This is a genomic window from Sphingomonas pruni NBRC 15498 (genome assembly GCF_001598455.1).
Classification (GTDB): Bacteria; Pseudomonadota; Alphaproteobacteria; order Sphingomonadales; family Sphingomonadaceae; genus Sphingomonas; species Sphingomonas pruni.
On record NZ_BCYZ01000029.1, the window covers coordinates 1 to 51033 of the forward strand.

Annotated in this window: 50 protein-coding genes, 1 pseudogene and 2 riboswitches; of the genes and pseudogenes, 24 read left to right on the forward strand and 27 right to left on the reverse strand. The window is 65.1% G+C overall.

Going from position 1 to position 51033, the window contains the following annotated elements:
• Window positions 1-90 precede the first annotated feature (90 nt).
• Window positions 91-642: a type 1 glutamine amidotransferase domain-containing protein gene (locus SPR01S_RS10430; RefSeq protein WP_066589089.1), complete on the reverse strand. Its 552-nt coding sequence runs from the start codon at window positions 640-642 to the stop codon at window positions 91-93.
• 107 nt (window positions 643-749) lie between these two features.
• On the opposite strand from SPR01S_RS10430, the gene SPR01S_RS10435 reads away from it, so the two are divergent.
• Window positions 750-1751, forward strand: coding sequence for a DNA topoisomerase IB (locus tag SPR01S_RS10435; protein WP_066589092.1), 1002 nt, complete (start codon window positions 750-752; stop codon window positions 1749-1751).
• 8 nt (window positions 1752-1759) lie between these two features.
• On the forward strand, window positions 1760-2977 hold the full coding sequence (locus tag SPR01S_RS10440; protein WP_084251094.1) for a mechanosensitive ion channel family protein: 1218 nt from the start codon (window positions 1760-1762) through the stop codon (window positions 2975-2977).
• Here SPR01S_RS10440 and SPR01S_RS10445 read toward each other — a convergent pair.
• Entirely contained in the window at window positions 2974-3462 is a 489-nt protein-coding gene (locus tag SPR01S_RS10445; RefSeq protein WP_066589094.1) for a hypothetical protein, read from the reverse strand. The two genes, SPR01S_RS10440 and SPR01S_RS10445, sit on opposite strands and share 4 nt — an antisense overlap.
• A gap of 99 nt (window positions 3463-3561) precedes the next feature.
• On the opposite strand from SPR01S_RS10445, the gene SPR01S_RS10450 reads away from it, so the two are divergent.
• On the forward strand, window positions 3562-4176 hold the full coding sequence (locus SPR01S_RS10450) for a TetR/AcrR family transcriptional regulator (RefSeq protein WP_066589097.1): 615 nt from the start codon (window positions 3562-3564) through the stop codon (window positions 4174-4176).
• Window positions 4177-4233: 57 nt separating this feature from the next.
• Here the strand turns inward: SPR01S_RS10450 and SPR01S_RS10455 are convergent, their stop codons facing one another.
• Window positions 4234-7194 (reverse strand): L-glutamate gamma-semialdehyde dehydrogenase, encoded by a 2961-nt coding sequence (locus SPR01S_RS10455; RefSeq protein ID WP_169803417.1) that lies wholly within the window; start codon window positions 7192-7194, stop codon window positions 4234-4236.
• Window positions 7195-7299: 105 nt separating this feature from the next.
• On the opposite strand from SPR01S_RS10455, the gene SPR01S_RS10460 reads away from it, so the two are divergent.
• The 4 genes from SPR01S_RS10460 to SPR01S_RS10475 all read left to right on the forward strand — a co-directional run bounded on the left by SPR01S_RS10460 (window position 7300) and on the right by SPR01S_RS10475 (window position 10304).
• Window positions 7300-7764, forward strand: coding sequence for a MaoC family dehydratase (locus tag SPR01S_RS10460; protein WP_066589106.1), 465 nt, complete (start codon window positions 7300-7302; stop codon window positions 7762-7764).
• Window positions 7765-7915: 151 nt separating this feature from the next.
• Window positions 7916-9094: an acetyl-CoA C-acyltransferase gene (locus SPR01S_RS10465; protein ID WP_066589109.1), complete on the forward strand. Its 1179-nt coding sequence runs from the start codon at window positions 7916-7918 to the stop codon at window positions 9092-9094.
• Window positions 9095-9223: 129 nt separating this feature from the next.
• On the forward strand, window positions 9224-9769 hold the full coding sequence (locus tag SPR01S_RS10470; RefSeq protein ID WP_066589111.1) for a DUF805 domain-containing protein: 546 nt from the start codon (window positions 9224-9226) through the stop codon (window positions 9767-9769).
• A 43-nt stretch (window positions 9770-9812) separates the two neighbouring features.
• Complete coding sequence (locus SPR01S_RS10475; RefSeq protein WP_066589112.1) at window positions 9813-10304, forward strand: pyridoxamine 5'-phosphate oxidase family protein; 492 nt, start codon at window positions 9813-9815, stop codon at window positions 10302-10304.
• 114 nt (window positions 10305-10418) lie between these two features.
• Here the strand turns inward: SPR01S_RS10475 and SPR01S_RS10480 are convergent, their stop codons facing one another.
• Entirely contained in the window at window positions 10419-11636 is a 1218-nt protein-coding gene (locus SPR01S_RS10480) for a polyhydroxyalkanoate depolymerase (RefSeq protein WP_066589208.1), read from the reverse strand.
• A gap of 212 nt (window positions 11637-11848) precedes the next feature.
• On the opposite strand from SPR01S_RS10480, the gene SPR01S_RS10485 reads away from it, so the two are divergent.
• Together SPR01S_RS10485 and SPR01S_RS10490 are read left to right on the forward strand one after the other, a co-directional pair.
• On the forward strand, window positions 11849-13630 hold the full coding sequence (locus SPR01S_RS10485; RefSeq protein ID WP_066589114.1) for an ABC transporter transmembrane domain-containing protein: 1782 nt from the start codon (window positions 11849-11851) through the stop codon (window positions 13628-13630).
• Between the two features lie 183 nt (window positions 13631-13813).
• On the forward strand, window positions 13814-14974 hold the full coding sequence (locus tag SPR01S_RS10490) for a saccharopine dehydrogenase family protein (protein ID WP_066589122.1): 1161 nt from the start codon (window positions 13814-13816) through the stop codon (window positions 14972-14974).
• 156 nt (window positions 14975-15130) lie between these two features.
• On the opposite strand, the gene SPR01S_RS10495 is transcribed toward SPR01S_RS10490, so the two are convergent.
• From SPR01S_RS10495 to SPR01S_RS10510, 4 genes and pseudogenes are all read right to left on the reverse strand, one after another.
• Window positions 15131-15484 (reverse strand): hypothetical protein, encoded by a 354-nt coding sequence (locus SPR01S_RS10495; RefSeq protein WP_066589129.1) that lies wholly within the window; start codon window positions 15482-15484, stop codon window positions 15131-15133.
• The gene (locus SPR01S_RS10500; protein WP_066589131.1) at window positions 15481-15726 is read right to left on the reverse strand and encodes a hypothetical protein; all 246 of its coding nucleotides are present in this window, start codon (window positions 15724-15726) and stop codon (window positions 15481-15483) included. The genes SPR01S_RS10495 and SPR01S_RS10500 overlap by 4 nt, the downstream gene beginning before the upstream one ends.
• Before the next feature lie 209 nt (window positions 15727-15935).
• Window positions 15936-18160 (reverse strand): annotated as a pseudogene (locus tag SPR01S_RS10505) (ribonuclease R family protein).
• A gap of 47 nt (window positions 18161-18207) precedes the next feature.
• Window positions 18208-18558: a hypothetical protein gene (locus tag SPR01S_RS10510; RefSeq protein WP_066589134.1), complete on the reverse strand. Its 351-nt coding sequence runs from the start codon at window positions 18556-18558 to the stop codon at window positions 18208-18210.
• 88 nt (window positions 18559-18646) lie between these two features.
• Here SPR01S_RS10510 and glpD point away from each other — a divergent pair, with 88 nt between their 5' ends.
• The 3 genes from glpD to SPR01S_RS10525 are packed head-to-tail and all read left to right on the forward strand — an operon-like array spanning window position 18647 to window position 21402.
• Window positions 18647-20098, forward strand: coding sequence for a glycerol-3-phosphate dehydrogenase (gene glpD / locus SPR01S_RS10515; RefSeq protein WP_066589137.1), 1452 nt, complete (start codon window positions 18647-18649; stop codon window positions 20096-20098).
• Entirely contained in the window at window positions 20095-21033 is a 939-nt protein-coding gene (gene trhO / locus SPR01S_RS10520; protein WP_066589209.1) for an oxygen-dependent tRNA uridine(34) hydroxylase TrhO, read from the forward strand. The genes glpD and trhO overlap by 4 nt, the downstream gene beginning before the upstream one ends.
• Before the next feature lie 57 nt (window positions 21034-21090).
• Window positions 21091-21402 (forward strand): PilZ domain-containing protein, encoded by a 312-nt coding sequence (locus SPR01S_RS10525; protein WP_066589138.1) that lies wholly within the window; start codon window positions 21091-21093, stop codon window positions 21400-21402.
• 13 nt (window positions 21403-21415) lie between these two features.
• On the opposite strand, the gene SPR01S_RS10530 is transcribed toward SPR01S_RS10525, so the two are convergent.
• The 3 genes from SPR01S_RS10530 to SPR01S_RS10540 are packed head-to-tail and all read right to left on the reverse strand — an operon-like array spanning window position 21416 to window position 24389.
• Window positions 21416-22315, reverse strand: a complete 900-nt coding sequence (locus tag SPR01S_RS10530; protein WP_066589141.1) for an extracellular catalytic domain type 1 short-chain-length polyhydroxyalkanoate depolymerase — start codon at window positions 22313-22315, stop codon at window positions 21416-21418.
• 54 nt (window positions 22316-22369) lie between these two features.
• On the reverse strand, window positions 22370-22798 hold the full coding sequence (locus tag SPR01S_RS10535) for a hotdog fold thioesterase (RefSeq protein WP_066589144.1): 429 nt from the start codon (window positions 22796-22798) through the stop codon (window positions 22370-22372).
• Between the two features lie 55 nt (window positions 22799-22853).
• Complete coding sequence (locus tag SPR01S_RS10540; protein ID WP_066589147.1) at window positions 22854-24389, reverse strand: aminoacyl--tRNA ligase-related protein; 1536 nt, start codon at window positions 24387-24389, stop codon at window positions 22854-22856.
• A 97-nt stretch (window positions 24390-24486) separates the two neighbouring features.
• Here SPR01S_RS10540 and SPR01S_RS10545 point away from each other — a divergent pair, with 97 nt between their 5' ends.
• Window positions 24487-25389, forward strand: a complete 903-nt coding sequence (locus SPR01S_RS10545; RefSeq protein ID WP_369405267.1) for a DMT family transporter — start codon at window positions 24487-24489, stop codon at window positions 25387-25389.
• On the opposite strand, the gene SPR01S_RS10550 is transcribed toward SPR01S_RS10545, so the two are convergent.
• The 8 genes from SPR01S_RS10550 to SPR01S_RS10585 all read right to left on the reverse strand — a co-directional run bounded on the left by SPR01S_RS10550 (window position 25386) and on the right by SPR01S_RS10585 (window position 32412).
• On the reverse strand, window positions 25386-25910 hold the full coding sequence (locus SPR01S_RS10550) for a CcdC protein domain-containing protein (protein ID WP_066589151.1): 525 nt from the start codon (window positions 25908-25910) through the stop codon (window positions 25386-25388). The genes SPR01S_RS10545 and SPR01S_RS10550 overlap by 4 nt on opposite strands.
• A 61-nt stretch (window positions 25911-25971) precedes the next feature.
• Window positions 25972-27546: an aminomethyl-transferring glycine dehydrogenase subunit GcvPB gene (gene gcvPB, locus SPR01S_RS10555; RefSeq protein WP_066589153.1), complete on the reverse strand. Its 1575-nt coding sequence runs from the start codon at window positions 27544-27546 to the stop codon at window positions 25972-25974.
• Entirely contained in the window at window positions 27543-28901 is a 1359-nt protein-coding gene (gene gcvPA / locus SPR01S_RS10560) for an aminomethyl-transferring glycine dehydrogenase subunit GcvPA (protein ID WP_066589155.1), read from the reverse strand. The genes gcvPB and gcvPA overlap by 4 nt, the downstream gene beginning before the upstream one ends.
• Window positions 28902-29001: 100 nt before the next feature.
• A complete protein-coding gene (gene gcvH / locus SPR01S_RS10565) occupies window positions 29002-29370 on the reverse strand; it encodes a glycine cleavage system protein GcvH (protein ID WP_066589158.1) in 369 nt (122 codons plus the stop codon).
• The gene (gene gcvT / locus SPR01S_RS10570; RefSeq protein WP_066589161.1) at window positions 29370-30497 is read right to left on the reverse strand and encodes a glycine cleavage system aminomethyltransferase GcvT; all 1128 of its coding nucleotides are present in this window, start codon (window positions 30495-30497) and stop codon (window positions 29370-29372) included. The genes gcvH and gcvT overlap by 1 nt, the downstream gene beginning before the upstream one ends.
• A 58-nt stretch (window positions 30498-30555) precedes the next feature.
• Window positions 30556-30678, reverse strand: a riboswitch (glycine riboswitch).
• Window positions 30679-30766, reverse strand: a riboswitch (glycine riboswitch).
• Window positions 30767-30926: 160 nt separating this feature from the next.
• On the reverse strand, window positions 30927-31583 hold the full coding sequence (locus tag SPR01S_RS10575; RefSeq protein ID WP_245661944.1) for a hypothetical protein: 657 nt from the start codon (window positions 31581-31583) through the stop codon (window positions 30927-30929).
• 157 nt (window positions 31584-31740) lie between these two features.
• Complete coding sequence (locus SPR01S_RS10580; RefSeq protein ID WP_066589163.1) at window positions 31741-31950, reverse strand: hypothetical protein; 210 nt, start codon at window positions 31948-31950, stop codon at window positions 31741-31743.
• Window positions 31951-32205: 255 nt separating this feature from the next.
• The gene (locus SPR01S_RS10585) at window positions 32206-32412 is read right to left on the reverse strand and encodes a cold-shock protein (RefSeq protein WP_066589167.1); all 207 of its coding nucleotides are present in this window, start codon (window positions 32410-32412) and stop codon (window positions 32206-32208) included.
• Between the two features lie 238 nt (window positions 32413-32650).
• On the opposite strand from SPR01S_RS10585, the gene ispH reads away from it, so the two are divergent.
• From ispH to rnhA, 3 genes are all read left to right on the forward strand, one after another.
• Window positions 32651-33607 carry a 4-hydroxy-3-methylbut-2-enyl diphosphate reductase gene (ispH, locus tag SPR01S_RS10590; protein WP_066589170.1) on the forward strand — a complete coding sequence of 319 codons (957 nt, stop codon included), beginning with the start codon at window positions 32651-32653 and terminating at the stop codon, window positions 33605-33607.
• An 89-nt stretch (window positions 33608-33696) separates the two neighbouring features.
• Window positions 33697-34665 (forward strand): homoserine kinase, encoded by a 969-nt coding sequence (gene thrB, locus SPR01S_RS10595; RefSeq protein ID WP_066589174.1) that lies wholly within the window; start codon window positions 33697-33699, stop codon window positions 34663-34665.
• Window positions 34662-35129, forward strand: coding sequence for a ribonuclease HI (gene rnhA / locus SPR01S_RS10600; RefSeq protein WP_066589179.1), 468 nt, complete (start codon window positions 34662-34664; stop codon window positions 35127-35129). The genes thrB and rnhA overlap by 4 nt, the downstream gene beginning before the upstream one ends.
• 3 nt (window positions 35130-35132) lie before the next feature.
• Here the strand turns inward: rnhA and SPR01S_RS21230 are convergent, their stop codons facing one another.
• From SPR01S_RS21230 to SPR01S_RS10610, 3 genes are read right to left on the reverse strand one after another with little or no spacing between them, the layout of a single operon-like run.
• On the reverse strand, window positions 35133-35303 hold the full coding sequence (locus SPR01S_RS21230) for a YegP family protein (RefSeq protein ID WP_084251095.1): 171 nt from the start codon (window positions 35301-35303) through the stop codon (window positions 35133-35135).
• A 53-nt stretch (window positions 35304-35356) separates the two neighbouring features.
• Complete coding sequence (locus tag SPR01S_RS10605; RefSeq protein WP_066589181.1) at window positions 35357-36451, reverse strand: NAD(P)/FAD-dependent oxidoreductase; 1095 nt, start codon at window positions 36449-36451, stop codon at window positions 35357-35359.
• Window positions 36448-37392 carry an alpha/beta fold hydrolase gene (locus tag SPR01S_RS10610; protein WP_066589183.1) on the reverse strand — a complete coding sequence of 315 codons (945 nt, stop codon included), beginning with the start codon at window positions 37390-37392 and terminating at the stop codon, window positions 36448-36450. Before SPR01S_RS10610 ends, SPR01S_RS10605 begins: the two co-directional genes overlap by 4 nt.
• 49 nt (window positions 37393-37441) lie before the next feature.
• Here SPR01S_RS10610 and SPR01S_RS10615 point away from each other — a divergent pair, with 49 nt between their 5' ends.
• The 8 genes from SPR01S_RS10615 (at window position 37442) to SPR01S_RS10650 (ending at window position 45099) form a co-directional block, all read left to right on the forward strand.
• Window positions 37442-37912, forward strand: coding sequence for an A24 family peptidase (locus SPR01S_RS10615; protein ID WP_084251096.1), 471 nt, complete (start codon window positions 37442-37444; stop codon window positions 37910-37912).
• 50 nt (window positions 37913-37962) lie between these two features.
• Window positions 37963-38997 (forward strand): Flp pilus assembly protein CpaB, encoded by a 1035-nt coding sequence (cpaB, locus tag SPR01S_RS10620; RefSeq protein WP_066589185.1) that lies wholly within the window; start codon window positions 37963-37965, stop codon window positions 38995-38997.
• Window positions 38997-40712, forward strand: a complete 1716-nt coding sequence (locus SPR01S_RS10625) for a type II and III secretion system protein family protein (RefSeq protein ID WP_066589188.1) — start codon at window positions 38997-38999, stop codon at window positions 40710-40712. Before cpaB ends, SPR01S_RS10625 begins: the two co-directional genes overlap by 1 nt.
• 21 nt (window positions 40713-40733) lie before the next feature.
• The gene (locus SPR01S_RS10630) at window positions 40734-41366 is read left to right on the forward strand and encodes a CpaD family pilus assembly lipoprotein (RefSeq protein WP_066589189.1); all 633 of its coding nucleotides are present in this window, start codon (window positions 40734-40736) and stop codon (window positions 41364-41366) included.
• 1 nt (window position 41367) lies between these two features.
• Window positions 41368-42672 (forward strand): CpaE/TadZ family protein, encoded by a 1305-nt coding sequence (locus SPR01S_RS10635; protein ID WP_066589191.1) that lies wholly within the window; start codon window positions 41368-41370, stop codon window positions 42670-42672.
• 49 nt (window positions 42673-42721) lie between these two features.
• On the forward strand, window positions 42722-43699 hold the full coding sequence (locus SPR01S_RS10640) for a type II secretion system F family protein (RefSeq protein ID WP_066589192.1): 978 nt from the start codon (window positions 42722-42724) through the stop codon (window positions 43697-43699).
• Between the two features lie 4 nt (window positions 43700-43703).
• Window positions 43704-44702 (forward strand): type II secretion system F family protein, encoded by a 999-nt coding sequence (locus tag SPR01S_RS10645; protein ID WP_066589195.1) that lies wholly within the window; start codon window positions 43704-43706, stop codon window positions 44700-44702.
• A 100-nt stretch (window positions 44703-44802) separates the two neighbouring features.
• Window positions 44803-45099 carry a hypothetical protein gene (locus SPR01S_RS10650; RefSeq protein WP_066589197.1) on the forward strand — a complete coding sequence of 99 codons (297 nt, stop codon included), beginning with the start codon at window positions 44803-44805 and terminating at the stop codon, window positions 45097-45099.
• Window positions 45100-45235: 136 nt separating this feature from the next.
• Here SPR01S_RS10650 and SPR01S_RS10655 read toward each other — a convergent pair whose 3' ends face one another.
• The 5 genes from SPR01S_RS10655 to glyS all read right to left on the reverse strand — a co-directional run.
• Window positions 45236-45757, reverse strand: coding sequence for a DUF1254 domain-containing protein (locus tag SPR01S_RS10655; RefSeq protein WP_066589199.1), 522 nt, complete (start codon window positions 45755-45757; stop codon window positions 45236-45238).
• On the reverse strand, window positions 45757-46323 hold the full coding sequence (locus tag SPR01S_RS10660) for a DUF1214 domain-containing protein (protein WP_066589200.1): 567 nt from the start codon (window positions 46321-46323) through the stop codon (window positions 45757-45759). Before SPR01S_RS10660 ends, SPR01S_RS10655 begins: the two co-directional genes overlap by 1 nt.
• A gap of 13 nt (window positions 46324-46336) precedes the next feature.
• On the reverse strand, window positions 46337-47158 hold the full coding sequence (locus SPR01S_RS21905) for a hypothetical protein (protein ID WP_157082150.1): 822 nt from the start codon (window positions 47156-47158) through the stop codon (window positions 46337-46339).
• A 188-nt stretch (window positions 47159-47346) separates the two neighbouring features.
• Window positions 47347-50016 carry a pyruvate, phosphate dikinase gene (ppdK, locus tag SPR01S_RS10670; protein ID WP_066589203.1) on the reverse strand — a complete coding sequence of 890 codons (2670 nt, stop codon included), beginning with the start codon at window positions 50014-50016 and terminating at the stop codon, window positions 47347-47349.
• A 72-nt stretch (window positions 50017-50088) separates the two neighbouring features.
• Window positions 50089-51033, reverse strand: a 945-nt coding sequence (glyS, locus tag SPR01S_RS10675; protein ID WP_157082152.1) for a glycine--tRNA ligase subunit beta, incomplete at its 5' end; no start/stop codon positions are given.

Sequence of the window (51033 nt, forward strand, 5' to 3'; positions counted from 1 at the left end):
CCGGCCCTAAGCGACGCAGGTGCGGAGGGCCCCCTCCACCACTTGGCTGCGCCGCGCGGTCCCCCTCCCCGTGCCGGGGAGGAATTTTGCTCACGCCTCCGCGAGCTCCTCCTCCAACGCATCGACAATCGCCCGGTTGAACGCCGGGATGTCGTCCGGCTTGCGGCTGGTGATCAGCTTGCCGTCGACCACCACTTCCTCGTCGACCACCTCCGCCCCGGCATTTTCCAGGTCGGTGCGGACCGATGGCCAGCTCGTCACCTTGCGTCCGTCGACCACATCGGCCTCGACCAGCAGCCACGGACCGTGACAGATCGCCGCGACGATCTTGTCGTCGTCCATGAACTCCTCGACGATCTGCACCGCCCTTCCCTGCATACGCATCTTGTCGGGATTGGCGACTCCGCCGGGGATGACGAGCGCGTCGAATTCCTCGGTATCCACATCGCCCAGGATGATGTCGGGCACGATCGTGTCCGCCTTTTCGCCGGCCTTCTCGCCCTGGATCGGGTCGGTCGCGATCGAGGCGAGCGTCACCGTGGCGCCGGCGTCGATCAATGCCTGGCGCGGCTTGAACAATTCGTCATTCTCGAAACCGTCGGTGGCGATCATCAGCACCCGGGCGTTGGTCAGGTCGGCCATGGTAAATCTCCTTGCAAAAATCGCTCGTCCAACACCCCGTCCCGCAGCAACGTTCCGGAACGAAGCGACGACCCGCGCATTTCGAAAGGCGTCCGGAAGGAGGGAAAATGCCCCGTATTGTCTATTGCGACGACAGCATGCCGGGAATCACACGGCGCAAGGTCCGGCATGGCTGGGGTTATTGGGACGCCGAAGGCAACCGCATCACCGACCGCGAGGAGATCGACCGGCTGAACGCCGTCGGCCTGCCGCCGGCCTATCGCGACGCCTGGTTCTGCCCCAAGCCCAACGGGCACATCCAGGCGGTCGGCTGGGACGAACGCGGCCGCAAGCAATATCGCTATCATCCAGACTTTCGCGCCGCCCGCGAAACCGAGAAGTACGATCGCTGCGCGGCGTTCGGCCAGGCGCTGCCCAAATTGCGTGCACGCGTCGAAGCCGATCTTAAGAGCCGGCGACACAGCAAGGAACGCACCGTCGCGGCGATCGTGAAGCTGCTCGATATCGGCTATCTGCGCATCGGCAACGAGGGATATGCCAAGGCGAACAAGAGCTTCGGGGCGACGACGCTGCGCGATCGCCATGCCGAGATCCGGGGACAGACGCTGAAGCTGTGCTATCGCGCCAAATCGGGCAAGGTCCGGACCTTGGTTATCACCGATCGCAGCCTCGCGCGCTTCGTCAAGAAGTGCCAGGACCTGCCGGGGCAGCAGCTGTTCCAATATATCAACGGCGACGGCCAGCCGCACGGCGTCACCTCGACCGACGTCAACGACTATATCCGCGAGGCTACCGGCGACGACTTCACCGCCAAGCATTTCCGTACCTGGGGCGCGAGTGTGATCGCGTTCGAGGCGTTGGCTTCCGCCGACGGCAATATCGGGTTGAAGGCGATGATCGAGCCCGTGACCGAAGCGCTGGGCAATACGCCGGCGATCGCACGGAAATCCTATGTCCATCCGGCGCTGATCGAACTGGCAAAGGGCGATCAGCGGAGCTTTCGCGAGCATCTCGATCTACCGCGCGCGACCCGCTATCTCGATCGTTACGAGCGCGGTTTGATCGCCTTTCTGACGGGTGAGACGGAAGCGCGGCGCAAGGCAGCTTGAGAGTATCGATGAACACTACCGCCGTGCCCAGGGCCAGGACCCTGACCGCTCACGATCTACAGCATCAGACGCTGACGATCTGGGATACCAGCGTCGCCTGGCTGTCGTCGCATTGGCTCCAGGTGATGATTGCGATCGCGGTCGGAGTCGTGATCTTCTTCGGCCTGCACTTCATCCGATCGCTCGGTAATCGCCTGTGTAACCGCGACAAGAGCGGCACGGGTTGGTACACGGTATTCGGCCGTGCGATCGCCCGAACGGGCAATTTCTTCATCGTCATGACCTCGGCCGAGCTGGTGGCGGGCATTGGCGATGCACCCTACCCGATCGTAACGATCATCCGCTTCCTGTTCACCGTCGCGGCGGTGTTCCAGGGCGCGGTCTGGGCACGCGAGATCATTCTCGGCGCGATCGAACATCGCACCGCGGCGAGCGACTATCACGGCGAGACCTTGACCAACGCGATGGGCCTCATCCGGCTGTTCGTCACCTTCGCGCTGTTCGCGATCGCCCTGGTCATGGTGCTGGGCAATCTCGGCGTGAACGTCACCGGGCTGGTTGCCGGCCTGGGCGTCGGCGGCATCGCCATCGGCCTCGCCGCGCAAAGCATCTTCGCCGATCTGTTCGCGGCGATCGCGATCATTTTCGACCGGCCGTTCCGGCGCGGCGACGCGATCACCTACGACAAGTCGGCGGGCACGGTCGAATATATCGGCATGCGGTCGACGCGCATCCGCGGCGCCAATGGCGAAGAGCGCGTCATCGGCAACAAGAAGCTGCTCGATTTCGAGATCATCAACAATTCGCGCCGCGAATATCGCCGCGTCGTCTTCACCCTGGGAGTCGTCCAGACCACGCCGATCGACGTGCTGGAAGGACTACCTCATCTGTTGAAGCAGATCGTCGAGGATCACGGCCAGAAGTTCGTCCGCGCCGGTTTCACCGCCTTCGCCGCGCAGAGCTATGAATTCGACGTCGAATTCGATTCTCCGACCGCCGTTTTCCAGGACATGTACGACGCGCGTCATTCGATCGGGTTGGCGATCATCAAGCGGTTCCAGGAAGAAGGAATCGCACTCGTCTATCCGGCGCAGGTCGGAATCCCGGCCGATCAAACCAGCGTAACCTGGCCGCGGCGCAAGAAGGCGAAGAGCAACGACGACACTATCGCACGTCCCCCTTCCTCCGGAGACCGATCGGTCGCCGACCAGGGCGGCGGCGATTAGTCCCGCGTGACGGCTGCGGCCGGCCCCTTGGCGAGCATAGCCTGCCAAGCCGGGATAGTGAGGCCATCGAGATATTCGCGCTGCATTTCAGGCGTCAGTACCTCGATCATCGACCTACCCTCGACCCACATTTCGAGCACGCCGAATATCCCGCCACGCTTGCGATACTTGATCGGCCATCCCTCGCGCGCCGCGATCGCCATCACCGCGTCAACATCAAGTGCAGTCGCCATCGCGAAATGCGTCGCGGTGCGGCGGTCCTTGTCGCCGATGCGTCCGACCGCGTCGGCATCCCCCGGCGCTTCGTGCAATTCGGCCCCGCGCGGATAGACCTCCACCGTGGTGCCGCGATCGTCGCCGGCCATCGCAACCCAACTGCCGGTGAGGACGGGCGGGAACGGAAAGGCCTGGCCGCCCCATAATTCGGCAATGACATTGGCAACGTTGCGCGGGTCGTCGGCATCGATCGACAGATGGAACAGCATATGAGTCTCCCCGATTCGTGTATTGCCCGCTCACTACGCATGACACAAAATGTGTCAACTGGAATTTGACACTTTTTGTGTCGCGCTTATGAGGAAAACATGCCCGGCCCAGCAAAGTCCCGCGAGCCCGTTTCCAGCAACAATCATACGCGCACATTGATCGAAGACGCGATGATCGGATTGATGGCCGATGGCGACCGCCTCAACCACGACGCCGTCGCCGAACGCGCCGGCGTGTCGCGGCGCACGGTCTATCGTTACTTCCCCGATCAGGACGCGCTGCGCCACGCGGCCTGGGCGCGGATGAGTCCGGGCGGACGCATCCCCGATACGCTGGACGACCTGCTGGGCGGACTGGAGGGGCGGTTCGCCAAGTTCGACCGCAACGCGGCGGCGATGACGGTAGCGCTGGCCAGCGCGGACGGCCGCGCGATGCGCAACCAAATGAAGCCGGAGCGCGAGGCTGCCTATCGCAGCATGTTCGGCCCGGCTGTGCAGGCGCTGGCCGAACCCGACCGCACCTGGGCGATCGCCGCAATCCAGTTGATGTCGAGCGGGTTCATCTGGCGCGAGATGCGCGACCAATGGGACATGGACGCGCACGGCATGGCGACCGCCGCCAATTGGGCGATCGACGTGCTGCTTGCGGATCTCCGCCGGCGTGGCGGCAAGCCGCTTGCCGAGGGCGCCGCCGACCGGGAGGAATCCTCCTGACGCGCCTGTCAGCCGACCTTCGCGCCGACATACGCTTAGGTCAGCCGGCGGAGTTCCTCAGATGCCGCCCTCGTCGAGGCTGAGCAGCGTGGCATTGCCGCCCGCCGAGGTCGTGTCGGTCGAGACCGAACGTTCGGCCACGAATCGATAGAGGTAATGAGGCCCGCCCGCCTTGGGTCCGGTGCCCGACAGACCTTCGCCGCCGAACGGCTGGCTCCCGACCACCGCGCCGATCATGCTGCGATTGACGTAGAGATTGCCGACCCGCGCTTCGGCCTCCATCACGTCGCCGGCGCGCGCGATGCGGCTGTGCAGGCCCATGGTGAGGCCATAGCCCTTGGCGTTCACCCGGCGGATCGTTTCGGCGAGCTTGCCCGCCTGCCAGGTGGCGACATGGAGGATCGGCCCGAACCATTCGGCCTGCAGATCCTCGATAGCGTCCAGTCGGATAAGCGTCGGCGGCACGAACAGGCCTGTAGCCGGGGCACCGACCGTCTTGACGATGCGCGCCTTCATGCTCTCGCGATAGGCCATCAATTTGTCATAAGCGGCCTGGTCGATGACCGGACCGATATCGGTCCTGGGATCGGCCGGATCGCCGAGCACGAGCAGGTCCATCGCGCCGTCGAGCATCTTGATGATGCCATCCGCCACATCCTCCTGCACCAGCAGCAGTCGCAGCGCCGAACAGCGTTGGCCGGCCGAGCGGAACGACGAGGTGACCACATCCATCACCACCTGTTCGGGCAAAGCGGTCGAATCGACGATCATCGCGTTGATCCCGCCAGTCTCGGCGATCAGCGGTACGATCGGGCGGGCGTCGTCCTCTAGCAGGGTGCGGGCGATCTTCTTGGCGGTCGCGGTCGAACCGGTGAACGCCACGCCCATGATGCGCAGATCGGCGGTGAGCGCCGCGCCGACCTCGGGGCCGCCTGGCGCCAGGATCAGCACATCCTCGGGCACGCCCGCCTGATGCGCGAGCCGGACCGCGGCGGCGGCGATCTTCGGCGTTTGCGGCGCGGGCTTGGCAACCACGCTGTTGCCCGCGACCAGAGCCGCCGCTGTCTGGCCGAGGAAGATCGCCAGCGGGAAGTTCCACGGCGCGACCGTCGCCCACACACCGCGCCCGTCGAGGTGCAGCGTGTTGCGCTCGCCGGTCGGCCCGGGGAGTTCGATCGACTTGAGGCCCGATCGCGCCTGCTGGGCATAATAGCGGCAGAAGTCGGCCGCCTCGCGCACTTCGCCGATCGCGTCGGGAATCGTCTTGAACGCTTCCTGCACGCAGATCGCCATCAGCTCGTCGCGATTAGCTTCGAGGCTGTCGGCGAGACGTTCGAGAATCGCCGCGCGGTCGTCGACCGGCGTCGCCGACCAGCCGGGGAAGGCTGCCTGGGCGCGGGCGATTGCCGCGGCGACATCGACCTTTTCGGCCGTGACTGGCGGCATCGTGGCGACGCCTGCCGCTGTTTTCGCCAGCACGCCGCGATCGCTGAGGTCGATGCCGCTCGAATTCTTGCGATCACCGAACAGGTCGATCGGCAGCGGGATGCTCGGATGCCTGGCGCCACCCACGGCCGCGATCTTCTCGACCGGATCTGCCAGGATTTCCGCTTCGGTCAGCCGCTCGTCGGCGAGCTGGTGGACGAAGCTCGAATTGGCGCCGTTCTCGAGCAAACGACGCACCAGATAGGCGAGCAGGTCGCGATGCCCACCGACCGGCGCGTAGATGCGGCAATGATAGCCTTGCTCGCGGACCAACCGCTCGTACAGCCCCTCTCCCATGCCGTGCAGCCGCTGGAACTCGAAATCGCGATTGTCGCCCGCCCATTCGAGCAAGGTCGCCACCGTCAGCGCATTATGGCTGGCGAAAGCCGGGCGGATATTCTTCGCCGCCAGCATGTCGCGCGCCACCGCGAGGTACGAAACGTCGGTCGCCGCCTTGCGCGTGAACAAGGGATAGTCCGACAGCCCCTCGACCTGGGTGCGCTTGATCTCGCTGTCCCAATAGGCGCCCTTGACCAGCCGCACGTTCATCAGGCGATCGAGGTTGTTGGCCCAGTCGACCACCACGCGCGCGCGCTTGCCATAGGACTGCACCGCCATCCCGAAGCCGTCCCAGCCCTTCAGGCTGGGCAACGCGGCGACCGCACCGATGATATCGAGGCTCATCTCGAGCCGCTCGCTCTCCTCGGCATCGACGGTCAGCGCGATCCCCTTGCCCGCCGCCTGCACCGCGAGCGCTTCGAGCATCGCTGTCAGTTCGGGGACGCAGCGATCGTACTGCGTGACTTCGTAGCGCGGGTGGAGCGCCGACAGCTTGACCGAGATCGAATGACCGGCGGCGGGATCGCGTCCAACCGCGTCGATCGCGTCGGTATAGGCGTTGAAATAGCGCGCGGCGTCCTCGACAGTACGCGCGGCTTCGCCCAGCATGTCGAAGCTCGCGGTGAAGCCGCGGTTCTCGGGCTTCTTCATGCGGTCCATCGCTTCACTGATGGTGCGGCCCATCACGAAGATTTCGCCCATCATCCGCATCGCCGCGCCGACCGCCTGGCGAACGAACGGCTCGCCGGCGCGACTGATCAGGCGGCGCAATGGGCCGGCTTCGCCTTCGCCGACCAGCGCGCGGCCGACCACCAAGCCCCAGGTCGCGATGTTGACCAGAGACGAGTTCGACTCGCCCGTATGCGCGCGCCAATCGGCATCGCCCAATTTGTCGGCGATCAGCAGATCCGCAGTCTCCGGATCGGGCACGCGCAGGAACGCCTCGGCCAGCGACAACAACGCCACGCCTTCGGACGAGTTCAGCCGATATTCCTGCAGGAACTGGTTGACCCATCCCTTCGTCTGCGCCGCGCGCAGATCCGCCAGCAGCCCGCTGGCATGGCCCAGCACCCGTCCACGCGATTCGGGAGTCAGTGCGGCGCGGTCCAAAAGCGGTTTTAGAACTTCGGGTTCGGGCGCACGATAAAGCTTTGCCATGGACGTGCGGGCGGAGGACGTAGCGTCAGCGGTCATTTTCCAATTTCCGGTCGGGTCGGACTTGCCTCACGGGCCGAGGCGAGCCTAGAGGATGCGCGATGGCCTTAGCGCCAAAGCACGCTCGAGGGGAATGTTCTGGCGATGAGCAACGACACGATATCCATCAACGAACTGGCGACGCAGATCGGTACGGAGCGCATCTCCGACTGGGTCGAGGTCAGCCAGGAAATGATCGACAAGTTCGCCGATGCGACCGGCGACCACCAGTTCATCCACGTCAACCCGCAGATGGCGGCGATGACTCCGTTCGGCGGCACGATCGCCCACGGCTTTCTGACGCTGTCGTTGATGCCGCTGCTCTCGTCCAAGGTCCCCGACCAGCCCAAGATCGCGGGCGTGAAGATGGGCGTGAATTACGGCGGCAACAAAGTCCGTTTCATCACCCCGGTCCGCTCGGGCAAGCGCGTCCGTGGCCGTTTCAAGCTGCTCGAGCTGATCGAGAAGCGCCCCGGCCAATGGCAGCAGACCAACGAATTCACCGTCGAGATCGAAGGCGAGGACAAGCCCGCCTTGATCGCCGAATGGATCAGCCAGATTTTCGTTTGAGTTACTCCCCTCCCTTCCAGGGAGGGGTTGGGGGTGGGTCGCGAGCGCAGCGAGCGTCCCGAACAAGCCCCAAGCATAGTCGCCGGCGCTGAAGCGCCGGCACCCACCCCCAGCCCCTCCCTGAAAGGGAGGGGAGATTAAGAGGCCAGCCATGCGTTCCGCCGTCATCGTCTCCACCGCCCGCACCCCGATCGGCCGCGCCTATCGCGGCGGGTTCAACAACCTGCCCTCGCCGACGCTCGCCAGCCACTCGATCAAGGCCGCGGTCGAGCGCGCCAAGATCGATCCCGCCGAAGTGCAGGACGTGGTATTCGGCTCCGCGCTGCAGCAGGGCGTCCAGGCCGGCAACATCGCCCGCCTCGCCCTTCTCCGCGCGGGGCTGCCCGTCACTGTCGCCGGCATGTCGGTCGACCGCCAGTGCGCCTCGGGCCTGATGGCGATCTCCATCGCGGCCAAGGAGATTATCGTCGACAATATGGACATCGCGGTCGGCGGCGGCGTCGAGTCGATTTCGATGGTGCAGACGCCGCAGATGCGCGTCGGCCGCGATGACGAGCTGATCGCGATGCACAAGGACGTCTACATGCCGATGCTGCAGACCGCCGAGGTCGTGGCGAAGCGCTACAACATCTCGCGCGAGGCGATGGACGAATATTCGCTCCAGTCGCAGCAGCGCACCGCCGCCGCGCAGCAGGCCGGCTATTTCGACGCCGAGATCGTCCCGGTCACCGCGACGATGGCGACGACCAACAAGGAGACCAAGGAAGTCACCCATCACGAAGTGACGGTCACCAAGGACGAGGGCAACCGTCCCGAGACGTCGATCGAGGGCTTGCGCGGGCTGCAGCCGGTGCTCGGTCCCGATTTCACCATCACCGCGGGCAATGCCTCGCAGCTGTCGGACGGTTCGTCGGCCAGCGTGCTGATGGAAGAGAAATTGGCCGAAAAGCGCGGCCTGACCCCGCTCGGCCGCTATGTCGGCATGGCGGTAGCCGGCACCGAGCCGGACGAAATGGGCATCGGCCCGGTCTTCGCGATCCCCAAATTGCTAGAGCGCAACGGGCTCAAGATGGACGATATCGGCCTGTGGGAGCTCAACGAGGCGTTCGCGGTGCAGGTCCTGTACTGCCGCGACAAGCTCGGCATCCCCAACGAGTTGCTGAACGTCAATGGCGGTTCGATCTCGATCGGCCACCCCTATGGCATGACCGGCGCCCGCTGCACCGGACACGCTCTGATCGAAGGCAAGCGCCGCGGCGCGAAATATGTCGTCGTCACGATGTGCATCGGCGGTGGCCAGGGCGCGGCGGGGTTGTTCGAGGTTCTCTGATCGCCTCCCGCTAACGATATAGGGGCCGGCGGAGCGATCCGCCGGCCCTTTTGAATCTTGGCGTATCCAATCAGATAGACTTCCGCGGGTTCGCTTGACCGCGGCAGGAACCCGGCGCAGCCTTTGGTAATGCGCAGCACCTATGGCGCCAATCGAGTATCGATCAGGCTGGCGTTCCGGCCGTTCATCGACGCATTCGTGTTCCAGGGCCGATCGACGCGCTCGGAAGTCGCATCCTTATGGCTGCTGGGCATGATTGTGACCGCATTCCGCTTGAGCGTCGATAATCCGTCGCTCGGGGTGAGAATAGCAGGCTTGATCTGGACGCTGGTCTGGAGCTGGCCTTGGATCCCGCTGTTCGTCCGTCGGCTGCATGATCAAGACCGGACCGGTCGATGGGCATGGTTGAGCGGCGTGCTGGTGCTGGTCGCAGTTGCCGGATTGTGGATCGCGCCTGCGGGCAACGGGCCCAGTATATCGGTCGATCTGACATTTTTCCGCGCAAGCCGACAGATTGCCTGGACGCCCGTCACAATCGCCATGACGATCGCAACAGCGGCGGTCATATTCGCCATCTGGGTGTTGTTCATCCTCCGCGGCACGTCGGGCGCAAACCGCTACGGTCCCGATCCGCGGCTGGATCAGGATCGACCCTTGGTACCGGCGGAAACCTGAGCCGGAACAAGCGTTCTCTCTTCACAACGTAGAGGAGAGACCCATGGCCGATACTGCCGAAATCAAGCAGCATTTCTGGAAGAAACTGTCCGATAGCCCGTTCGTGATGATCGGTCTCGACGGCGATGGGCAGCATAGCGAGCCACTGACCGCGCAACTCGACAAGGATCAGGTCGACACGATCTACTTCTTCATCGGCAAGGACAACCGCCTGGCCAAGGGCGGCACGGCGATGGCGCAATTCGTGTCCAAGGGGCACGACTTCTTCGCCTGCCTGGCGGGGAGCGTCCGGATCGACAACGATTTCGGCATGATCGACAAACTCTGGAACAACCAGGTCGAGGCCTGGTTTCCGGGCGGCAAGGACGATCCCAATCTCGCGCTGCTGCGCTTTGATGTCGACGATGCCGAGATGTGGGAAACCGACATGTCGATTGCCGGTAAGATTAAGATGCTGTTCGGCGGCAAGATCGACGCCGGCGATGAGGGCAGTCACGCCAAGGTGGGTACCACGGCGGAGTCGACTGGGGCCTGAGCAGTTTCTCCCCTCCCGCTTGCGGGAGGGGTCGCGGGAGGGCCTGTCGCGGCTCCCCCAAAATCTGGGAGGACACCCCCTCCCCTAGCCCCGCTTGCGGGAGGGGAACTCGTATCACCCGCCGTGCGCAGTGATCCATTCCTCCAGCACCGGCGCGATCTGGGTGCGCCATTTGCTGCCGTTGAAGATGCCGTAATGTCCGGCGTCGGCGACAAGGTGCTTCTTCTCCGACGCCGGCAGGTTGGTCGCGATGGTCAGCGCCGCCTTGGTCTGGCCAAGCCCTGAAATATCGTCGCGCTTGCCCTCGATCGCCAGCAAGGCGATGTCGGTGATCGCGCCCGGATCGACCTTGCGACCCCGATGCGTCATTTCGCCCTTGGGCAGGGCATGGCTCTGGAACACCACCTCGATCGTCTGGAGGTAGAATTCGGCGGTCATGTCGCAGACCGAGCGGTATTCCTCATAGAAATCCTTGGTCACGTCGGCGCCTTCGTCGTCCCCCTGGACGAGATGCTTGAACATCTCCCAATGCGAAATCATGTGGTTGCCGAGATTCATCGTCATGAACCCGGCAAGCTGCAGGAAGCCCGGATAGACGCGGCGGCCTGCGCCCGGATAATTGAGCGGCACGGTCGTGATGACATTCTGTTCGAACCAGGCGAACGGGCGCTCGGTCGCCAGCGTATTGACCGCGGTCGGCGCCTCGCGCGTGTCGATCGGTCCGCCCATCATCGTCAGCGTCTTCGGCCGGCACGGATTCTTGTCAGCGCTCATCACGCAGGCGGCAGCGTAGCAGGGTACCGAGGGCTGGCAGACCGCTAGCATGTGTGCGCCCGGACCGATCGTCTCGAGAAATTCGACGATGTAATCGACATAATCGTCGAGATCGAAACGCCCTTCGGCCACCGGGACCTGCCGCGCATCGCGCCAGTCGGTGATATAGACATCGGCGAATGGCAGCATGCGCTCGACCGTGCCGCGCAGCAAAGTCGCGTAATGGCCCGACATCGGCGCAACGATCAGCAGCCTGGGGCCACCCGTCACGCCTTTGCGCACGAAGCGCTTCAGCTGTCCGAAAGGCTTGCGGAGGACGATTTCCTCGACAACGTCGACTTCCTTGCCGGCGATCGTCGTTCGGTCCAGCCCGAAATCCGGCTTGCCGCGCGGCGCGGAGGCATGCGCGAACACTTCGAGCGCGGAAGCGACCACCGGGCCGCCGCCGAAATAGGCGAAGGGATTGGAAGGATTGCTGAGCAGTTCCGCGCTGAAATTGGCCCAGGCACTGGCGCCTGCCAACATCGACCGCTGCATCTCATAGGCGTTGTAGAGCATCTGCCCCCGATACATAAGAAACCGTTTCCCCGGTATGAACCCTTAGGCCCGTGTTGCACCGCACACAACGCAATAAGCGATGGATCGTTGCGGGTTCGGGTATGTCGACGATCGCGGGGCGTGCAATCCTGTCGCAATGCGGCACGTAGCGGCGTTCGATATTGGGCACAAACCATTGCCCGTAACGATCGCACGGCCTAGGGCGTCGAACGATGACGGACTCCCCTGCCGACGCGTCTAAACCGGGCCGCAAGCTGGGCAGCCTGGCAATGGTGTGGTTCTACGCCCGCCGCTACCCCGTCCAGCTCTCGATTGCGCTGGCCGCGCTGCTCGTGACCTCAGCTTCCACGATTTTTATCCCTTGGGTCCTCAAGCCTTTAGTCGATCGCGGGTTCGCGCACGGCGCGAACATGGCGCACGTCAACAGCGTCTTCTATCTGCTTCTCTCCGTCGTCGGTATCCTGGGCGTCGCGACGGCGGTCCGCTTCTATTTTGTCTCGTGGCTTGGTGAGCGGACCGTTGCCGACGTCAGAATTGCCGTTCAGCAGAACCTGCTGCGACTCGCCCCGCGCTGGTTCGAGGAAAACCGGCCCTCGGAAATCGCATCGCGCCTGACATCGGACACTGCTCAGATCGAAATGGCAGTCGGCACTACGGTGTCGGTTGCCCTGCGCAACGTGATTACTGGCGTCGGTGGCACGATTTCGATGTTCGTCCTGTCGCCGAAGTTCGCCGGCGCGATCCTGATCGGCATCCCTATCGTGCTGATCCCGATTATCCTGCTCGGGCGCCGTTTACGGGCAACTTCGCGGACGAGCCAGGATCGCATCGCCGACATCGGCGCAATGGCGGTCGAGGTCTTCTCGGCGATGAAGATCGTCCAGGCTTTCGGTCAGGAGAGGCGCGAGAGCCAGCGCTTCGCCGATACCGTCGCGCGCGGCTTCGCCATCGCCAAGCGGCGCATTTTCCTGCGCGCGCTGCTGACCGCCTTGTTCATCATGCTGATCTTCGGCGCCGTGGTGTTGCTGCTATGGGCAGGCGCGACCGACGTCGCCAGCGGGCACATGTCGCCCGGCTCGTTCAGCGCATTCATCGCCACAGCGCTGCTGACGACGGGGGCCTTCGGTGCTTTGAGCGATGTCTATGGCGACTTGTTGCGCGCGGCGGGTGCCGCCGAGCGGCTCAGTGAATTGCTCGCCGAACAACCTGAGATCGCCGCGCCCGCCAACCCGGTTGCATTGCCGGAACCGGCACGCGGCGCGATCACGTTCGACCATGTCGTGTTCCGCTATCCGACCCGGCAAGACGTTTCTGCGCTTGCCGATTTCTCGCTCGACGTCGCCGCCGGCGAGACCGTCGCGGTGGTTGGCCCTTCCGGGGCGGGCAAGACAACTTTGTTCCAGCTCATCCAGCGCTTCTACGATCCGCAATCGGGCGAGGTCCGGATCGATGGCGTTCCCCTGCCCCTCGCCGATCCCGCCGATATCCGCCGCCGCATCGCAATGGTGCCGCAGGAAACGGTGATCTTCGGCGCCTCCGCACGCGACAATATGCGTTATGGCGAATGGGACGCGACCGACGAGGCCATCTGGGCGGCGGCAGAGGCCGCCAACGCCGCAGATTTCCTGCGTAAGCTGCCCGACGGGCTCGACACCTTCCTGGGCGAAGGCGGAGCGCGGCTCTCGGGCGGACAGCGCCAGCGCGTCGCGATCGCCCGCGCGCTGCTGCGTGATGCGCCGATCCTGCTGCTCGACGAAGCGACCAGCGCGCTCGATGCCGAAAGCGAGCAACTGGTGCAGCAGGCGCTCGAACGACTGATGGACGGGCGCACCACGCTGGTGATCGCGCATCGTCTCGCTACCGTACGCGCCGCCGGTCGGATCATCGTGATGGATGAGGGCCGCATCGTCGAAGAAGGGACGCACGCCACGCTCAACGCCAAGGGCGGACTCTACGCCCGGTTGGCGGCGCTGCAATTCAGCGAGGCAGCGTGAAATAAAAGCCCCTCCCGCTTGCGGGAGGGAGCCTAGGAGGTCGGTCGTCCCCCCGGGACGACCTGAAGCAAGCCGGGGGCTTGCTTCACCCCCGGCTGGGAGGGCATGTTCCTCTTACACAGCATATCCCGCGAAGCGACAGGCCCTCTCCCGGCCCTCCCGCAAGCGGGAGGGGAGATTGGGATGGCTCGCGAGTTCGATATCATCATCTACGGCGCCACCGGCTTCACCGGCCGCCTCGTCGCCGAATATCTCTCCGAGACCTATCCCAGCGGCATCAAATGGGCGATGGCCGGGCGCTCGCTCAGCAAGCTCCAGGAAGTCCGCGATCTGATCGGCGCCCCCGCAGACGTCACCCTGATCGCGGCGAATTCGGACGATCCCGCCAGCCTGAAGGCGATGTGCGAGCGCGCCACCGCGGTCATCACCACGGTTGGTCCGTATCAACTTTATGGCAGCGATCTGGTCGCCGCCTGCGCCGAGACCGGCACCGCCTATCTCGATCTGTGCGGCGAGCCGGCCTGGATGCGCCACATGATCGACGCGCATCACGAGACGGCCAAACGCAGCGGCGCGCGGATCGTGTTTTCGTGCGGGTTCGACTCGATTCCCTTCGACCTCGGCGTACTGACCCTGCAGCAATGCGCGATCGCCAAGCATGGCGGGCCGGCGCCGCGCGTGAAATGCCGCGTGCGGGTGATGAAGGGCGGGTTTTCGGGCGGCACTGCGGCCAGCCTGAAGGCGACGCTCGCTGCCGCCGCCCGGGACCCGCGCATCGTCGCTCTGCTGACCAATCCGTTCGCGCTGACTCCCGGTTTTTCGGGGCCGCACCAGCCGACCGGCTTGCTGCCCGAATATGACAAGTCGGTCGGCGCCTGGGTCGCGCCCTTCATCATGGCGCCGATCAACACCAAGAACGTCCACCGCACCAACTTCCTGCTGGGCGAGAAATACGGCGCCAATTTCGTCTATGACGAGATGATGGTCGCCGGGCTTGGCGATCTCGGCAAGGCCGCTGCCGAGGCGATCGCCAAGGTCAATCCGCTGGCGGGCGACAAAGGGCCCAAGCCCGGCGAAGGCCCGTCCAAGGAAGAGCGCGACAGCGGGCATTACGACATATTGTTCATCGGCGAATTCCCCGACGACAGCCGGGTCGAATGCGTCGTTACCGGCGACAAGGATCCGGGTTACGGATCGACCAGCAAGATGATCGCCGAAGCCGCCTTGTGCCTGGTGCAGGATGTGCACGGCGAGGGCGGCATCTGGACGCCGGGCGCGCTGATGGGCGATGCGCTGCGCGAAAGGTTGACCGCGAAGGCGGGGTTGACGTTTCGGTGTGGATGATCACCTCAAAGCTGATCGCCTGAGTTACACACTTCCCCGGCGAAGGCCGGGGCCCAGATACAATGCGCCCAATAGGGCGGAACACCATCTCCACGTCATCGACACTGGGCCCCGGCCTTCGCCGGGGATGCGTTATTCGATCTTATTGGGTCCGCTTCAACCGCGGTAAAATAGCACCGCCACCGCTACGATCACCAGCGAGATGCCGACCGCCCACATCGCGCGGACGCGGCCGGCTTGCTGCTCGCGATAATGGTTGGCGACCAGATCGAGCCAATAATGACCCGGCAGCGTCTCGCGGACGACGCCGGCTTTCCTGAGCTTCATCAGTTCGGCGACGTCGCTCGGCCGAGGACTGAAGGCGATTGCCTGTTCGGGCGCCAGCGCGTGCGCCTGGATCATCGCGCGCACGATCCGCGACCGCGTGCGCAGCATCGCCGGGTGAATCGGCGGCGGCCCCGCCGGTCCGGGTTGCGGCACGATGCCGATCAGGTCGAGTTTGCCGCTCATCCGCCGCCGGCCAGGAACCCGAGCGCGGCGCCGATCGCGACCGCGGCGCCCACCGCCATTCCGGCGCGGCGGCGGCGCGACTTGTTCCACGCGTCATAGGCCGGAAGGTCGAGCCAATATTTGCCGGCCTTGCCGACATGCAGCACGCCTTTTTCGATCAGCTTCTCGAGCAGGCGCCGTTCGATACCGCGGCCCGGGGTATAGTCGATCGCGGTGTCGGCGGAGACAGCATTGTGCGTCATGAAATGCGATACGAGCCGCCGCCGGGCCCGGGCTACCGCTCCCGCCGCTGCACCTGCCGCTGGTCCACCCATAAGTCTTACTCCCCCTTTCGTGTCGGTTCAGCAATGCTGAACCGGGTTGCGGTGCCGGCCCGCTCCCCCACCCGGCCTGCCAACCAAGGTACTCTATGGGAGGCCGGGTGGGGGAGCGGGCCGGCACCGTGACAATTCTAACGTCGCCGCCCTTGATGGCGAATGTTGGGCGGCCGACCGCGGCGTTTCAAGACGCGTTCGGGCTTCTTTCCCGGCGGCGGGGCGTAACGACCCTCGGGCAGTTCGAAGCGCAACGCGCCGGACACCGGATTGGCTTCCGCCAGCCGCAATTGCAGCACCTGGCCGATCGCATATTCGTCACCCGACGTTTCGCCGACCAGTTTCCTCGCTGCTTCGTCGAACCGAAAATATTCGCCGCCCAGGTCGCGCACCGGCAGCAAGCCATCGCCGCCAATCCCGGCGACCGTCGCGAAGATGCCGAAATTCTGCACGCCAGTGATGCGCGTCTCGACGATCTCGCCGACCTTCTCCGCCAGGAAAGCGGCGACGTAGCGGTCGATCGTGTCGCGCTCGGCCTCCATCGCGCGGCGTTCGAGCCGGCTGATTGATTCGCCGATCCGCTCCATTCCCGCCGCTTCGTCATCGGTAAGGCCGCCGGGCCCGAGACCATAAGCGGTGACCAGCGAGCGGTGGACGATGAGGTCGGCGTAGCGGCGAATCGGCGAGGTGAAATGCGCGTAGCTGCCGAGCGCGAGGCCGAAATGGCCGTGATTGTCCGGTGCGTAATAAGCTTGTGTCTGCGTGCGCAGCACCTGCTCCATCACTTGTGGGCGAAAATCCACTTCGCCGATCTTCTCGAGGATGTGGTTGAAGGTCTTCGGCTGGATCACCTGACCGAGCGCGAACTTGACGCCCCAGGTTTCGAGATAATCCTTGAGCGCGACCAGTTTCTCGCGCGCCGGCGGTTCGTGGACGCGGTACATGACCGGCGCCTTCTTCGCCTCCAGCGCCTTCGCCGCCGCGACATTGGCGGCGATCATATAATCCTCGATCAACCGGTGCGCATCGAGCCGCTCGCGCGGCGCGACCGACAGAATGCGGCCCAGCTCGTCGAGCATCACGCGGCGCTCGGGCAGGTCGAGGTCGAGCGGCTCGCGCTTGTCGCGCGCCGTCGCTAGGGCGCGCCAGCAGGACCAGAGGGGGGCGAGGATACTCCAAAAATCCTCCCCGGTACGGGGAGGAATTTATCGGCCAGAGCCTGCGCGTCTTCATAAGCGATATTCGCCGCGATCCGCACGACGGCACGGGTGAAGCGCCACGACTTGAGCGTCCCGTCCTTGGCGATCTGGAGGTGGCAGGCGAGCGCGGCGCGGTCCTCGCCGGTCTTGAGCGAGCACACTTCCGCCGACAGGATTTCGGGCAGCATCGGCACGACGCGGTCGGGGAAATAGACCGAATTGCCGCGCCGCCGCGCCTCGCGATCGAGCGCCGAACCGGGACGGACATAATAGGACACGTCGGCGATCGCGACCACGGCTTTCCAACCGCCGGGATTCTTGGGATCGTCGTCGGGCGCCGCCCAGACCGCATCGTCATGGTCGCGCGCATCGGCAGGGTCGATTGCGATGATCGGCAGGTCGGTCAGGTCCTCGCGGCCCTCGCCCAACGGCTGCCTGGCGACGCGCTCGGCTTCCTCCAGCGCCTCGTCGGCAAAGCGGTCGGGAATATCGTGCTCGTGGATCGCGATCAGCGAGAAGCTGCGCGGGGCGAACGGATCGCCCAGCCGCTGCGTCACGCGGACGGTGATACGCGGCGGCCGTCCCGCCTTTTCGGCGAGCACCAGGTCGCCGGGCTCCGCATCGCCGGAATCCGAAATCTGATATTGCCGCCGGTCGCGCTTTTCGACGCCGTCGAGCCACAGCCGGTCGCCCTCGCGGCGGACGACGCCGAGCATCAGTTCCTCGCCTTTGGCGAGATGCTTCATCGGATGCGCGATCCAGCTCTTGCCCGCTTCTTCGGTGCGCGCGAGGATGCGGTCGCCGACGCCGAGCGCGGACCGCTTGCTGCGTTCGCGCACGCGCAACCGCGGCACCGGCACGCCTTCGGCTTCCCAGCGCTCCGGCACTGCCCAGACATTGCCGCCATCGTCGACATCGGCGATGCGCAGCACGGTCACCTTGGGCAGCCCGCCCATCTTGTGGAACGCGCGCCCCGGTGCGCTGTCGATCAGGCCTTCATCGGCCATGTCCTTGAGCAGCGCCTTGAGCGCGATCTTTTCCTGCGCCGTCAGGCCGAACGCGCGCGCGATCTCGCGCTTGCCCGCGGGCTGATCGGACGAGGCGATGAAATCGAGGATCTGCTGACGGGTGGGAAGGCCGTGTTTATGTCTTGGTTTCGCCATGTCGGCTCAAGATAGGCGCAACCGGCCTTCCCGTCACCCCGCCCGCGTCACCGCGCGAGCAGGTCGATGATGTCGCGCACCAGCCGCGTCCGCGGATCGACGATATAGACATAGTCGTCACGATAAACGTAGCGATAACGGGCATTGTACGGCACGCGCATGCGATAGGCGCGCGGGATCGCGTCATACCGCGTCCAGCCGCGATAGCCGCTCGGCAGGCGCGCGCCGCGGTCCCAATAATATTTGCGCGCCTGGCCCGGCGGCATGCAGCCATTGCCTTTTTTGGCCAGGCCGGGCGGGCATCCGCCCCAACGGCCTTGCCCCGGATCGGCGCTCGCCGAACCCGCGATAATGGCGGTCGCGGTAATCGCGCTAGCCGCGAACAGGAACTTTCGCATCTTGACTGCATCCTCCGATTGACGATGGCGGAAAGAACCGGCGAGATCGTCAACTGTTCCGCCCCCGTGCCAACCGAGGATTCGACTGCTGACTTACGACCTCCTTATCGCCGGCGGCGGAATCAACGGATGCGCGATCGCCCGCGAGGCGTCGCTGCTCGGGCTGAAAGTCTTGCTGGTCGAACGCGACGATCTTGCCAGTCACACGTCGTCGGCCTCGACCAAGCTCATCCATGGCGGCCTGCGATACCTGGAATATTACGACTTCCGGCTGGTCGCGGAGGCGCTGCGCGAACGCGAATTGTTGGTGCATGCGGCCCCGCACATCATCCGCCCGTTGCGGTTCGTCTTGCCGCAGGAGAACGCCGTGCGGCCATGGTGGATGGTCCGCATCGGCCTCTATTTCTACGATATGCTCGGCGGGAAGATGAGCCTGCCGCGCTCGCGCGGGCTGCGCGCATCCGACAAAGCCTTCACCTCGCCGCTCAAGGGCGGGAAAAGCGGGTTCGTCTACTCCGATGCGCAGGTCGACGATTCTCGGCTCACACTTCTCAATGCGGTCGATGCCCATGCCAATGGCGCCGAGATCTGCACGCGCGTCTCGCTCGACAGCGCGCGGCGCGAGGGCGATCACTGGACCGCGACGCTGTCCGACGGCCGCACGGTCGAGGCGCGCGCGCTGGTCAATGCGGCGGGGCCCTGGGTCCATCTGATGCTCAATCGGCTGGGGCTCAACGGCAAGGCCAATGTCCGCCTGGTGAAGGGCAGCCACATCGTCGTGCCCAAACTCTACGAGGGCGACCACGCCTATATTCTCCAGCTTCCCGACCGCCGCATCATCTTCGCCATCCCGTGGCAAGGCGGGACCGAGATCGGCACCACCGACATCCCGGTCGATGCGCCCGAAGACGCGCAGATCTCCGACGACGAGATCGCGTATATGTGCGAGGGCGCTAACCATCATTTCGTCAAGCAAATCACGCCGGCAGACGTCACCTATAAATGGTCGGGCGTGCGCCCGCTCTATGACGACGGCGCGAGCGAGGCGAAGGCGGTGACGCGAGATTACGTACTCGAGCTCGACACCAACGGGCCGCCACTATTGAGCGTGTTCGGCGGCAAGATCACCACCGGACGCCATCTGGCCGAGGACGCGATGGGCAAGCTCGGCCCGGAACTGGGGCTGAAGCGCCGCCCGGTGTCGCGCGCCCGTGTCTTTCCAGGTGGCGCGATCGCTAATTTTGATCAGTTCGTGGCCCAGGCCCGTGCGACCTGGCCCTTCCTTGGCGACAATCGCTCGCTTCGCATGGCGCACGCTTATGGGACGATGCTCGGCGAGATGCTCGATGGCGTGACCGACGAAGCCGGCATGGGCGCCGATTTGGGCGGAGGCCTGACCGAGATCGAGGCGCGGTGGATGCGCGACCATGAATGGGCACGGACTGCCGAAGACGCGCTGATGCGGCGGAGCAAGGTCGGCCTGCATCTCAGCGACGAGCAACGTATCGCGTTCGAAAAGGCGTGGGACGCGCTGACGTGATCCGCGTCGCCGCTTTGTATCATTTCGTCCGCTTCCCCGATCCCAACGCGATTCGGGAGCCGCTACTTGCCTTGTGCGAGGCGCAAGGGATCAAGGGCACGTTGCTGCTCGCCCATGAGGGGATAAACGGCACGATCGCGGGTCCGCCCGAAGGGATCGACACGGTGGTCGCCCATATCCGCGCCCTGCCCGGTTGCGGCGACCTGCAAGTCAAGACGGCGACTGCCGAGACGATGCCGTTCCATCGGCTCAAGGTCCGGCTGAAGCGCGAGATCGTGACGATGGGGATGCCGGACATCGACCCGCTGACGGGGGTTGGCCATTACGTCCTCCCAGCCGACTGGAACGCGCTGATCGAGCAGCCCGGCACGATGGTGATCGACACGCGCAACGATTACGAGGTCAAGGTCGGGACCTTCGCCGGGGCGGTCGATCCCAAGACCGAAAGCTTTCGCGACTTTCCCGCCTGGGTCGCCGCGCACCGCGAGGAAATCGCGGCCGCGCCGCGCGTCGCGATGTTCTGTACGGGGGGAATACGCTGCGAGAAGGCGACCGCGCTGCTCAAGGCCGAGGGGATCGATCAAGTCTTTCACTTGCAGGGCGGCATCCTGAAATATCTGGAAGAGGTGCCCGCATCCGAGAGCCGCTGGCAGGGCGAATGTTTCGTATTCGACGAGCGCGTCGCAGTCGGGCACGAACTCTCGCCCGGTACACACAGCCTGTGCCGTGCCTGCCGCATGCCGGTCAGTAGCGAGGATCGCGCGTCACCCTTGTTCGAGGAAGGGATGAGCTGCCCCGCCTGCCACGGCACGCGCGATGCCGTCCAGCGCGCGGGCTATGCCGAACGCCACCGCCAGGCCCGGCTGGCTGAAGCACGCGGTGAAGCGCATGTCGGCGCGCGTCTGCCCGTCAACACGCCGAAAAATCCAGTTTAGCCAGTCATTAACCGGCCTCGTTGCATAGCCGTTCCAAGGGCAGACGGGGGCCGTACGATGGCTACGACATTTTCGCATTTTCGCCGCCGGGCGACCGACGTCAAATATGACCGGGAGCCGGTCCTGTCGGTCGCGCATGCCAGCGTGAAGCGCCACCGAAAAGCCGCACTCCACCAACTGTCGATCTATGGGTGCCGCCTCGCCAGCCGGATCGAGGCCGAGCAGGGCGAGTCGCTGACGCTCCGCTTCGACCGCAGCGCTCCGATCGCCGCGACCGTTATCTGGTGTGCCGACGGCTTGATCGGCGCGCGTTTCGACGAGCCGATCGAACGCGAGATGATGCGCTCACTGACTCTGCGCATTGCCTGAGCCGCGTTCCGCCTCAGCGGTGACGCGCCGCGAAGAAATCCCACATCAGCGCGGTACCATCGATCTTGCCGGTGTTCCGCGTGACCCCTGGCCGCCCTACCCCATGTCCCGGCCAGCCATGCTCCGCACCCTTCATAATGTAGAAGTCGACGTCGGCGCCGCCGGCGCAGCCGGTCCATAGTTCGCGAACATAATCGCTCGTCTCGCTGCGCGTGGGCCCTTTGGTGCAGCGGTTTGCCGTCGCCCAGAAAGTCGCGGCGTAGCGTGACGGCTTGTACGGCATACCCTGTGACCGCCGCACGATGCCCGTCGTGCTGGTGCCGCCGGCTACCGGCACCTGCTCATCCTTCTCAGCGTTGACGATCAGCATGGGCACAGCCGCGACCGGCCTGGGCTCGTTACCGAACAGCGCTCCGACGAAAACCGCTGCGCCGGCGATGCGATCACCGAGCTCGATCGCCACGCGCTCGGTCATCATGCCGCCGTTGGACATGCCAACGACGTAGACCCGCTTGGGATCGACGGGCTGGGTCCGTTCGAGGTCGTCGATCAGCGCGCGGATGAAGCCGATATCGTCGACCTTCTTGCGCATGGCATAGGCGCAGCAACCGCCCGCGTTCCAGGTCTCCAGCTTGCCGAACCGAGACGATCCTTCGGGCAGCGCCAGGATAAATCCTTCGCTCGCCGCCTTGTCGATCAGCCCGGCCGACTTGGCGAGCTGCGCGCCGTTGCCGCCGCCGCCATGGAGCGCGATGACCAGCGGCAGCCGCCCGCTGCCTCCCGGTGGAACGTACAATTGATAGTCGCGATTGCCGATACGATGCGACGCCAGCGGTCCATCGGCCGCCGGCGCCGAGGTCGGCAATTGCAGTGCGATCCCGACAATCCCCATCACCACCAAGATCCAGCGCATACGGCCTCCCTTGCCTTCTGCGCTGTCCAACGGACGAAGCGGCGCCGCCCTTCGCTAGGCGACCGCGATCACCGCCAGCGTGATGCGCGACAGGCAGATCAGCTTGCCGGCGTCATCGGTGATACGGATCGTCCAGATCTGCGTGGTGCGGCCGAGCGACTCCGCCTTGGCAGTCGCCGTGACATGGCCCGACATCACGGGACGGATATGGTTGGCGTTGATCTCCATGCCGACGGTTACCTGCCTCGACGGGTCGAGCGTCATCGCGCCGCCGACCGACGCGACCGTCTCTGCCAGAGCCACCGATGCGCCGCCATGCAGCCGCCCGAACGGCTGGTGCGTGCGGTGGTCGACCGGCATCCGCGCCGACAGCCAGTCGTCCCCGGCGTCGACGAACTCGATTCCAAGTAGGCCCGGCATCGAGGCCGCGCCCATCGTGGTCATTGCGGCGAGGTCGGGTTTGGTGTTGCCGAACCAGATCATTCCGTCCGTGCTCCCGCGACGGCAGGAGCACGCCGAGGAGGAGGCGCGTCCATCCTCAATACGCCCGCGCGATCAGCACGCGCTCGACCGCAGGGGCACCGGTGAAGATGCACGTGCCGTCGGCTGGCGCCGCATCGCGCGGCGTGTTGCGCAAGGTCAATTTGAGCGCTTTCAATTGCGCCTCGACCTCATCGAGCGCCGCGCCCGTCGGCTTGGACCATTGCGCGAGCACCCAGCCGGGCTTCTCGACGCTATCGGCGAAGAACGCCTTCAGCCCGTCCATATCGGTCACGTCGGTCGCGATATTGCCGTCTAGCCGCATCTTGGCCTGCGTGTAGAGCCCATGCTGGATTTCAGCCAGCAAAGCCGCTGCCTGCGCCACGCAATCGTTCTTCGCCACCACCGCGCTGTCGAGCTTGCCGTCTTCGCGATAGAGCGCGTCGCGGCGGATCAGCGAAACGTTGCCGCCGGCCATGTCGCGTCCGCCGACCTCGATCACGATCGGTGCGCCCTTCTTGATCCAGCTCCAGCGCTTGGTGGTCGACTTGGTCGACTTGAGATCGAGCAGCACGCGCAGCGGCTCGCCGAACGCGCTTTGCTTGACGAGCTCGTCGCGGATGCCCTGGCAATAATCGATCAGCGCGGCATCCTCGTCATTGTCGCGCAGCATCGGCACGATCACGATCTGCCACGGCGCGATCTGCGGCGGAACGCGCAGGCCGTCGTCGTCGCCATGCGTCATGATCAGACCGCCGACCATGCGCGTCGACATGCCCCAGCTGATCGTGTTGGCCGGCTCGAACTGGCCTTCGGTGTTTTGGAAGCGGATGTTCTGCGCCTCGGCGAAATGGGTGCCGAGGAAGTGGCTGGTGCCCGCCTGGAGCGCCTTGCCGTCCTGCATCATCGCCTCGATCGACCATGTCTCGACCGCGCCGGGGAAGCGCTCGTTCTCGGGCTTCTCGCCGGCGATCACCGGCATCGCGACGCAATCCTCGGCGAACGAACGGTAGAGCTCCAGCGCCTTGGCGGTTTCCGCCTTGGCCTGCTCGGCCGAGGCGTAGGCGGCATGACCTTCCTGCCACAGGAATTCTGCGGTGCGCAGGAACATCCGCGTACGCATTTCCCAGCGGACGATGTTCGCCCATTGGTTGATCTGCACCGGCAGATCGCGCCACGACTGGATCCAACGCGCAAAGCCGGCGCCGATCACCGTTTCGGAGGTCGGCCGGACGATCAACGGCTCTTCCAGCTTGGCCGCGGGGTCGGGCATCAGCCCGCCCTTGCCGTCGGGAATAAGGCGGTGGTGCGTGACAACCGCCATTTCCTTGGCGAAGCCTTCGACATGCTCCGCTTCCTTCTCGAAATAGGAAAGCGGGATGAACAGGGGAAAATAGGTGTTGTCATAGCCGAGCGCGCGGATGCGGTCGTCGAGCAAGCGCTGGATGCGTTCCCAAATGCCATAGCCCCATGGCAGCATGACCATGCACCCACGGACCCCGCTCTCCTCGGCCATATCGGCCTCGGCAATGACGGTTTGATACCATTCCGCGAAATTCTGCGCGCGGGTGACGGAGAGGGCGTGCTTGATCATGATCGGGGGCCGATAGCGCCCGCGCGTCCCCGCGTCACCCCGCCTTGTATCGGGAGGCGGTGCGGAGCATGGCGAATTCATGGGGGAGGCCGCGCCTGTGCATACCGATCGCGTGATGCTGGGCATCGCGATGCGGCTGCTCGCGGTGCTGTTGCTGTCGAGCCTTTCGGCGCTGATCAAGGTCGCCGAGACGCACGGCGCCAACCTCGCCGAGATCATGTTCTTTCGCCAGGGCTGCGCCGTGCCGGTGGTGCTGGCCTATATGGTGGTTGCCGGTCCGGGCCTGAGCGCTGTGAGATCGCGTGCGGTGCGCGGCCAGGTGATCCGTGCCGCGGTGGGATTGACCGGGATGGCGTTCAACTTCGGCGCGGTGCTGTTGCTGCCGCTGGCAGAGGCAACCACCCTCGCCTTTACCGTACCGATCTTCGCGACCATCCTGGGCGCATTGGTGCTCAAGGAACCGACCGGCTGGCATCGCTGGGCGGCGGTGGCGGCGGGATTCGTCGGCGTGCTGATCGTCACCCAGCCGGGAAGCGGCCATTTTCCGATCGACGGCGCGCTGGTCGGACTTACTTCCGCGGTGTTCGTCGCGCTAGTCGCTATCCAGCTGCGCCAGATCGGCAAGGTCGACGCGCCGGTGACGACGGTATTCTGGTTCTCGTCGCTATCGATGGTGCCGATGGTGCTGATCTATCCGTTCTTCGCGCACGGCCATGATGCCACGACCTTCGCGGTGCTGATCGGCATGGGCCTAGTCGGCGGTCTGGGACAGATCGCCTTTACCGCCGCGCTCAAATACGCGCCCGTGTCGGCGGTCATGCCGATGGACTATTCGAGCCTGATCTGGGCGACTCTCTACGGCTGGGTGCTGTTCGACATGCTGCCGACGCCCTGGACCTGGGTCGGCGCGCCGGTGATCGTCGCCAGCGGGCTCTACATCGTCTGGCGCGAGCACCGCGTCTCGCGCCATCCCCAGGTCAGCGAGGCGATCGCGGATTAGCCGCGGAGAGGCGACGCGGCGCGCACCTCATCGAGCATCCGCCGGGCGCGCAGGAACATCTCCAGCCGGGTGGTCGCGAACAGACCGAGCGCGAGCGCAATCAGGACATCGGTCACCATCATCGTGCTGACATGAAAGCCGGTGCCGCCACCAGTTGCGAGGACCGACTTGGCCGCCATCCGCACCGCGATCAGGACGACGATGAAGATCATCGCGGCAGGCGATGCCTTCTGGTTGAGCATATGCGTGTCCGGATCGACGTGAATCTGCATCATCTTGCCGCGCTGCCAGCCGATCGCTGCCCCGGCCAGCAACGCAGCGGCGCTGATCGCCCAGCCGATCGCCGTCGGCGGAAATTGATAGAACATCACAGCGGCGAAGATCAGATAGATGGCCGGGACGACCCAAAGCGTTTCCAGCCGCAATCGGCGCAACTGGCTCATCCGCCGCAAGCGGAACGCCAGCAGCGCGACAACGACGACCGTGGTGACGGCATAACCGATAAGCTGCTGCTGTTGCATGATAGTCCCCGAGAAACCCCGGAGACTGTCATAGCAAACTAACTCACTCTCGCAACAGGCCTTATTCGGCCGCCTGTGCCAGCTCCGGATCCTTCCACACCAGCACCGGCTTGCGCGCCGCGAGCGTCTCGTCGAGGCGACGGCGGGGCGCGAAATGCGGCGCCGAGCGCAGCGATTCGTCACCCGCCTTCGCTCGTTCCGCGACCGAGCGCAGCGCGCCGATGAACTGATCGAGCGCCGCCTTCGATTCGGTCTCGGTCGGCTCGACCAGCATCGCGCCATGGACGACGAGCGGGAAGTACATCGTCATCGGATGATAGCCTTCGTCGATCAGGCCCTTGGCAATGTCGATCGTCGAGAAGCCCTCGGGCAGGCCATCGTCGGAGAAGATCGCCTCATGCATGCACGGTCCCGAGGCCGCGAACGGCGCGGCGAGCGTGTCTTCCAGGCTGCGCAGGATGTAATTGGCGTTGAGCACCGAATCCTCGGCGACCTGGCGCAGGCCGTCGGCGCCGTGGCTGAGGATGTAGGTCAGCGCGCGCGTGAACATGCCCATCTGACCGTTGAAGGCGCACATCCGTCCGAAACTGTGCGGATGGCGGTCACCGACCGTTTCCTCCTCGACCAAAGTGATGTGCCCATCGGCATGCCTCTCGGTGAACGGCAACGGGCCGTAAGGCGACAATGCCTTCGACAGCACCACCGGTCCGGAGCCCGGCCCGCCACCGCCATGCGGCGTCGAGAAGGTCTTGTGCAGGTTGATGTGCATCGCGTCGATGCCGAGATCGCCCGGCCGCACGCGTCCGACGATCGCGTTGAAATTGGCGCCGTCACAATAGACGAACCCGCCGGCCGCATGCACCGCGTCCGAGATCGTCCTCATCTCGCGCTCGAACAGGCCGCACGTATTGGGGTTGGTGATCATCACGCCCGCCACATCCGGTCCGAGCCGCGCCTTGAGCGCTTCGACATCGACGCGGCCTTCGGCCGTCGCCGGAATATCCTCGACCGTATAGCCGGCAAAAGCGGCGGTCGCCGGATTGGTGCCATGCGCCGATTCGGGGACCAGGATGACCTTGCGGTGGCCCTCGCCTTTCGCGTCGAGCGCGGCCTTGATGCACAGGATACCGCACAATTCGCCATGCGCGCCGGCCTTGGGCGTCATCGCGACGCCGTGCATGCCGGTGAGCTCGATCAGCCACACAGCGAGTTCGTTGATGACGCCGAGCGCCCCCTGCACGGTATCGACCGGCTGCAGCGGATGGACGTCGGCGAAACCGGGCAGCCGCGCCATCTTCTCGTTCAGGCGCGGATTGTGCTTCATCGTGCACGATCCGAGCGGAAACAGGCCGAGATCGATCGCGTAATTCTGCCGGCTGAGGCGGGTATAGTGCCGCACCGTCTCCGGCTCGGACAGGCCCGGCAGGCCGATCGGCGTATTGCGGGCGAGACCGCCCAGCCGCGATGCGACCTCGGCCGGCTCCGCGACTTCGACTCCGGTCGTGTCGGTCGAACCGATCTCGAAGATCAGCGCTTCTTCGAGCATCAGCGCGCGGTTGCCGGTGAAGGTGCCGGTCGATCCCTCGCACGTTTCGGGCGTGGTCGGACGCCAACCGCTCTGATTGATCGTGTTCATGCCAGCGCCTCCTCGAGCGCGGAGGCAAGCGTCTCGACGTCCTCCGATGTGGTGGTTTCGGTGACCGCGACGACCAGCCCGTTGGCGAGACCGTCAGCGCCCGGATAGAGCCGTCCGAGCGATACGCCGGCCAGGATGCCCTTGTCGGCAAGGGCACGAACGACCGGCCTGGCTTCCTTCGACAGCTTCAGCGTGAATTCGTTGAAGAAGGCGTCATTGACCAGCTCGACTCCCGGCACCTTGGCCAGCCGCTCGGCCGCGGCGACCGCGCCGGCATGGTTGGTCGCGGCGAGCGCGCGCAGCCCCGCTTCACCCAGCAAGGTCATGTGGATCGAGAATGCCAGCGCGCACAGCCCGCTGTTGGTGCAGATGTTCGAGGTCGCCTTCTCGCGGCGGATATGCTGCTCGCGGGTCGACAGGGTGAGCACGAAGCCGCGCTTGCCCTCGGCATCGACCGTCTCGCCGCAGAAACGGCCGGGCATCTGGCGGATATATTTCTCCTTGCAGCCCATCAACCCGACATAGGGGCCGCCGAACTGCAGCCCGACGCCGATGGACTGACCTTCGCCGACGACGATGTCGGCATCCATCTCGCCCGGCGACTTGAGCGCGCCGAGCGCGACCGGCTCGGTCACCACCGCGACCAGCAACGCCTTTTTGGCGTGGCAAGCGTCGGCCAGCGGTCGCAGGTCGGCGATGCGGCCGAGGATATCGGGATATTGCACGACGACGCACGACGTATCGTCATCGATCGCCGCGATCAGGGTGTCGATGTCGGTTTCCACCGAGAGCGTCGGCAGCGAGGTTTCGAGATGATCGCCGGTGTACTTGGCCATCGTCTTCGCGACCGAGACGTAATGCGGATGGAGCCCGCCCGACAGGATTGCCTTGCCACGCTTGGTCACGCGCCGCGCCATGCCGATCGCTTCCCAGCACGCGGTCGAACCGTCGTACATCGACGCATTGGCGACGTCGGTCCCGAGCAGGCGCGCGACCTGCGTCTGGAACTCGAACAGCATCTGTAGCGTGCCCTGCGCGATTTCGGGCTGGTACGGTGTATAGGCGGTCAGGAACTCGCCGCGTTGGATCAGGTGATCGACCGACGCCGGCACATGATGGCGATAGGCCCCGCAGCCGAGAAAGAACGGCGCCTCGCCCGCGGTCAGGTTCTTGCGCGCAAGGGCGGTCATGTGGCGTTCGACCGCCAATTCGCTGGCGTGCATCGGCAGGTCGCGGATCGGCCCATCGAGCTGGGCGATGGCGGGTACGTCCACGAACAGATCGTCGATCGTCTCGGCACCGATCACGCCGAGCATCGCCTCGCGATCAGGCTGGGTCAGGGGAAGATAGCGCATTTAATTTCCCGTCGCCCCGGCGGAGGCCGGGGCCGCTAGGTTTTGGTCGGCGCGCTCCATCACGAAGCGGCCCCGGCCTCCGCCGGGGCGACGCCTGAGCTCACAGCTTCGCGACGAACGCCTCGTATTTGGCTTCGTCCATCAGGCCTTCCAGCTCGCTCGGGTCGCTCAGGGTCAGCTTGAAGAACCAGCCCTCGCCATCCGCGTCCTCGTTGACCAGGCCGGGATTGTCGGCGAGCTCGGCATTGCCTTCGATCACCCTGCCCGACACCGGCGTATAGACGTCCGACGCCGCCTTGACCGATTCGACCACCGCGGTTTCGTCGCCTTTGGTCACGGTCTTGCCTTCTTCGGGCACGTCGACGAACACGATGTCGCCGAGCTGGCCCTGGGCATAGTCGGTAATGCCGACAGTGCCGATATCGCCGTCGACATCGACCCATTCATGATCTTCGGTGAAGTAGCGCATTACTTGCTTCCTCTGACGTAGCGGTGGGGAACGAAGGGCATCGCGGTGACGGTCGCTTCATGGACCTTGCCGCGCTGATTGAGCTGAATCTTGGTGCCGACCTCGGCCATCGCGGCGGGGACATAGGCCATGGCGATCGGCACCCCCAGCGTGGGCGCGAAGCCACCCGACGTGACCTTGCCGACTTCCGAGCCCTCCGCATCGAGCACCGCCGCGCCCTCGCGGACCGGCTGGCGACCCTCGACCAGCAGGCCGACGCGCTTGACCACCGGTCCCTGCTCGCGTTCGAGCAAGACGCGTTCGGCGCCGGGGAAATTGGCTTCCTCGCGGCGGCGCTTGCTGGCGACGGCGAAGCCGAGCGCCGCCATCAGCGGGGTCGTCTCAGGATCGAGATCGTGGCCGTAGAGCGGCAAATCGGCTTCGAGCCTGAGCGAATCGCGCGCACCGAGACCGATGGGCTTCACTTCGGGCTGGGCGCAGAGCGCGTCGGCAAGCGCCTCGGCCTTGTCGCCGGGCACCGAAATCTCGAACCCGTCCTCGCCGGTATAGCCGGAGCGGCTGATCCACAGCGGCACGCCGTTCCAGTCGAAACGACCGCCGGTCATGAAGACGAGCTCGGCGACGCCGGGCACCAGCCGGCCGAGTGCGTCGGCGGCCTTGGGCCCCTGCAACGCCAGCAGCGCCTGGTCATCCATGTGGTTGAGCGTGATTTCGTCGGGCAGATGGTCGCGCAGATGCGCGATGTCGTCATACTTCACCGCGCCGTTGACGACCATGTAGATGCCGTCTTCCCAACGCGTGAACATGAGGTCGTCGAGAATGCCGCCATTGTCGGCGAGCAGCAGCGAATATTTCTGGCCGTGAAGTTTTACGCCCTTCACGTCGGCGGGGATCAGCTTCTCGAGTTCGACATCGAGGTCGGGACCGCTGAGCAGCAGCTGGCCCATATGGCTGACATCGAACAGTCCGGCCGATTCTCGCACCCACAGATGCTCGGCCATGATGCCTTCATACTGGACCGGCATATGATAGCCGGCGAACGGGACCATCCGCCCGCCGCGTGCGCGATGCCAGGCATCGAGCGGGAGCGTCTGCAGTTCGATTTCGGTTTCGGCTTCGTCGCTCACACCCGGTCTCCCGATAACAGATGACGGCGCGACAACGGCCCGCCAGGACCGAATATCCGCCGCCCCCTCTGTCACGGAACCTGAGAGCTTTCACCGGCGCTGCCAGTCTCTGGCGACGGCCCGGCTTACCCCTTCGGTGGCACAGGGGCGTCGCCCCCGCACGCTTTCCAGAGCGTCGCTGTCGACAAACGCGGTCCGTTTGCCTGAGAGATTCCGGGGCGGTTGCTCCTTCGGCGGCAGGTCTCCCTGCGCTCTCCCGCGTCGTCAGCGACTGATAGTGCTGTGGCGCGGCGCTCTGACCGAGTCAATCGCGCGTTTTGTTCGCGCTGCCGCGCGGTAACGGTGCCAGCCCGCTCCCCCACCCGGCCTCCCATAGAATATCCTGAGTGGGAGGCCGGGTGGGGGAGCGGGCTGGCACCGCGATACGAATTAGCGCGTCGCGTTGTACTTCAGCTGATCGTCGGTCAGCTGGAAACCGACCAGCGCCTCGAATGTCGCGCGCAACACGGCACTGCGTACGTCCGGCGCGCTGAGCGGATCGATCGCGGCGGATTCGCGGCCCGCCTTGCGCTTTTCGGTGATGCGGCGCTTGACCTCGTCCGACAATGTCGCTGCCGAGCGGTCGACACTGGCGGTGGCCGATCCGTTGGTGCTCGCGCGCGTCTGGCCGGCATCGAAATGGACGACGACGCGCCCGACACGCTTGGCGACCACGGCGTTGCCGCCCTGAACCACGGTGACGAAATAGGGCAAGGTCACGTCGCGCGCGCCATCGGCGCGGGCGCGCCGCGCGAGCACGGTGAAGGTGATGTTGGTGACGACCTGCGGGCTTGCGCCGTCATTGTTGCAGGTGGCACGCACGTCGGTCATCGCCGCGACCACGTCGATCGCGGTGGCCTCGCGGCTGGTCGCAGGGTCGAACGTGGTGAGATCCCCCGTCCCCGCCGGCACGCCGACCGTCGGGCACGGTGTGCGCACCGCGGTTACGCCCGCACCCGATTCGGAAATGTCGAGCTCGCCACGGCTGGCGCAGCCGCCGAGGACCAGCGCGAGAGCGATCGGAGCGGCAAGAAAGCGGGGTGACACGAACGGCAGACCTTTTCGACACGGGAAGGGGCCGCGGCGCGCGCCATGGCCCCTGACCCTTACATAAAGCGGCGGTCACCATAGGGTCGCAACCCGAGCGCGGCAACAGGCGCGCGCGCGTTTCGTCGACGGACCGCGACAGCGCGCGAAGCCGTCCTTATTTGCTGGCGATATCGCTGGTTTCGACGTGATAGGTCTCGCGCACGAACGCACGGGCGGCGGTCTGCGTCTTGAAAGCATCCTCCAGCACTTCGCTGGAGACGAGCGGATAGCCCTGGGAATTGTATCGCGTCGTACGCACGGTCACGCGAAACACACCCTCCTCGTCTTTGGCCACGAGGAAGGGGCGGACGGGGATTCTCGACATGACTATCTCCTGGAGGACCGCGCAAGAGAGTCTCGGTCCCGCGTGATCGATAAAACGTCGCTTGGAACTCGGTGGGTGGGCGATCAGCGCGCGGACCCGGAGGCGGCATGTGCCGCTTTGCGACGAAGGTACATCGTCGGAGCGACAGCTCGCCCCGACGATAGCTTAGGGAATGATTCCCGGCGGCGGCGATTGCGTCGTCCGGACGGATCGATGACCCGCCCATCCAACGCAATTCGCCCCCGCTGACTGGGTTCAGGCTGCCTGAAGGTTCACGGCCGACGACTTGCCGCGCTGATCGTTCTCGATGTCGTACGACACGCGCTGGTCGGCCTGGAGAGTCGTCATGCCGGCGCGTTCGACCGCGCTGATATGAACGAAGCTATCGCTGCCGCCGTCCTCGGGCGAAATGAAGCCATAGCCTTTGTCGGTATTGAAGAATTTAACTTTGCCGATCGGCATGAGATGTCCCTTTCAAGGAATATAGATTGTCCGCAGGCACGTACCCGCGGAGCTAGAAGCGAGAAAGGGAAGGGTCGGCTCGGAAGCGTCGGTTTCCGTCGCCTGCGACGATAGCGAGTTGTATATGGGGAGCGCGGACGAAAGAATCAATGACGGATCGCCCGCGTGACGATCGTGGGGACCGCTCGCTCCGCAAACCGCCTTTGCCTCAGCCGATCAATCGCGTAGAGCGCCGGCCATGGCTTCCACCCCGAAAAGAGCTCTCGAACTGCTGATCGCGGCGCCGCGCGGTTTCTGCGCCGGCGTCGATCGCGCGATCCGCATCGTCGAACTGGCGATCGAAAAATACGGGGCGCCGGTCTATGTCCGTCACGAGATCGTACACAACAAGTTCGTCGTCGATACCCTGAGGGCCAAGGGCGCAATCTTCGTCGAGGAACTCGACGAGGTGCCCGATGGCGTGCCCGTGGTGTTCAGCGCGCACGGCGTGCCCAAGGCGGTGCCGGCCAAGGCGGCGGAGCGCGGCTTGTCCTATCTGGATGCGACCTGCCCACTCGTCAGCAAGGTGCACCGCCAGGCCGAACGGCTGGTCGCTTCCGGCCGGCACATCGTGTTCATCGGCCACGCCGGCCATCCCGAAGTGATCGGCACATTCGGTCAGGTGCCCGAAGGGTCGATGACGTTGATCGAGACGGTCGCCGATGTCGCCAAGTTCGAACCACGCGACCCGAATATCTTATCGTTCCTGACCCAGACGACTTTATCGGTGGACGATACCGCGGAAGTGGTCGCCGCGCTCCAGGCGAAATATCCCGCCATCCAGGCACCGCGCGGCGAGGATATCTGTTACGCGACCTCCAATCGCCAGGCCGCGATCAAGGCGATCGCGGGCGCGTGCGATGCGGTACTGGTGATCGGCGCGCCGAATTCGTCCAACTCGCTGCGGCTGGTCGAGGTGGCGGAGCGCCAGGGCATTCCGGCTCAACTGATCCAGCGCGCGAGCGAACTCCATTGGGGGTTTCTCGACGGCGTCAAGACCTTAGGCATCACCGCCGGCGCTTCGGCGCCCGAGCAATTGGTGCGCGAACTGATCGACCGGCTCGCCGAACGCTTCGATGTGACCGAGCGCGAAGTCGAGACGACGCAGGAGACGATCGCCTTCAAGCTCCCGCGCGGGCTAGAGGCGGCGGCGTGAGCAAGACCGTCACCCCAGCGAAAGCTGGGGTCTCGAGCAGTCATTCACCTCATGAGATCCCAGCTTTCGCTGGAATGACGGATTAGATCTTGGCAGTCTACACGCATGTTTCGGCCGAGGCGCTGGAGGAATTCCTCTTGCGCTACGATGTCGGCGAGCTCGTCTCGGCGAAAGGCATCGCCGAGGGCGTCGAGAATTCGAACTATCTGATCGACACCACCAAAGGCCGCTTCATCCTGACGCTGTACGAAAAGCGCGTCGAGGCGGGCGACCTGCCCTATTTCATGGCGCTGCTCGATCATCTGGCGGAGCGCGGCAATCCGGTACCGCCGGCGATCAAGGACCGCCATGGCGACGCGATCCAGACGCTGGAAGGGCGTCAGGCCTGCCTGATCAGGTTCCTGCCTGGCGTGTCGGTCAGTCACCCGACCGCCGCCCAGGCCGAGGCAGCGGGCGCGGCAATGGGGCGGATGCATGCCAGCCTGACCGACTTCGCGCTGGTACGCGACAATTCGATGGGCGTGCGCACCTGGCAGCCTTTGTTCGATCGCTGCGGCCGCTCGCTCGACGATATGGCCCCCAACCTCCATGCCGAGGCCGCCGCCATGGTCGATCGCGTTGTGCACGGCTGGCAGGGCGACCGTTTTCCGCAAGGCACGATCCACGCCGACCTGTTCCCCGACAACGTCTTGATGCGGGGCAGCGAGGTCACCGGGCTGATCGACTTCTATTTCGCCTGCACCGACGCGCGCATCTACGACCTCGCGGTCATGCACACGGCGTGGTCGTTCGACGCCAGCGGGACGACGCATTATCCCGCGATCGGCGAGGCGCTGATCCGCGGCTATCACCGCACGCTGCCGCTGAGCGACGAGGAACGTGCGGCGTTGCCGGGCTTTGCCGCCGGGGCCTGCATCCGCTTCTTCCTCAGCCGCGCCTGGGACTGGCTCAACACACCCGCCGATGCGATGGTGACGCGCAAGGACCCGCTCGCTTACTGGCGCCGGCTCAAAATCTACGATCCGGGCTTCGTGCGCGATTTCAAGTCGCTGGCATGACCGAATTGTCACATGTCGAGATCGCGACCGATGGCGCGTGCAAGGGCAATCCCGGGCCCGGTGGCTGGGGCGTGCTGATCCGCATGGGCGCCCGCGAGAAGGAATTGTCGGGCGGCGAGAAGCTGACCACCAATAACCGCATGGAGCTTACTGCGGCGATCGAGGGGCTCAACGCGCTCAAACGCCCGTGCCGCGTAACGCTATCGACCGACAGCCGCTACGTGATGGACGGGCTGACCAAGTGGATCCACGGCTGGCGCAAGAACGGCTGGAAAACGTCCGACAAGAAGCCGGTCAAGAACGCCGATCTATGGCAAAAGCTGATCGACGCCGCCGCCCCTCACCGCGTCGAATGGGTGTGGGTGAAGGGTCATGCCGGACACCCCGACAATGAACGCGCAGACAAGCTGGCCAGCGACGCGGCACTGGCGGCGGGGCGCGCTCAAGCACGCCCCGTGGCGTGATGCTCAGCCTTCGACAGGAGCGTCGGGACCGTTCTTCTTGATCGAGTCGATAGCGTTCTGTGCGTTCGCGCGCGACGAATAGCCTTCGGTCCAGAAGATGATTTCACTATTGTATTTGAACTTGGCGACGTACTCGCCGGCCTTGTTCTGCTCGATCACGAACTTGTGCGCCATGGGGCCCTCCGTCTTGATGGCTAACACAGGTTAGCGACGGCAAAGGTGTCGCGCTAGCGGAACCGCGCGGGGGCGTAACGATCCCGGTCGATTTTCGCGACGAGCGGATCGGGCGCGGTACCGAGCAGCAAGGATGCCGCGACCAGGGAGGCCGCCGGCGCCGTCTGGATGCCGAAGCCGCCCTGCCCCGCGCACCAGAAGAAGCCGGGCACATGATTGTCGAAGCCATAGACCGGCAGGCGATCGGGCGCGAAGCTGCGCAAGCCGGCCCAACTGCGTTCGACACGCTCGATTTTCCAGTCGACGACCTGTTCCAGCCGATCGATCGCGATCGCGATATCGATCTCCTCCGGCTGCACGTCGCCGGGCTCGCTTGGCACCTCGTCATGCGGGCTCAGCCAAATCCGTCCGCCCGATTCCGGCTTGAAATAGAACTCCCCGCCGATGTGCGCGACGTGCGGCGCATCGTCCGGCACCGGCGGATCGACTCGAAGCTGGGCGAGCGCGCGGCGCAGCGGCTGGATGCCGATCGGCGCAACTCCGGCCATTGCCGCGACCCGATCGGCCCAGGCGCCGGCCGCGTTGACCAATATACTTGCAGCGAAATTCCCGGCCTTCGTTTCGAGCTGCCAGCCATCACCGCTTCGGCTCGCCGCAGTCAGCGCCGCGTCCAGCACCAGCTCCGCACCGGCCTTTTTGGCGCGCGACAAAGCCGCGGCGTGGAGACCCGCGACGTCGATATAGGCGCAGCTAGGCTCCCACACCGCCAGGTTCCATTCCGGGCGCAGGCCGGGGATAAGCTCGCGCGGGTCGACCAGCGAAAGATCGACGCCGCTGCCGGCGAACTGTTCCAGCATCGCTTCGATCTGCGCGCGTTCATACTCGCGGCCGATATGCAGCGATCCCAGCGGCTGGAGAAATCCGCCTTCCTCCAGGTGCGATCGCGACGCAGCTGTAAGCGGCTGGACCGCCGGACCGCCATAGGTCTCCTCCCAGAAGGCAGCGGATCGTCCGGTGGCGTGATAGCCGGCGACGTCCTCCGCCTCGAGGATCAGGACGCTGGCATGGGGCGCGACCTCGGCCGCGAGCGCGGCGCCAGCGATCCCCGCGCCGATGATGGCGATGTCCCAAATCTTATCACCGCTCATTGCTGCGCTCGTGCCGAAAGGAAGATGTCGATTTCCCCCAAGGCGCGATTGCGGACCGGGTCAACCTCGCGCAGGATTTCATGCGCGCTTTCGCTGCCGAACCGCACCAGCCGGACATCGGGCAACAGCCCCGCGACCTTGATCGCGTCGGCTGCGCGGACCAGCTTGTCGGCTTCGGCGACCAGCATGAGGATCGGCACTTTCACCAGCTTCACACGCCGGCTGGCGCGCAATCGCCGCGTCGATTCGAACGCGCGCACCACCCAGCGCCAGCTCGGCGGGCCCAATTTGATCTCGGGCTTCTGCTCCCACCACCATGGCTCGTCCGAATATCGATCGGGATCGTGGGTCAGCAGCGATGGCCGCGAATCGGTGGTTCCCGGCTTTTCGTTCGACTTCCAGGCACGCCGCTGGGGGTTGCCGAGCCTCATCGCGATCTCGGCGACGCGCTCGCCGAATCCGGCGCTGATCGGCGCATGCAAACCCATCATCGGCGCGATCAGGACGGCCGCGTCGGGTTCGGCGATCACCTTGGCCAGCGCGCGGCAGACCAGATGGCCGCCCATCGAATGCCCCATCGCGACATGCGGCCCCGGCGTGGCGGCGACCCATTCCTGCCAGAACGCGCCATAATCAGCGAGGTACGTCCCGAAACGATCGATGTCGCCGACATGCGGGTCATCGGTCAGTCGCCCCGATCCGCCCTGGCCGCGCCAGTCGAACGAGGTGATCGTCCAGCCCTGATCATGCCAGTGATGAAAGGTCTCGAGATATTTCTCGAAGATGTCGCCGCGACCGCCCTGGAACAGGATCGATCCGCGTGGCTTGGCCGCGGTGGACGGCCAGTCGAAACGACGCAATTGCCAGCCGTCAGGAGCGGTCCAGAACGATATCGAGCTGCCGTCGGGATAGGTTCGGCGCGCTGTTTCTGAAGAGACCATCCGCTCTGGTTACTTTTTAGAAAGCCATGCCGTCTAGGTCTGTGATCCGATGGGCTGGGGATTTCTGTCTTACGTGCTCGGGGGAGCACTCGTTCTGATCCTGCTTGCGGCGGGCATCGAGGATGCGCGCACCCGAGAAATCGCGAACTGGAAGAACGCCGCGATCGCGCTGTTGGCGCCTGCCTGGTGGTGGGCACACGGCTATGGCTGGACCGATGTGGCATGGCAGGTCGGAATCGCGCTCGCCGTGTTCGCGCTGTTCGTCGGCGCCTTCCATTTCGGCTGGATGGGCGGCGGCGACGTCAAGATGATCGGCGCGCTGGCGCTGTGGCTTCCCGGCCAAACCCTTTTCTTCATGCTGATGGTCATGTCGATCATCGGCGGCGCGCTGACGCTGATCATGATGTTCGACCATTGGCGCCGCAAAGCGCCGGGTGCTGTCGAGACGCCATACGGCGTCGCGATCGCCATGGCATCGATGCTCGCGCTCGGTGAACCGATATTTAACCACTTTGCGTAGATTAACGGCGATCAAACCGGGGTCATCGCCACAACGGGGCACGAAGCGTTATGGATAGTCGGAAGATCATTTTGCTGGTGGGCGCGCTTTTCGTCGCCGCCATCACCGCGTTCATGGCGCGCAGCCTGATCGTCGGATCGAGCGCTCCCGTAGCGACGGCACAGGCGCCAATGGCACCGGTCCAGTCCGGTACCGAGGTGCTCGTCGCGACCAAGGCGCTGCCGATCGGCACGATCCTTGACGCGACCAGCTTCAAGTTCCAGCCCTGGCCGAAGGAGCTGGTCGAGAACGCCTATTACCTCCGCAAGGACGGTTTCGACCCCAAGAGCCTGCAGGGCACGGTCGTGCGCTCGGTGATCACCGCCGGGCAGCCGCTGACCCAGGGGTCGCTGGTCAAGCCGGGCGATCGCGGCTTCCTGGCCGCGGCACTGACGCCAGGCATGCGTGCGGTCACCTTTCCGGTGCGCAACGAGAATTCGGTCGCGGGCTTCGTCTTTCCGGGCGACCGCGTCGACCTGACTTTGTCCCAGACCGTTGCCGGCGGCGGCGACGGTCCGCCGCTCAAGGTGGCCGAGACGATCATGAAGAACCTCCGGGTGCTGGCGACCGATCAGCGCACGACCAGCGATGTCGATGATCAGGGCAAGACCGTGGTCCGCAACATCTCGATGGTGACGATCGAGGCGACGCCTGCAATCGCCGAGAAGATCGCGGTGGCGCGTACCCTGGGCGACCTGTCGCTCGTGCTGCGCCCTCTCGCCGACTCGGCATCCGAGCTCGACCAGGCGATCGCCGATGGATCGGTAAAGGTGCCGGACGGCAAAGATCCGAATGCGGAAAAGGCAATGATCGCAACTGCCGACACGCAGCCGATCGCGGGCAAGACCACCTTCGCCACCGGCGCAGACGTGTCGCGCTTCCAGCGCCGCACCGTGCCGGGCAAGGGCGCTGAAGCAGGCGCAGGCGCCGGAGCCGCAGGCGGCGCAATTCCGGGCAGCGTCCCGGTCATTACCGGTCCCGCGGTGCGTATCGTCCGCGGGAATAATGCGACCGAGGTACCGCTCGGTCGTGGGGGGAACAAGTGATGCAAGCGACAATCGTTTTGAACCGGATCGTTGCGGCTACCGTCGCGACCGCTCTGGTGGCGACCATGCCGGTCGAAGCGGCCGGCACCTCATCGGCCGCGCGACGCGCACCGGCCCGGCCGGCCAAGGCCGCCCGCGTCGGCAGCCTGCCGCCGGGTACGCAACGCCCGACCACCGAGGTCTTGCTGTCGACGGGTCAGGGGGAGGTCATCACCTTGCCCGCCGACGCAGCCGACGTCTGGGTCGCCAATCCCAACGTCGCCGATGTCGACGTGAGCAATCCACGCCAGATCCGCCTGTTCGGCAAGGATTACGGCGAAACCACGGTGTTCGTCACGGCGGCCAGCGGCCGGGTCATCTATTCGACCAACGTCCGCGTCGCACAGAACCTGACTTCGATCGACCGCATGATGAAGGCCGCCATGCCGGACGCCGACATCAAGGTGATCACGGTCGGCCAGCTCGCGATCCTGACGGGTACGGTGGCGGCGCCGGCCGATGTCGCGCAGGCGCAACAGATCGTGACCGCGTTGCTCAATCCGGGGATCGACGTCTCCAACGCGACGACACCTTTGAAGATCGGGGTGATCAACCGCCTCCGCACCGCGACGCCGCTACAGGTCAATCTGCAAGTCAAGATCGCCGAGGTCAGCAAGTCGTTCGCCAAGAATATCGGCAGCAACTTGAGCACGATCGACGGCACCGGCGGGTTCAAGTTCGGCATTTCGAACGGCCGCTCCATCGCGACGACCGCCACTACCGATCCCAATTTGCCGCTCAGCGTCGGTCTGGGAACAGTAACCGGCTATACGATCGACCCGATCACCGGGAAGATCGTGCAGTCCCCGGGTACCGCCATCCAGCCGGGTCCGCAGACGACCACGATCGGCGGACTGGGCAAGCTTTTCGGCCTGGATATCCTGGGGGCTCTAGACCTGGGCGAGACCGACGGTCAGGTGACCACGCTCGCCAACCCCAACCTGACCGCCTTGTCGGGTGAAACCGGATCCTTCCTTGCCGGCGGCGAGATCCCGATCCCGGTCAGCCAGGGCCTGGGCGCGGTGTCGGTGGAATACAAGCAATATGGCGTCAGTCTCGCTTATACGCCGACGGTGCTGGCGGATGGCCGCATCTCGATGCGCGTGCGTCCGGAAGTGTCGCAATTGTCCGCGGCCGGCGCGGTTCAGATCGGCGGCGTCACCATTCCGGCGCTCACCACGCGGCGAGCGGAGACCACGATCGAACTCGGCTCTGGCCAATCGATGGTGATCGGCGGACTGCTGCAGAATTCGACCGACAACCAGATCACCAAGACGCCCGGGATCGGTGACGTTCCCGTGCTTGGCGCGCTGTTCCGCTCCAACGGCTGGAAGCGCAACGAGAGCGAGTTAATCATCGTGATCACCCCCTATCTGGTGAAGCCGGTCAACGCGGACCAGATCGTGCTGCCGACCGACGGCTACAAGGCACCGACGGACCTTGGTCGCGTCTTCCTTGGCCGCCTTGGGGAAGGCACGAACGGCGGCGAGCGTCCCAAACCGACGATGGCCGTGCCGACCGTCGCCGGTCCCGCCATCGGGGCCAGCGCGCCGGTGCCGGCGACGCCGACCACACCGCAGCCGAATTCCGATCCGGCAACCGCCGACAAGAAAGCACTTCTGCCCAAGAAGTCGAAAAAGGGCGATCAGCCCGCCACCCCCGGCTTCAGCCTGTAACGCGCGAGGAACAGTCAGATCATGCGTACGATCCTCATCGCCGCCCTTGCCGCTCCAGCGCTGATGCTGGGTGGCTGCGGCACGCTCAATCGGGGCGTCGACTCGATCAAACAGCCAGTCGTCAGCCGGACCGATTACGTATTCGATGCGCAATCGACGACCGCCGGCCTGGCTCCGGGGGAGACCGAACGGGTGGCCGGTTGGCTGGCCGCGATGCGCTTGCATTATGGCGACCAGATCTCGGTCGATGATCCCAATCCGTACGACTCTCGCGCTCGCGCCCAGATTGCGGCGATCGTCTCGAGCTACGGCATGCGTCTCGCCGATCGCGCACCGATCACCAACGCGCCGCTAGCGGCGGGCATGGTTCGCGTCGTCGTCAGCCGCGCGGTCGCCACCGTGCCGGGCTGCCCCGACTTCACCCGCAGCGGATCGAGCGAGTTCGAAGGCAGCACGACGTCCAATTTCGGCTGCGCAAGCAACGCCAGCCTGGCTGCGATGGTCGCCGATCCGCGCGATCTGGTCCGCGGCCAGGCGGATGACGGCACGGCCGATCCGATCACCTCGAACCGCGCCGTCGGCACGTATCGCAGGGCCACCCCGACCGGGGCAGGCGGCACCACAGTCAAATCCGAATCGACGGGAGGCAAATAAGATGAACGCGCCGTGGAAACCCGCAGGCGTCGCGCATCGCGAGCCGTTCGTCGCCTATGTCTGCGACGAGACGACCGCCGAAGCGCTGCGTCCGATCGTCAGCGAAATGGGCTGGTCGGCCGAGAAAGTGAACAAGGGCGGGCTGCGCAACGCAGTCCAGTCGTTGTCGGTCTCGGCGAGTCCGCAAGTGCTGTTCGTCGACCTGAGCGAATCGGGTGATCCGCTCAACGATATCAACGCGCTGGCGGAAGTCTGCGAGCCCGGCACCGTCGTGATCGCGGCAGGCCAGGTCAACGACGTCCGCCTGTATCGCGACCTGACCGCGAGCGGGATCCAGGATTATCTGCTCAAGCCGCTCAATCCGGATCTGCTGCGCGAAGCCTTTGGCAGCGCGCAAGCCGTGTTGAACGCACCGCGGCTGAACGAGGTCTCGCCGGATCGTCCGCATTCCGCGACCGCGGTGATCGGTACGCGCGGCGGCACCGGTGCCTCGACTATCGCGACCTCTGTCGCGTGGCTGATGAGTGAGAAGGGCGGCCGCACCACTGCGTTGCTCGACCTCGACGTGCATTTCGGTACCGGCGCGTTGGCGCTCGACCTCGAGCCGGGCCGCGGCCTGACCGACGCGATCGAGAATCCAAGCCGTATCGACGGGCTGTTCATCGAACGTGCGATGGTCAAGGCCAGCGAGCGTCTCGCCGTTCTGTCGGCCGAAGCGCCGATCAACTCGCCGATGATGACCGACGGCTCCGCGTTCTACCAATTGCAGGAAGAGATGCGCGCTGCCTTCGAATGCACGGTGGTCGACCTGCCGCGCGCGCAGTTGATCGCGCACCCGCATCTGATCAGCGACATCCAGACCACCGTGGTCGTGACCGAACTGACGCTGGCCGCGGCGCGCGATACGATCCGTATCCTGTCATGGTTGAAGTCGAATGCGCCCGGAACCCAGGTACTGGTGGTCGCCAATCGGGTACCCGCGGGTAGCCAGCTGGAGATCAATCGCAAGGATTTCGAGGGCTCGATCGAGCGCCGCATCGACTTCGTCGTCCCTTACGACCAGAAATTGGCGGCGCAGGCAGCCAAGCTGGGCAAGCCGCTGGCCGAGGCCGGCAAGGGATCCAAGACGGTCGCGCCTATCGCCGAGCTCGCCAACCGGCTGCTGGCGGCGAGCGATTCGGCCGAACCGGCGGGCAAGGCGACAGGCAAGAACAGCGCCGGAAAATCGGGCGGTCAGTCTCTGATCGGCAAGTTCGCCGACCTCAAGTCGCTGATGCCGGGCAAGAAGGCCGCGAAGTCGAGTTAACCATCGCCGGCCGATCCTGGCCGGCAACAACAAGTGGAGCGTTTGAGCGATGCCATTGGTGCCGCTGATCACGGTGATTGCAGGGGCGGCGACCATGCTGTTGCTGCTGGCGTTCGCCTTTACCGGCCCGTCGGTGGCGAAGGCTCAGACGCGCCGGCTGAACTCGCTCCGCGAACGCCATAGCGGCGCCGCCAGCGACGCGGCGATGGCAGCGCAAATGCGCCGTATCACCGGCAAGCGCGACAGCAACATGGACACCGCGATGATGCGGTTCCTGCCGCGTCCGGCCCTGCTCAAGAAGCGGCTCGCCATGACCGGCAAGACCTGGACCGTCGGTCAATACGGCCTGGCCACGTTCGGCATCATGCTGGTCGTCGCGTCGCTGATGATGATCCGCGGCGCACCGATCGCGATCTCCGTCCTGATCGCCGTGTTCGTCGGCGCCGGACTGCCGCATTTCGTGGTCGGCTATTTCATCAAGCGCCGGGTCGGCAAGTTCACCGCCAAATTCCCCGACGCGATCGAACTGCTCGTGCGCGGCCTGCGCTCGGGTCTGCCGATCAGCGAAACCATGGGTGTGGTCGGCGCCGAAGTGGCCGGCCCGGTCGGCGAGGAATTCCGCGCGGTCTCCGACAAGATGAAGATCGGCCGCACGATGGACGCGGCGCTGCAGGAAACCGCGGACCGCCTCGGCACGCCCGAATTCCAGTTCTTCGTCATCTCGATCGCGATCCAGCGCGAGACCGGCGGCAACCTCGCCGAAACGCTGGCCAATCTGGCCACGGTGCTTCGCCAGCGCGGACAGATGAAGCTGAAGATCAAGGCGATGTCGTCCGAATCCAAGGCGTCGGCCTATATCGTCGGCTCGCTGCCGTTCATCGTGTTCGGCCTGATCATGTGGATCAGCCCGGCCTATATGGGCAATTTCTTCGTCGATCAGCGCCTGATCGTCGCCGGTATCGGCGGCTTCATCTGGATGTCGCTGGGTGGCTTGATCATGGCCAAAATGGTCAATTTCGAGATCTGAGGCCATGGAACCGCACCACACAACCCTGCTCGGCGTCGACGTCCTTTGGGTAGGCACCCTGCTCGCCGGGGTCGCCGCATTCGCCGTCATGCTCGCCATCTACGCCGCGACCACCGTGCGCGATCCCATGGCGCGCCGCGTCAAGGCGCTCAACGATCGCCGCGAACAGTTGAAGGCCGGCATCACCGCCTCGACCAGCAAGCGTCGCGCGAAGCTGGTCCAGAAGAACGAGACCACGGACCGCATCCGCTCGATCCTGCAGAATTTGAAGGTCCTGCAGGACAGCCAGGTCAAGGTCGCGCAGACCAAGCTCCTCCAGGCCGGCATCCGCAAGAAGGAATATGCCGTCGCGGTCATCTTCGGCCGGCTGATCCTGCCGATCGTGTTCGGCCTGCCGATGCTGTATTTCGTGTACGGCACCGACGCCTTCGCCACCTGGTCGCCGCTCAAGCAATATGGTCTCGTCGCGGGCGCCTTCATTCTGGGCTACAAGGGCCCCGACATCTACCTCAAGAACAAGATCCAGAAGCGCTCGTCCGCGATCCGCAAGGGCTTGCCCGACGCGCTCGATCTCCTCGTAATCTGCGCCGAAGCCGGCCTCACCGTCGATGTCGCGTTCCACCGCGTGTCCAAGGAATTGGGCAGGGCCTATCCCGAGCTGGGCGACGAATTCGCGCTGACCGCGATCGAACTCGGCTTCCTGTCCGACCGCCGCCAGGCGTTCGAGAATCTGGCGACGCGCGTCGATCTCGACGCGGTCAAAGGCGTGGTCACGACCATGATCCAGACCGAGAAATACGGTACGCCACTCGCCTCCGCACTGCGCGTGCTGTCGGCCGAATTCCGCAACGAGCGCATGATGCGCGCCGAGGAAAAGGCCGCGCGCCTGCCGGCGATCATGACCGTGCCGCTGATCCTGTTCATCCTGCCGACCCTGTTCATCGTCATCCTGGGTCCGGCGGCGTGCAGCATCAACGACGCCTTCCTGCACGGCGGCCACTGATCCGGTCCTTCCCCTCCCGCCGGCGGGAGGGGGATGGCTTGCACCACCCCGCAACCGGGCGCAGCATGACGCGTTGAGATCCCCAACAGGGAGAGACGCAATGCTGTTCACCGACCCGAACCAGATCGCCGTGGTTGTGCTGGTCCTGATCGTAGGACTGGTGCTCGGACTGCTTATCGCGCCCCGCGGCGCCAAATGGCGAACGCGCTACGAGGAAGAGCGCGACGCACATGCGGCCTATCGCACGGATACCGATGCCAAGATGCGCGAGCGCGACGCGCTTACCACCAACCGCGACGCCTATGTCCGCGATCTAGAAAAGGCGAAGATCGATTTGACGGCGGCCAATGACAAGCTGGCCGCGGAGAATGCGGAGCTGAGGGCAAGGACGGTGTGATCGTAATCCCTCTCCCATTGGGAGAGGGAGGGAGGCGCGTAGCGCCGGAAGGGTGAGGGCAGTAGTAAGATGTTGTCCTCACCCTTCTCACTCGGCTCCGCCGAGCGGGCCCCTCCCTCTCCCAAGTGAGAGGGAATTAACTCAACGCCTTGCAGTTGGATGCCTTGCGCGCAGCATCGATCGCGGCGAACTGGGCGCGGTCGGGGACCAGGATACGGATCAGCGCGATCCCCGTCGTACCGTCGACGCGAACCGCGGTCATGCCGTCGGGCACGGGTTGCCCGGGACGCGCGATGGCGATGCGGATCGGCTGGTTGCCGGCGTCGATATTGTTGCGGACATAGGCAACGTCGGTGCGCGAATTGAAGATCGACAGCGACCAATAGGGCGCCGGCACCGGCGCAACATCGACGAGCACAGGCCCGTTCGATAGGTCGAAAGGACAGGACGAATAGGCCAGATCGGGGCTTGGCCGGACGATGGCGCGCGCCTTGTCGGTGGAGAGCGGGGCCGCGAACATCGCATTATAGCCCGTCCCCTTGGCGATGCGGTGCGTCGCGAGGCCCATCAGCACGCGCGGAAACTGCACGAGCGCGACCTGGTAGCCGACGAACGCCAGGGCGAGGCCCAGCAACAGCGGAAACAGCCAGCGGCGCATCAGCAGCCCTCCTTCACGATCGAGGGCAGTTGGTCGCGAGTCATGTTGCCGATCCCTCCGTCATCGGGGAGATAAGCGCGCAAGGTGAGCTCGAAACGGTCGATCCGCCCGGTCGGCAGCCACAATCCGGCTTGTTCGGCCGGCGCGACGATCACTTCCCATTTGGCCGGATTCGGCACCGCGGCGCTGGAGATCGAGAACCGTCCGGCCTGGTTGGCGACGAGATAGCCGGGATGGTCGTAAAGCGTCAGGCTCCACCATTTGGCGGGGATCGATCGCCCCGAGACGCGATAGCGGCAACGGCCGTCGAGCGGCTCGTTAGCGCTGTCGACCGCAGCATTGTAATAGCGTGCCTCATGCGCGGGGAGCGCGAGCAGCCCGCGTAAAGACACCACCGCCCGGGTAAACGCGCCGGCGCGGGCGGTGCCGAAATCGCCGCCGGTTGTCCATGGCCCGATCGCCCGATTGGCGCCCAACACCCCGGTCCGCACGTGCTGGATCGCTGCCCCCGCACCCAGGGCCAGTCCGAGCACACCGCAGACCGCATAGCGGATCCAGGGCTTCATAGTCCCTCCCCTGTCAGTTCGGGCAGCGGTGGTAGCGCTTGCCTTCCATCACCAACGCGTCGTCGCCGATACGTTCGACCTTGAGCACCTGGTCGAACGGCTTGTTGTCCGCGCTGTAATTGCCGGTAACCTTGACCGTCTTTCCGTCGAGCGACCAGCGGCCCATACCGCGCTTGCCATAGAAGCCGCCGCCCGGCCCGAAATTGACCGCGCGTCGCGCCGTGCAATCGCCGTCCTCTGCGCCCCAGCGTCCCGAGAGCCACGTCCGATTGACACCGCCCGGTGTCGGTTTCGGCGACGGTTTGGCGGTTGGCGTGGGCTTGGGCGTTGGGCTCGGTTTGGGACTCGGCTTCGCGGTCGGGCTCGGTTTGGGAGTCGGACTGGCGGTCGGCGTCGGTGACGGTTTGGGCGATGGCGACGATGACGGCGTTGGCTCGGGCGTCGGGCTGGCGGTCGGGCTCGGCGTTGGAACAGGCGATGGTTCGATCATCGCCGGACTTGGCGCCGGAGCCGGTACGGGCGTCGCGTAGCGATTGGGATCGGCGACGTCGTCGCGGAACATCCAATTGTCGCCATAGCGGACGAAGCGGCCGGTGCGCGTCGCAGACTTGTCGCATTTGCCGGTGAACGGGCTGCACGTCGTCGCGCGATAGTCGCAGACATAGCCGGGGCGGTCGGGCGCGGTCTTGCAGGCGATGCGCTCGGCCGACTGCACTTTCGCCCCCGATCGCGCCAGCGCGTCGGAAATGTCCTTTTCGGACGGACCGTCATTATTGGCAAACGGGTTGCAGGCCGCCAACGGCGCCACCATCGCGAAAACCAGCCAGCGCTTCATGCCCAGATCCATGGCCGCTGAGTGCGGTCGCCGCGCGGGCGAAGTCAAGCCCGCCTCAACCCGCTTTGCCGCCTAGAGTCGTTTTCAGCTTCGCTGAAATCGGCGCCGGCCCACTCCCCCACCCGGCCTCCCATAGAATATCCTGATTGGGAGGCCGGGTGGGGGAGTGGGCCGGCACCGCTACTGTTTCAGCTTTGCTGAAACGCCAAAGCTGCCTGCGCGGCGGCAAGCCGGGCGATCGGCACGCGATAGGGCGAGGCCGAGACGTAATCGAGCCCGACCTCCTCACAGAACGCGATCGACGCTGGATCGCCGCCATGTTCGCCGCAAATGCCGAGCTTGATGTCGGGCCGGGTCGCCCGCCCGCGTTCGGCCGCAATGCGGATCAGCTCGCCGACGCCCTCGACATCCAGGCTGACGAACGGGTCCTTGGGATAGATGCCTTTGTCGACATAGACACTCAGGAAGCGCGCCGCGTCGTCGCGGCTAACGCCCAAGGCGGTCTGGGTCAGGTCGTTGGTGCCGAACGAGAAGAATTGGCCGACCTCGGCGATCTCGCCCGCCTTGAGCGCGGCGCGCGGCAATTCGATCATCGTACCGACGAAATAGCTGATCGTCCGGTCTCTCTCGAAGAACACGTCCTTGGCGGCCTGATCGATCACTGCCTTCATCAACTCGAGCTCGCGCCTGGTGGCGACCAGTGGCACCATGATCTCGGGGATCGGGGCCTCGCCGCTATTCTCCGCAACGATGCACGCCGCCTCAAAGATCGCGCGCGCCTGCATCTCGTAGATTTCGGGATAGGTCACGCCCAAGCGGCAGCCGCGATGGCCGAGCATCGGGTTGAACTCGTGGAGCTCGGCGGCGCGGCGCTTGAGATAATCGACCTCGACGCCGGCAGCGGCTGCCACCTCGGCGAACTCCTCTTCCTCATGCGGCAGGAATTCGTGGAGCGGCGGGTCGAGCAGGCGGATCGTGACCGGCAGGCCCGCCATCACCTCGAAAATTTCGATGAAGTCGGCGCGTTGCTCGGGAAGCAGTTTTTCGAGCGCGGCGCGCCTGCCCTTTTCGTCCTCGGCCAGGATCATCTGGCGGACGGCGGTGATACGGTTGGCGTCGAAGAACATATGCTCGGTACGACACAGCCCGATGCCTTCCGCGCCGAATTCGCGCGCGGTCTTGGCGTCGAGCGGGGTCTCGGCATTGGCGCGGACCTTGAGCCGACGAACGCCGTCGGCCCATTCCATCAGCGTGCCGAAATCGCCGGCCAGTTCGGGCTGTACGGTCGGCACTTCGCCGATCATCACTTCGCCGGACGCGCCATCAATCGTGATGATATCACCCTCGGTCACTTCGCGCCCGGCGCAACGCATGACCTTCGCCTTGGCGTCGATCGACAGGGCGCCGGCGCCCGATACGCAGGGCCGCCCCATGCCGCGTGCGACTACCGCGGCGTGACTGGTCATGCCGCCGCGCGCAGTCAGGATACCGCGGGCGGCGTGCATGCCGTGAATGTCCTCAGGGCTGGTTTCGGTGCGGACCAGGATCACCGCGTCGCCCGCCGCCGCACGCTTTTCGGCGGCATCGGCGTCGAACACGACCCTGCCCGAGGCCGCGCCCGGTGACGCCGGCAGGCCCTTGGTCAGCACGTCACGCGGCGCGGCGGGGTCGAGCGTCGGATGGAGCAATTGGTCGAGCGCCGCCGGATCAACCCGCACGATCGCTTCCTCGCGCGTGATCAACCCTTCATTGGCCATGTCGACCGCGATCTTGAGCGCCGCCTTGGCGGTGCGCTTGCCCGAGCGCGTCTGGAGCATCCAGAGCTTGCCCTGCTGCACCGTGAACTCGATGTCCTGCATGTCGCGATAATGCTTTTCGAGCGTATCGAACACTTGCGCGAGTTGCCGATAGACTTCGGGCAGCGCCTCTTCCATCGACAGCGGCTTGGCGTTGGCCTCTTCGCGCGCGGCCTTGGTCAGATATTGCGGCGTGCGGATGCCGGCGACGACGTCCTCGCCCTGCGCGTTGATCAGGAACTCGCCATAATAGGCATTGTCGCCCTTGGCCGGATCGCGCGTGAACGCCACGCCGGTTGCCGAGGTTTCGCCCATATTGCCGAACACCATCGCCTGGACGTTGACCGCAGTACCCCATTCGGACGGGATGTCGTTGAGCCGGCGATAGACTTTGGCGCGCTCCGACTGCCACGACCCGAACACCGCGCCGACCGCGCCCCACAATTGGTCGTGGACATCCTGCGGGAACGGCTTGTTCCATTGCTCGACGACGAGCTTCTTGTAGGTGTCGACCAGCGCCTTCCAGTCGGCGGCGCTCATCTCGGTGTCGAGATAATAGCCCTTGTCTTCCTTGGCGACTTCGAGCGCTTCCTCGAACGCGCCATGGTCGAGCTCGAGCACGACGTCCGAATACATCTGGATGAAGCGGCGATAGCTGTCCCAGGCGAAACGCTCGTCGCCCGACGCGTTAGCCAGGCCGACCACGGTCTCGTCATTGAGGCCGAGATTGAGGACGGTGTCCATCATGCCGGGCATCGAGGCGCGCGCGCCCGAGCGGACCGAGACGAGCAACGGATCGGCGGCGTCGCCGAATTTCTTGCCGGTGACGCTTTCGATATGGGCGATTCCGTCGGCGACTTCGGCCCTCAGGCTGTCCGGAAAGACCGCGCCTTCCTCGTAATAGCGCGTGCACATCTCGGTCGAGATGGTGAATCCGGGAGGCACCGGCAGGCCGATCGAGGCCATCTCCGCCAGATTCGCGCCCTTGCCGCCGAGGAGATTCTTGTCCCCTTTCCCCCCATCGGAAACGCCACCACCGAACCGGTACACGTACTGCGTCATTCGTCAGTCCCTTTGATGCCTGGTTTCGCTGGGGAGGCGGAAAGGATCAGGCGGAATATGTATGCCGAGGTATCATCCCTCGATCTTGGAAAAATCGGCGACGCCATGGACCGCGTCGCGCACCCGCGCGAGCAGCGCGAGGCGAGCGGCGCGTTTAACGGGGTCGGCGTCGTTGACGGTGACCGCGTCGAAGAACGCGTCGATCGGCGCGCGCAAGGTCGCGAGCGCAGCCATAGCGGCTTCGAAATCCTCGTTGCCGACAGCGTCCGCCGCGGCAGGTCCGGCAGCGTCGAGCGCGGCGATGAGATCGGCCTCGGCGGGTTCGGGGGTGTACGTCGGCGAGGACCAAGCGGCGTCGGTGACGCCTTCCTTCTTCAGAATATTCGCGGCGCGCTTATATCCGGCGAGGAGGTTGGCACCGTCTTCGGTGCGCAGAAAAGCGGCTAACGCACGCGCCCGTTTTTCTACGCGATCGACGCGGCCATCCGTGTCTCCAGACGTCCATGCTCGTGAAGCTTGAATAAAGTCGTACCGAACGCCGTCATCCCGCAACTGGACACCCAGACGGTCGAAGAGAAAGTCCGCGACTACTAGACCTAAGATACCTGAAGCCTTGTGGCCCGTCCAAACGCGCGAGACAGTCGAGAGCTCAAGTTCAAGAGCATTCCGCTGAATGAGTTGCAAATAACCTAACCCGGCGCGTCGAAGTGCAAACGGGTCTTTAGATCCAGTCGGGAACATCTCCTCGCCGAAGAAGGCAAGGAGAGTATCCAACTTATCCGCCAACGACACCGCCACCGTCACCGGCGCAGTCGGCACGTCATCGCCCTGCCCGACCGGCTTGTAGTGATCGCGGATCGCCTCGGCGACCGCCGGGGCCTCGCCCTGCGCGGCGGCGTAATAGCCGCCCATCAGGCCCTGAAGCTCGGGGAACTCGCCGACCATGCCGGTGACGAGATCGGCCTTGGCCAAGCGCGCGGCGCGTTCGGCCTGGTCGGCCAGAATCCCTCTCCCAGT

Bases quoted from the DNA above. Each gene is read 5' to 3' on its own strand.
- SPR01S_RS10430 (WP_066589089.1), bottom strand. From the start codon at position 642: ATGGCCGACCTGACCAACGCCCGGGTGCTGATGATCGCCACCGACGGT.
- SPR01S_RS10435 (WP_066589092.1), top strand. From the start codon at position 750: ATGCCCCGTATTGTCTATTGCGACGACAGCATGCCGGGAATCACACGG.
- SPR01S_RS10440 (WP_084251094.1), top strand. From the start codon at position 1,760: ATGAACACTACCGCCGTGCCCAGGGCCAGGACCCTGACCGCTCACGAT.
- SPR01S_RS10445 (WP_066589094.1), bottom strand. From the start codon at position 3,462: ATGCTGTTCCATCTGTCGATCGATGCCGACGACCCGCGCAACGTTGCC.
- SPR01S_RS10450 (WP_066589097.1), top strand. From the start codon at position 3,562: ATGCCCGGCCCAGCAAAGTCCCGCGAGCCCGTTTCCAGCAACAATCAT.
- SPR01S_RS10455 (WP_169803417.1), bottom strand. From the start codon at position 7,194: ATGACCGCTGACGCTACGTCCTCCGCCCGCACGTCCATGGCAAAGCTT.
- SPR01S_RS10460 (WP_066589106.1), top strand. From the start codon at position 7,300: ATGAGCAACGACACGATATCCATCAACGAACTGGCGACGCAGATCGGT.
- SPR01S_RS10465 (WP_066589109.1), top strand. From the start codon at position 7,916: ATGCGTTCCGCCGTCATCGTCTCCACCGCCCGCACCCCGATCGGCCGC.
- SPR01S_RS10470 (WP_066589111.1), top strand. From the start codon at position 9,224: ATGCGCAGCACCTATGGCGCCAATCGAGTATCGATCAGGCTGGCGTTC.
- SPR01S_RS10475 (WP_066589112.1), top strand. From the start codon at position 9,813: ATGGCCGATACTGCCGAAATCAAGCAGCATTTCTGGAAGAAACTGTCC.
- SPR01S_RS10480 (WP_066589208.1), bottom strand. From the start codon at position 11,636: ATGCTCTACAACGCCTATGAGATGCAGCGGTCGATGTTGGCAGGCGCC.
- SPR01S_RS10485 (WP_066589114.1), top strand. From the start codon at position 11,849: ATGACGGACTCCCCTGCCGACGCGTCTAAACCGGGCCGCAAGCTGGGC.
- SPR01S_RS10490 (WP_066589122.1), top strand. From the start codon at position 13,814: ATGGCTCGCGAGTTCGATATCATCATCTACGGCGCCACCGGCTTCACC.
- SPR01S_RS10495 (WP_066589129.1), bottom strand. From the start codon at position 15,484: ATGAGCGGCAAACTCGACCTGATCGGCATCGTGCCGCAACCCGGACCG.
- SPR01S_RS10500 (WP_066589131.1), bottom strand. From the start codon at position 15,726: ATGACGCACAATGCTGTCTCCGCCGACACCGCGATCGACTATACCCCG.
- SPR01S_RS10510 (WP_066589134.1), bottom strand. From the start codon at position 18,558: ATGCGAAAGTTCCTGTTCGCGGCTAGCGCGATTACCGCGACCGCCATT.
- SPR01S_RS10525 (WP_066589138.1), top strand. From the start codon at position 21,091: ATGGCTACGACATTTTCGCATTTTCGCCGCCGGGCGACCGACGTCAAA.
- SPR01S_RS10530 (WP_066589141.1), bottom strand. From the start codon at position 22,315: ATGCGCTGGATCTTGGTGGTGATGGGGATTGTCGGGATCGCACTGCAA.
- SPR01S_RS10535 (WP_066589144.1), bottom strand. From the start codon at position 22,798: ATGATCTGGTTCGGCAACACCAAACCCGACCTCGCCGCAATGACCACG.
- SPR01S_RS10540 (WP_066589147.1), bottom strand. From the start codon at position 24,389: ATGATCAAGCACGCCCTCTCCGTCACCCGCGCGCAGAATTTCGCGGAA.
- SPR01S_RS10550 (WP_066589151.1), bottom strand. From the start codon at position 25,910: ATGCAACAGCAGCAGCTTATCGGTTATGCCGTCACCACGGTCGTCGTT.
- gcvPB (WP_066589153.1), bottom strand. From the start codon at position 27,546: ATGAACACGATCAATCAGAGCGGTTGGCGTCCGACCACGCCCGAAACG.
- gcvPA (WP_066589155.1), bottom strand. From the start codon at position 28,901: ATGCGCTATCTTCCCCTGACCCAGCCTGATCGCGAGGCGATGCTCGGC.
- gcvH (WP_066589158.1), bottom strand. From the start codon at position 29,370: ATGCGCTACTTCACCGAAGATCATGAATGGGTCGATGTCGACGGCGAT.
- SPR01S_RS10580 (WP_066589163.1), bottom strand. From the start codon at position 31,950: ATGTCGAGAATCCCCGTCCGCCCCTTCCTCGTGGCCAAAGACGAGGAG.
- SPR01S_RS10585 (WP_066589167.1), bottom strand. From the start codon at position 32,412: ATGCCGATCGGCAAAGTTAAATTCTTCAATACCGACAAAGGCTATGGC.
- ispH (WP_066589170.1), top strand. From the start codon at position 32,651: ATGGCTTCCACCCCGAAAAGAGCTCTCGAACTGCTGATCGCGGCGCCG.
- rnhA (WP_066589179.1), top strand. From the start codon at position 34,662: ATGACCGAATTGTCACATGTCGAGATCGCGACCGATGGCGCGTGCAAG.
- SPR01S_RS21230 (WP_084251095.1), bottom strand. From the start codon at position 35,303: ATGGCGCACAAGTTCGTGATCGAGCAGAACAAGGCCGGCGAGTACGTC.
- SPR01S_RS10605 (WP_066589181.1), bottom strand. From the start codon at position 36,451: ATGAGCGGTGATAAGATTTGGGACATCGCCATCATCGGCGCGGGGATC.
- SPR01S_RS10610 (WP_066589183.1), bottom strand. From the start codon at position 37,392: ATGGTCTCTTCAGAAACAGCGCGCCGAACCTATCCCGACGGCAGCTCG.
- SPR01S_RS10615 (WP_084251096.1), top strand. From the start codon at position 37,442: ATGGGCTGGGGATTTCTGTCTTACGTGCTCGGGGGAGCACTCGTTCTG.
- cpaB (WP_066589185.1), top strand. From the start codon at position 37,963: ATGGATAGTCGGAAGATCATTTTGCTGGTGGGCGCGCTTTTCGTCGCC.
- SPR01S_RS10625 (WP_066589188.1), top strand. From the start codon at position 38,997: ATGCAAGCGACAATCGTTTTGAACCGGATCGTTGCGGCTACCGTCGCG.
- SPR01S_RS10630 (WP_066589189.1), top strand. From the start codon at position 40,734: ATGCGTACGATCCTCATCGCCGCCCTTGCCGCTCCAGCGCTGATGCTG.
- SPR01S_RS10635 (WP_066589191.1), top strand. From the start codon at position 41,368: ATGAACGCGCCGTGGAAACCCGCAGGCGTCGCGCATCGCGAGCCGTTC.
- SPR01S_RS10640 (WP_066589192.1), top strand. From the start codon at position 42,722: ATGCCATTGGTGCCGCTGATCACGGTGATTGCAGGGGCGGCGACCATG.
- SPR01S_RS10645 (WP_066589195.1), top strand. From the start codon at position 43,704: ATGGAACCGCACCACACAACCCTGCTCGGCGTCGACGTCCTTTGGGTA.
- SPR01S_RS10650 (WP_066589197.1), top strand. From the start codon at position 44,803: ATGCTGTTCACCGACCCGAACCAGATCGCCGTGGTTGTGCTGGTCCTG.
- SPR01S_RS10655 (WP_066589199.1), bottom strand. From the start codon at position 45,757: ATGCGCCGCTGGCTGTTTCCGCTGTTGCTGGGCCTCGCCCTGGCGTTC.
- SPR01S_RS10660 (WP_066589200.1), bottom strand. From the start codon at position 46,323: ATGAAGCCCTGGATCCGCTATGCGGTCTGCGGTGTGCTCGGACTGGCC.
- SPR01S_RS21905 (WP_157082150.1), bottom strand. From the start codon at position 47,158: ATGAAGCGCTGGCTGGTTTTCGCGATGGTGGCGCCGTTGGCGGCCTGC.
- ppdK (WP_066589203.1), bottom strand. From the start codon at position 50,016: ATGACGCAGTACGTGTACCGGTTCGGTGGTGGCGTTTCCGATGGGGGG.